Below are 56676 nucleotides of genomic sequence, written 5' to 3'. Positions count from 1 at the left end.
CGGCGGCGTGGCCATCAAGGCCGCCGTCGAGCGCGCCGGCATCGCGCCCGAGAGCGTGGGCGAAGTGCTGTTCGGCAACTGCCTGATGGCAGGCCAGGGCCAGGCCCCGGCGCGCCAGGCGGCCTACAAGGGCGGCCTGCCCGACAGCGCCGGCGCGGTCACGCTCAGCAAGATGTGCGGTTCGGCCATGAAGGCCGCGATGCTCGCGCACGACCTGCTGCTGGCCGGCACGCACGACGTGATGGTCGCCGGCGGCATGGAAAGCATGACCAACGCGCCCTACCTCATGCTCAAGGGCCGCGGCGGCTACCGCATGGGCCACGACCGCATCTTCGACCACATGATGCTCGACGGCCTCGAAGACGCCTACCAGCCGGGCCGCTCGATGGGGACCTTCGGCGAAGACTGCGCGGCCAAGTACAAGTTCACGCGCGAGCAGCAGGATGCGTTTGCCATCGCCAGTGTCGAGCGCGCCAAGAAGGCCACCGACACCGGCCTCTTCAAGGACGAGATCGTGCCCGTCACGGTCAAGGGCCGCGGCGGCGACACCGTCATTTCGATCGACGAAGGCCCGGGCAAGGTCAAGCTCGACAAGATCCCCACGCTGAAGCCCGCGTTCAAGAAAGAAAACGGCACCATCACCGCCGCATCGAGCTCGTCGATCAACGACGGTGCGGCCGCACTGATCATGATGACCGAGTCGCACGCGAAGAAGATCGGCGCCAGGCCCATCGCCCGCATCGTCGGCCACGCCACGCACGCGCAGCAGCCCGAGTGGTTCTCCACCGCGCCCGTGGGCGCCGTCGCCAAGCTGTTCCAGAAAACCGGCTGGAAGGTGAAAGACGTCGATCTGTGGGAAGTGAACGAGGCCTTCGCCGTGGTGCCGATGGCGCTGATGCACGAGCTCGACGTGTCGCACGAGATCGTCAACGTGCACGGCGGCGCCTGCGCGCTGGGCCACCCGATCGGCGCCAGCGGCGCTCGAATCATGGTCACGCTGATCCATGCGCTGAAGGCGCGCGGCAAGAAGCGCGGCGTGGCAACGCTTTGCATCGGTGGGGGCGAAGGCACTGCGGTGGCACTCGAATTGATCTAATCAGCATTCATTGTCATTTTTTGGCATTTACTGTCATTTAAATTTATTAACAATAATTGCCAAATTTGAAAGTGTGTGAATTTATTTCTTTGCCTCTGATTCTCTGATACCATCCGCGCGCCGATGATCGTCAAGGCGTCGCGAAATTCGTGCGCGGGATGGAATTTCAGGAAAAAGAATGGATAAGCAGCGAGGGGCGGAGTGCACATTGGTCGTAGATCAATGGATAGTCTTTGGGGAGTTTTTACGGCAATTGCTCATTGCCTTGAAATTCCCAGCGCTCGCATTGCTTTCGGTAGCAGCGCTGACATATTTTTCGGCCTCGAAATCACCTGCTGGCCTTGCAATCGCCGAAACCGATGAGTTGCTTTTAAAGCTGACGACATTGGGTCGAAAAGGCGCCGCCGTTTTATGCAACCCTGAAAGTATCGAAGAACATCTCTCCGTTCGGATTGAAAAGGGTCATTTAAATAAGGCAGGCGGCAGCAATTTCCCGGTTGCCGTGAATACGCCGGGCCAATCCGTTTTCGGGAGCTATTCGAAACTTCAATCGGGCACGGGCACTATCTGCAGGCTTCAGTTGCAAGTCGTTGGCCGCCGATTCTGTGACACGGATTCCGCGCGTGCGCAGCGTTTGATTGGTCGTCGTGTTCAAACTCGATTGGCCGTGCCGGGTGAAGCCGGCTTCTACGATCACGGGTATGAACTGATGCGCGATGCCAGGGAAAGATCGGTCATCGGATGGCGGGAACCTGGCCGGTCGTGTCCGGCCGACGTCGAAATCGTCGCTGCAATCCGTTGAATGGCGAAGGGGGCCGTCACTCGCTGCCGTGGCCTTCGCTGTTTGCAGGAGCCGTCTTTTTCGCCGCATGCGCCATGCTGTTGTACGAATCGGCGCGCGAATACTTCCCCCGTAGCGACTTGTCCGCTTTCGACACGCAACGTGCCGGGCTGTTAAGTGCCGAACTGCGTGCCGCTTACGAGCAGGAACTGTTCAGCGAGTTGTCTCAATGGAATCGCCCCAGCCGTCGCTATCCGACGGAGGCTGGTGTCGGTCAACGCGAAGAGCGATGGAGGCAACTGGCCGGTGAAGGGCTCGAGCTGGCGCATATCGCCGTGCAGGTACTTCAGCCCGATGGCGGCTTCGTCTACCCGCTCGAGAAGCCGATGGATCGGTTGCAAGCGCTCGCAGAGCAGGGTGACTCCGGTGCGATGTGCCTGATGACCGGGCTCGTCGGTCAAGTCAAGAGGTCGCGCTTGTCCATCGAGCATTCCGAGATTGCAAGGAAATGGCTGCTTCGGGGTCTAGAGCGCGGTCATGCAGAGTGCCAACTGCAGCTGGGACGTCGCCTGATCCTTGGCATCGATGGGGTGGCCAAGGATGCGAAGCGCGGACTGGCCTTGGAAATTTCCGCTCGTCGTGCCGGATACGCTCACGACGTGGATGGACTGACGGCATATTTTCAGCAGCGATGGTCAACCGAATCTGCTGATCTCACCAGGCTGTATTGCTGGCTGTCCATCGATGCCCAATCGCGCTTGACGGATGGGCCGCAGAACATGCTGAGACTCTTGCGTGCCGAGGCGCGACGTATCGATTCCGAAGGGCTGATGGGGCTCGCAAGCCGGCTCGAGAACTCGCGTTTCTCCTTGCAGGCATGTGTCGACTTGGGCACAGGCTGAACTCGTCCTTGGCAACGCGGACGATGCCTAGAATGGTAGTTTCGCCCCCATCTGGAGACCTTGTTCATGTATTCGGCCATTCCCCGCAACACCGTCGCCGCGCTGGTTGCTTTGGTTTTTTTGGCGCCTGTCACCTGGGCCCAGAAGCGCGACAACGTGCTGTTCCAGGCTGCCACCGACGAGCAGCCCGCGGTGATCAAGACGCTGGAAAAGCTGGTCAACATCGAGACCGGTACCGGTGACGCCGAAGGCATCGCCGCCGCCGGCAGCTACCTCGAGGGCGAACTCAAGAACCTGGGCTTCACCGTCACGCGCAGCAAGTCGGCCGGCATCGTGGTGGGCGACAACATCGTGGGCAAGATCAAAGGCCGCGGCGGCAAGAACCTGCTGCTGCTCTCGCACATGGACACCGTGTACCTGAAGGGCATCCTCGCGAAGGCGCCGTTCAAGATCGAAGGCGACAAGGCCTACGGCCCCGGCATCGCCGACGACAAGGGCGGCAACGCCGTCATCCTGCACACGCTCAAGCTGCTGAAGGACTACGGCGTGCGCGACTACGGCACCATCACCGTGCTGTTCAACACTGATGAAGAAAAAGGCTCCTTCGGCTCGCGCGACCTGATCCAGGAAGAAGCCAAGCTGGCCGACTACGTGCTCTCCTTCGAGCCCACCAGCGCCGGCGACGAGAAGCTCTCGCTCGGTACCTCGGGCATCGCCTATGTGCAGGTCAACATCACCGGCAAGGCCTCGCATGCGGGCGCGGCGCCCGAGCTGGGCGTGAACGCGCTGGTCGAGGCCTCCGACCTCGTGCTGCGCACCATGAGCATCGACGACAAGTCGAAGAACCTGCGCTTCAACTGGACCATTGCCAAGGCCGGCAACGTGTCGAACATCATCCCCGCCAGCGCCACGCTGAATGCCGACGTGCGCTATGCGCGCAACGAAGACTTCGACGCTGCGATGAAGACGCTGGAAGAACGCGCGCAGCAGAAGAAACTGCCCGAGGCCGACGTCAAGGTGATCGTCACGCGCGGCCGCCCGGCCTTCAATGCCGGCGAAGGCGGCAAGAAGCTGGTCGACAAGGCCGTGGGCTACTACAAGGAAGCCGGCGGCACGCTGGGCGTGGAAGAGCGCACCGGCGGCGGCACCGACGCAGCCTATGCGGCGCTCTCGGGCAAGCCCGTGATCGAGAGCCTGGGCCTGCCGGGCTTCGGCTACCACAGCGACAAGGCCGAGTACGTGGACATCAGCGCCATTCCGCGCCGCCTGTACATGGCTGCGCGCCTGATCATGGATCTGGGCGCCGGCAAATAAGCACGAACAGAAGAAAAGACAGGAGACAACGCCATGCTGCTCAGCACCGACCAGGAAGCCATCCGCGACGCGGTGCGCGATTTCTCGCAAGCCGAACTCTGGCCCAACGCGCCCAAGTGGGACCGCGAGCACAGCTTTCCGAAGGAAGCCCACCAGGGCCTCGCGGCGCTGGGCGCCTACGGCATCTGCGTGCCCGAAGAGAACGGCGGCGCCGGCCTCGACTACCTCACTCTCGCGCTGGTGCTGGAAGAAATCGCTGCCGGCGACGGCGGCACCAGCACCGCCATCAGCGTGACCAACTGCCCGGTCAACGCCATCCTCATGCGCTACGGCAACGCGCAGCAGAAGAAGCAGTGGCTCGAACCGCTGGCGCAGGGCCAGATGCTCGGCGCCTTCTGTCTCACCGAGCCGCAGGCAGGCAGCGATGCCTCGAGCCTGCGCACCACGGCGCGCAAGGACGGCGACGCCTACGTGATCGACGGTGTGAAGCAGTTCATCACCAGCGGCAAGAACGGCCAGGTGGCCATCGTCATCGCGGTAACGGACAAGGGCGCGGGCAAGCGCGGCATGAGCGCGTTCATAGTGCCGACCGATGCGCCGGGCTACAACGTCGCGCGCCTGGAAGACAAGCTGGGCCAGCACAGCAGCGACACCGCGCAGATCAACTTCGACGGCTGCCGCATCCCGCGCGAGAACCTGATCGGCGCGGAAGGCGAGGGCTACAAGATCGCGCTCGGCGCGCTCGAAGGCGGCCGCATCGGCATTGCCGCGCAGAGCGTGGGCATGGCACGCAGCGCCTTCGACGTGGCGCTGGCCTATGCCAAGGAACGCCAGGCTTTCGGCGGCTCGATCTTCGAGCAGCAGGCCGTGGGCTTTCGCCTGGCCGAATGCGCGACGCAGCTTGAAGCCGCGCGTCAGCTGATCTGGCATGCCGCGAGCCTGCGCGACGCCGGCTTGCCCTGCCTGAAGGAAGCAGCCATGGCCAAGCTGTTCGCCAGCGAGATGGCCGAGCGCGTGTGCAGCGCCGCCATCCAGACGCTGGGCGGCTACGGCTACGTGAACGACTTTCCGCTGGAGCGCATCTACCGCGACGTGCGCGTGTGCCAGATCTATGAAGGCACTTCGGACATACAGAAGCTGCTGATTCAACGCGCGCTGGCGTGAGCGACATGCGGCCGGGGCGGGTGATGTTCCGGTAGCGCCACAACCCCACCCGTCTGTCATCGGTTTGGATGACAGACAGATACGCGCAGCAGGCGCAGCATGGTGGCCTCTTTGTCGGAGGTCTTTGCCATGTCCATCTTCAGAACCGCTTCCCCCGCATTGGCACTCCTGTGCATCGGTGCCGTGGCCCTGCCGGCGCGCGCGCAGCTCGCAGCCCCTGATATTTCCACTCTGACCGCGACCGAAGCCGTGCAGCAGCTGTGCGCCGGCACCGTCACCAGCGAGCAGTTGGTAACGGCCTACCTCGCCCAAGCCAGGGCCAAGGCGAATCTCAACGCCTTCATCACGCTAGACGAAGCCGGCGCACTGAAGGCCGCGCGCGCCGCCGATGCACTGCGCAAGCGCGGTGGCGCCTGCAAGCCGCTGGCCGGCCTGCCGGTGGCCATCAAGGACAACATCCAGGTGCAGGGCCTGCCCGCGACGGCCGGCACACCCGCGCTCAAGGGCTTCGTGCCCTCCGCCGACGCCCCGGTGGTGGCCAGGCTGCGCGCGGCCGGCGCGGTGGTGCTCGGCAAGACGAACATGCACGAACTGGCCTTCGGCGTCACCGGCTACAACCCCGCGTTCCAGACCGGCTCCGAGGTGGGCGTGCGCAATGCCTACGACGCGACGCGCATCGCGGGCGGCTCGTCGTCGGGCAACGGCACTGCGCTGGGTGCGCGCATGGCGCCCGCGGCGCTGGGCACCGACACGGGCGGGTCGGTGCGCATTCCGTGCGCGTTCAACGGCTGTGCATCGCTGCGTCCGACAGTGGGGCGCTATCCGCAGCAGGGCATTGCGCCGATCTCGCACACGCGCGACACGGCGGGGCCGATGGCGCAATCGATGGCCGACGTGGCGCTGCTCGACAGCGTCATTGCCGGCGGCAAGCCGCTCAAGCCTGCCGACCTGAAGCGCGTGCGCCTTGGCGTGGTGCCGGCCATGCAGGCCAATCTCGACGCCGATACGCGCGCCGCCACCGATGCCGCGTTTGCGAAGCTGCGCGCGGCCGGCGTCACGCTGGTCGATGTGGAGATGCCGAAGCTGATGGAGCTCAACGGCGCGGTCGGCTTTCCGCTGGCGCTCTACGAGGCGCACGACGACATGGTGACCTACCTCGCGAAGTACCGCACGGGTATCGACATTGCACAGCTCACGGCCGGCATTGCCAGCCCCGACGTCAAGGGCACTTTCGAGACCTTCGTCATCCCGCGCAAGCTGCCTGCGGCCAGCGGCGTGGTCGATGCGAAGCCGGTCTACGAGAACGCGATGCGCGTCGCGCGCCCCGCGCTGCAGAAGCTCTACCGCGACACCTTCGCGAAGAACAGGCTCGACGCACTGGTGTTCCCGACGGTGCCGCGCGTGGCACTGGCCGCGGGGGCCGAAGCCAGCAGCCCCGAGAACTTCGGCTCGCTGATCCAGAACACCGACCCGGGCAGCAACGCCGGCATACCGGGCGTGCAGTTGCCATCGGGCCTCGGCGCAACCAGCGGCCTGCCCGTGGGCCTGGAGCTGGACGGCCCTGCCGGCAGCGACCGCAAGCTGCTGGCCGTGGGCATGGCGGTGGAGCAGGTGCTCGGCCGGCTGCCGGCGCCTAAGTGAGCGCGAGCGGCATGGCCCAGCCTGCGAGCGCCGAGCGGCGCTCGATGCCCAGCTTGTCGAAGATGCGCCGCAGGTAGGTGCGCACGGTGGGCACGCCCACCGCGAGGCGCCGCGCGATCTCCTTGTCGGTGAGCCCTTCGCGCACGCAGCGGGCCACTTCCTGCTCGCGCACGCTCAGCAAGGCCCACGCGGCTTCGCGCGCCCCGGACGCCGGAGCAGTCGCGCGCTGCGCCCGTTGCAGGGCGCCCGCGAACGCCGGCTCGATCAGGTCGAGCAACGCCTTCTCGTGATCGCCGAAATCGCTGCGCCCCTTGCGGCGCCAGATGCGCAGGTCTCCCAGCGCGCGTTCGCCCTCGAAGGCATGCAGGTTCATGCCCCAGTGCAGCCCGTCGCGCGCGAGAAAGTCGTTGAAGAATGCGGTGCGCATCAGCTCGCGCTGCGGCATCACTTCGGTCACGCGTGTGGCGCGGCGCCGCGACTGCAGCACGAATGTGATCGGGTCGTGGTGCTGGTGCCACTGCGCATAGCTGTCGAGATTCGCGGGGTCCATGTGCAGCGCCACGCGCGCGCCGAAGCTGCCGCTGGCGGCGTCCCACACGAACGAGGCGAACTGGTCCGCATGCAGCAGGTCGAGCAGCGCCCAGCCCAGGCGCTCGCGGATCTCCTGCTCGCCGCGGTCTTCCGCCAGCAGCGTGAAAACGCCGCGCAGTGCGTGCTGTTCAGAGCCTGTGAGGTACATACATCGCCGACTTTCTCGAGGGAGCCGTTGTAACGCTAACGTTTAGCAAGCGCCGCGCCAAGGGTGGATGCCCGCAGGGGATGCGCTCTGGCAGGCAATGCGCGCAGAATCGAAAGCCGGTTTCTTCGCCCATGCAGTCGTCTTCCTCCAGCTCCAGCCGCACCCCTTTTCCGGGGCAAATGCTGCGCCGCCTGCGCGACTACTGGGTCGAGTCGCCCAACCCCAATCCACTGGTCGACCAGAGCCTCGCGCGGGCCTACGTGGACGACACCTACGACACACCGCTGATGGCGGCCACCGTCGCGGCCATCTTCTGGATTACTTTTCTCGTACTCACGCGCAACCCCGGTGCGATGGTGTGGGGCCTGCTGGTGCACACCTCGCAGTGGCAGCGGCACCGCCACCTGCGCCGCGTGGACCCGACCAGCATCGACGTGGCCACGGCAGTGCGCACGCGCCGGCGGCTGGAGGTGCGCATGCTGGTGCCGGGGCTGATCTGGGGGCTGGCGCCGTGGCTCTTCTTTCCGCACGACAACCTCACGCTGATTTTGTTGATGTATTTCTTCATCAGCGGTGTATCGAGCGTCGTCATCGCGGCGCTCGCGCAGTGGTGGCTGGCCGCGCTGTGCTTCAGCGTGCCGATGTTCCTCGGCATGGCGCTGCGGCTGGTGGTGGAGCCGGGCAGCGTGACCATCCTCATGGGCTGCCTGGTGGTCTCGCAGATGTTTGCCGCGCTGTACTACGCGCGCAAGCAGAACCGGCTGATCGTGCGCTCCATCGAGCACGGCTTCGAGAACGCGCGTCTGGCCGATGCGCTCGCGCGCCAGCTCGACCACGTGGCGCAGCTCGCGGCGCAGCGCGCGCGCATCTTCGCGGCAGCCAACCACGACCTGCGCCAGCCGATGCATGCGCTGGCGATCTTCGTCGACGCGCTCAACACCCGCAGCGCGCCGAGCGCCGACAACCTGCGCTTCATGCGCGACAGCGTCGATGCGTTGCGCGCTTCGGTCGATGCCCTGCTCGACATCGCGCAGCTCGACGGCGGCGTGGCCCCGGTGCGGCTGGAGCCCCTGCACCTGGACCCGATCTTCGAGGCGCTGAGCGGCCGCTTCGCCGCGCTGGCCGATGCCAAGGGGCTCGATCTGCGCGTTCGCCCGACCGAGGCCGTGGTGCGCGCCGATGCGCGCATGCTCGCGCGGCTGCTCGGCAACTTGGTGGACAACGCCATCAAGTACACGCCGGCGGGCACCGTCTTCGTCTTCGCGCGGCGGCTGCAGCGCCCGCCCAGCGGTGTGCCCGCGTGGCGCATCGAGGTGCGCGACTCGGGCGTGGGCATCGAGGCGCAGCACCAGACGCATGTGTTCGAGGAGTTCTTCCAGGTCGACAACCCGGGCCGCGACCGCAGCCGCGGCCTCGGGCTGGGCCTGTCGCTGGTGGCGAGCATGGCGCACGTGATGGGTTCGCGCATCGAGGTGCGCACCGCGCCGGGCCGCGGCAGCACCTTCTCGCTGGTACTGGAAGAGGCGGCCGCGCTGCCGGGATCCGAGGTACAGGCCGGCGAGGCGCTGCCGGAGCCTGTCGGCAATGCACCGCTGGCGCCGATCCGCATCCTCGTGCTCGACGACGAGCAGCCCGTGCGCGAAGCCATGCGTTCGCTGCTCTTCGGCTGGGGCCACGAGGTTGCGGTGGCCGCAAACCCGCGCGAGGCGCTGCAGCACAGCGGCGTGTTCGACCTGATGCTGAGCGACCTGCGCCTGGGCAGCGGCCTCTCGGGCCTGGCCGCCGCGCAAGCCCTGCAGGCGGTCGGCAAGGCGCGCAACGTCGTCATCCTCACCGGCGAAACCGCGCATGCGACGCGGGCCGAGGTCGAGCGCGCGGGCTATGCGCTGATCTACAAGCCGGCGGGCGCGCAGGCCCTGCAGGAAGCCATTGCCGCAAGCCGGCCTGCCTAGCCTCGGGGCTTGCCCTGTCCGCGCCCGGCCCGCAAGGTGTTCCAATAGCGGTCTTCATGAGCGCCAACGATCCCACCACCGGACCTTGCCCCTGCGGCCGTACAGACCGCCGCGACAAGCCCATCGGCTACGCCCTGTGCTGTGGCCGCTATCTCGACGATTTCGGGAACACGCCCGCGCCCGACGCCGAATCGCTGATGCGTTCGCGCTATTCGGCCTTCGTGCTGGAGCGCGGCGAATACCTGCTCGCCACCTGGCACGCGTCGAAGCGGCCGGCCTCGATCGAGTTCGAGCCGGGCGTCAAATGGCTGGGACTGGACATCCGCTCGCGCTCGGTGCTCGACGCGGACCATGCCGAAATCGAGTTCGTCGCGCGCCAGCGCAGCGCGGCCACGGGTGCCGCCACGCGCCTGCACGAGCGCAGCCGCTTCGTGCGCGAAGGCGACCGCTGGTACTACCTGGACGGCGACCTGCAAGTACCCCTGGGTTGACGCACCGGGCCGAGGCCCGCACAATCGGCCCCGCTCCGGGGTGCACGCATGTGGCGTGCTGAGATGGCAAAGCAGCCGACCCGCGAACTTGATCCGGGTCATACCGGCGTAAGAAGAGCTGCACTCCCTGACTTCGGTCCGTCACTCCCCCTTCCGTGACGGGCTTCCCGAAGCCCACCGAGCGATTGCGGAGCACCCTTTCCTCAACAAGGAGTGCCTCCGATGAATGCCCCCGACAAGTTCACCACGCTGCTTTCGCTGACGCGCGAGCCTTTTCCCGCGTCGCACAAGTGCGTCATTCCGGGCAGCCGGCCCGACCTGTTCGTGCCCGTGCGCGACGTTGCGCTGACCAACGGCGAGACCGTGTCGCTCTACGACACCTCGGGCCCGTACACAGACCCGAAAGTCGAGATCGACGTGCGCCGCGGCCTACCCGACGTGCGCGGCGCCTGGGTGCTGGAGCGCAACGACACCGAAAGTTACGAAGGCCGCACGCATCACGCGCTCGACGACGGCGCCAAGAACGAAGACCGCGACGCGCAACGCCTGGCCGAACTGCGCGCCGGCGCCTCGGCACTGCAGCGCACGCCGCGCCGCGCGAAGTCGGGCGCCAACGTCACGCAGATGCACTACGCGCGCCGCGGCATCGTCACGCCCGAAATGGAGTACGTGGCCCTGCGCGAGAACGGCAAGCGCGAGTGGATGGCCGAATACCTTGCCAACGAAGAGCGCGCCAGGCGCGTGATGGGCAACCCGATGGGCGCGACCATTCCGCGCATCATCACGCCCGAGTTCGTGCGCGACGAAGTGGCCCGCGGCCGCGCCATCATTCCCGCGAACATCAACCACCCCGAAGTCGAGCCGATGGCCATCGGCCGCAACTTCAAGGTGAAGATCAACGCCAACATCGGCAACTCGGCCGTCACCTCGAGCATCGAGGAAGAGGTCGAGAAGCTGGTATGGGCCATTCGCTGGGGCGCCGACAACGTGATGGACCTGTCGACCGGCAAGAACATCCACACCACGCGCGACTGGATCGTGCGCAACTCGCCGGTGCCCATCGGCACGGTGCCCATCTACCAGGCGCTCGAGAAGGTGGGCGGCGTGGCCGAAGACCTGACCTGGGAGATCTACCGCGACACGCTGATCGAGCAGGCCGAGCAGGGCGTCGACTACTTCACCATCCACGCCGGCCTGCGCCTGCCGTTCATCCACCTCACGGCCGACCGCATGACGGGCATCGTGTCGCGCGGCGGCTCGATCATGGCCAAGTGGTGCATCGCGCACCACAAGGAGAGCTTTCTCTACACGCACTTCGAAGACATCTGCGACATCATGAAGGCCTACGACGTGAGCTTCTCGCTCGGCGATGGCCTGCGTCCCGGCTCGGGCGCCGATGCCAACGACGAAGCGCAGTTCGCCGAGCTGCGCACGCTGGGCGAGCTCACGCAGATCGCATGGAAGCACGACGTGCAGACCATGATCGAAGGGCCGGGCCACGTGCCGATGCACATGATCCAGTCGAACATGGACGAGCAGCTCAAGCACTGCCACGAGGCGCCGTTCTACACGCTCGGGCCGCTGACCATCGACATCGCGCCGGGCTACGACCACATTGCCAGTGCCATCGGCGCGGCCATGATCGGCTGGGCAGGCACCGCGATGCTTTGCTATGTGACTCCGAAGGAGCACCTGGGGCTGCCGGACCGCGACGACGTGAAGCAGGGGATCATTGCCTACAAGATCGCCGCGCATGCGGCGGATGTGGCAAAGGGGCATCCAGGGGCTCGCTCGCGCGACGATGCGCTGAGCAAGGCGCGCTTCGAATTCCGCTGGCAAGACCAGTTCAACCTGGGCCTCGACCCCGACACCGCGCGCGAATTCCATGACGAGACGCTGCCGAAGGATTCGAGCAAGGTGGCACATTTCTGTTCGATGTGCGGGCCCAAGTTCTGCTCGATGAAGATCACGCAGGAAGTGCGCGAATACGCAGCGAAGAAGGGCGTGGCCGAGGCGGCCGCCATGGCCGAGGGCATGGAAGAGAAGTCGAAGGAATTCATGGCCGGTGGCGGCGAGATGTACATCCCGATCCGTCCGATAGCCTGAGCTTCCTCCTGCGAAAAGGGGGCGTTGCTACCATGGGGCCAATCACCGAACTCCGGCACCGCAATGACCCCCTTTCCTTTTTCCGCCGTTCTCTTCGATTGCGACGGCGTGCTCGTCGACTCCGAACCCATCACCAACCGCGTGCTCGCCGAAATGCTCGGCGAGCTTGGCTGGCACATCACGACCGAGGAATCGATGAACACCTTCACCGGCAAGGCGGTGAAGGACGAGGCCGCGCTCATCGAGACGAAGACCGGCGTCAGGATCACCGACGACTGGCTCAAGACCTTCCGCGCCCGCCGCAATGAGGCGCTGGAGCGCGACCTCGTCGCCATTCCCCACGCGCCCGCCGCCATTCGCGAAATCCATTCAAGGCTCAAGGGCCGCATCGCCTGCGCATCGGGAGCGGACCGCCACAAGGTCGAACTGCAACTCGCCAAGGTCGGCATGCTCGACTATTTCCAGGGCCGCATCTTCAGCGGACACGAGATGCCGCGCTCCAAGCCACACCCCGACGTGTATCTCGCTGCGGCGGAAGCCCTCGGTGTCGACCCGAAGCGCTGCGCCATCGTCGAAGACACCGTCACCGGCGCAATGGCCGGCGTGGCTGCAGGAGCCACTGTGTTCGGCTACAGCACGGGCGAATCAGGCCACAGCGGCCCCGGACCGCTGCTCAGCGTGGGCGCGGTGAAGGTGTTCAGCGACATGGCCGAACTGCCGGCGCTGCTTTCGGGCTACGGGCTGCAGGCGGCCTGAGTTTCTGGTGGAATGCAGGGCGCAACTCCCGAGCCGCAGGAACCACTTCCCATGACTTCCGAATACAAAACCGAGCAGCCCGACCGCAGCGAGATCGACGCGCTCACCGGCCCCGCCGTGGTCGAGTTCGGCACCAACTGGTGCGGCATCTGCAAGGCCGCCCAGCCGAACATTGCCGAGGCCTTTGCCAAGTACCCGGACATTCGCCGCATCAAGGTCGAAGACGGCAGCGGGCGTCCGCTGGGTCGTTCGTTCAACGTGCGCCTGTGGCCCACGCTGGTGTTCATGCGTGACGGCAAGCAGGTCGCGAAGCTGGTGCGGCCTGAGGACAGTCAGTCGATTGCCGACGCGCTTGCGTTGATCGCGCAGCCTAGCTGACGCGTCATTCCCGGAGGGGAGTACCCGGTGTCATTCGCACGCACCCCGAACGTGCCCCAAACGCCCTCCGCTACAGCCCCTGCTGCCGAAAATCGCGAGGCGCATGCCCCGTCCACTGTAGGAACGCCCGCGAAAAACTCTTCTCGTTGCGAAACCCCACGGCCAGCGCCACCTGCTTGACAGGCCGCGTGGTGCGGCGCAACAGGTCGACAGCCATCTCGTGGCGCACCTCGTTCTTCAGCACCTGCAGCGAAGTGCCTTCCTCGTGCAGCTGCCGGTGCAGCGTGCGGCTCGACACGTTGAGCAGCCCGGCCAGCGCCTCGGCGGTGGTGGCCTCGCTGGCGCGTGAGCGCAGCAGCTCGCGCACGCGCTGGCCCAGCAGGCGGTCGCGCCGGTACTGCAGGATTGTGAGCGGCAGTGCGCGCCTGAGCATGGTGCGCAGCGCGCGTTCGTCTCGCTGCAAGGGCAGGGCGAGATAGCGTTCGTCGAAACTGATGCCTGCCTGCGGCGCGTCGAAGCGCACGTCTGGCGTGAACATCAGCGGATAGGCGTCGCTGTGCGGCGGCGCGGCAAACGGAAAGCTCGCGTGTCGCAGCGAGATGCGCGAGTCGATGGCCCAGCACATGTAGCCGTGCACGAAGCGCAGGGTGGTCACCAGGCAGAACTCGCGGAAGGCGTCGTCCAGCGGGACGTTCTCGGCGATGCGCAGCGTGGCCACGCCGCCGGCCACTTCGAGCGACAGGCCGATGTCCTCGGTCAGCAGCCGGTGGTGGCGGCACCAGCGCTTGATGGCCACGCCCAGGTCGGGCGAGCTCAGGGAGGCGCGGCACAGCAGGCCGTAGGTGCCCCAGGGCAGGCGCCGCGAGAACCAGCCGAGTGTTTCGTCGTCGAGCTCCTGCATGGCGTGGCCCGACAGCACCTCGAACTGCGCGGCCGTCACCCGCGCGCCCGGCCGGGCCAGTTCGCGCGGCGTGATCTGTGCCGCCTTCAGGGCCTCGGCAGGGTCCATGCCGTAGCGCTCGTAGCCCTGCACGATAGCTCTCACGAAGGCCATCGGCGTTACGGCGCGGGCGGGTCTGAGGAACGACGGGGGCGACATGGTGCAGCGGATCGGTCGTGGCGTGATTTGCAACCATTGTGGCGCCAATTGCGGCACGGCGAGGCGTAAGCTGCGATCTTTCGCAAGCGCCATCCAGCGCGGGTGGCATTGCGCGCAGACCCCTTCAGAGGAGACAAACCCCATGCACGATCCCGGCCTGAACTTCGACCTGGGCGACACCATCGACTCGCTGCGCAGCGCCATCCAGGACTTCGCCGCCAACGAAATCGCTCCCCGCGCCGCCGACATCGATCGCGACAACCTGTTCCCGCACGACCTGTGGAAGAAGCTCGGCGACCTCGGCCTGCACGGCATGACGGTGAAAGAGGAATTCGGCGGCACCGAGCTGGGCTACCTGGCGCACATCGTGGCCATGGAAGAAGTCTCGCGCGCCTCAGCCTCGGTGGGCCTGTCTTACGGCGCGCACTCCAACCTGTGCGTGAACCAGATCCACCGCAACGGCAGCGACGCACAGAAGAAGAAATACCTGCCCAAGCTGGTGAGCGGCGAGCACGTCGGCGCGCTGGCCATGAGCGAGCCCAACGCCGGCTCCGACGTGGTGAGCATGAAGCTCAAGGCCGAGAAGAAGAACGGCTACTACGTGCTCAACGGCGGCAAGATGTGGATCACCAACGGCGGCGACGCCGACACGCTGGTCATCTACGCCAAGACGGAGCCCGAGATGGGCGCGCGTGGCATGACGGCCTTCATCGTCGAGAAGAACTTCAAGGGCTTTTCCGCTGGCACCAAGCTCGACAAGCTCGGCATGCGCGGCTCCAACACCTTCCCGCTGTTCTTCGACAACTGCGAAGTACCCGAAGAGAACGTGCTCGGCGGAGAAGGCCAGGGCGCAAGGGTGCTGATGAGCGGCCTCGATTACGAACGCGCTGTGCTCTCGGGTGGCCCGCTGGGCATCATGGCTGCGTGCATGGACGCGGTGCTGCCCTTCATCCACGAGCGCAAGCAGTTCGGCCAGAGCATCGGCGAGTTCCAGCTGATGCAGGGCAAGCTGGCGGACATGTATTCGACGTGGCAGGCGACGCGTGCGTACGTGTATGCCGTGGGCAAGGCCTGCGACCGCAACGACCATGCACGCACTTTCCGCAAGGATGCGGCCGGCGCCATCCTGTACTCGGCCGAGAAGGCAACGTGGATGGCCGGCGAGGCGATCCAGGCGCTGGGCGGCGTTGGCTACACGAAGGACTTTCCGGTCGAGCGGCTGTGGCGCGATGCCAAGCTGTACGAGATCGGCGCGGGCACCAGCGAAATCCGCCGCATGCTGATCGGCCGCGAGCTGTTCTCCGAAACCGCCTGAAATAAGGACGCATCGCCATGGCGCTCTTGACCCAAAGCATGGCGCAAGGCGCCACCGATGTCCCCCTCATCGAACAACCCATCGGCGACTTCTTCGACGACATGGTCGGCAAGCAGCCCGACCGCGAGGCGCTCGTCAGTCGCCACGAAGGCCAGCGCTACACCTACCGCGAGCTGCAGGCCGAATCGAACAAACTCGCCAGCGCGTTGCTGAACCTCGGCCTTGCGCCCGGCGATCGCGTCGGCATCTGGTCGCACAACAACGTGGCGTGGGTGCTGATGCAGATCGCCACCGCCAAGGTCGGCCTGATCCTCGTCAACATCAACCCGGCCTACCGCACCTCCGAGCTTGAGTACGCGCTCAACAAGGTCGGCTGCAAGGCGCTGGTGACGATGGCGCAGTTCAAGACCAGCGACTACCTCGGCATGCTGCGCGAACTGGGCCCGAAGCGTGTGCCGCAACTGGCCCACACCTTCTGGATCGACAAGGCCGGGCTGGGTGACGAGCAGCCCGGCATGCAGCGCTTCTCGCAACTGCTCGCGAGCGGCGATGCCAGCGACCCGCGCATCGCACAGGTCCAGAAGACGCTGAAGGCCACTGACCCGATCAACATCCAGTTCACCAGCGGCACCACGGGCTTTCCCAAGGGCGCGACGCTCACGCACCGCAACATCCTGAACAACGGCTTCTTCATCGGCGAGTGCATGAAGCTCTCGCCCGCCGACAGGCTGTGCATTCCAGTGCCGCTGTATCACTGCTTCGGCATGGTGCTGGGCAACCTGGCCTGCCTCACGCACGGCTCGGCCATCGTGTACCCGAACGACGGCTTCGACCCGCTCACCGTGCTCGAGACCGTGCAGGCAGAGAAGTGCACCGGCCTGCACGGCGTGCCCACCATGTTCATCGCCGAGCTCGACCATCCGCGCTTCAAGGAGTTCGACCTGTCGACGCTGCGCACCGGCATCATGGCCGGCTCGCCTTGCCCTATCGAGGTGATGAAGCGCGTGGTCAGCGAGATGCACCTGAGCGAGATCACCATCGCCTACGGCATGACAGAGACCAGCCCCGTGAGCTGCCAGAGCAGCACCGACACGCCGCTGGACCGCCGCGTGTCGACCGTGGGCACGGTGCAGCCGCACCTCGAAGTGAAGATCGTCGACCCCGAGACCGGTGCCGTCATGCCGGCCGGCCAGTCGGGCGAGCTGTGCACGCGCGGCTACTCCGTCATGCACGGCTACTGGGACGACGAGGCCAAGACCCGCGAGGCCATCGACGCCGAGCACTGGATGCACACCGGCGACCTCGCGACCATGGACGGCGAGGGCTACGTCAACATCGTCGGCCGCATCAAGGACATGGTGATCCGCGGCGGCGAGAACATCTACCCGCGCGAGATCGAAGAATTTTTGTACCGCCACCCGAAGGTGCAAGACGTGCAGGTCGTCGGCCTGCCCGACAAGAAATACGGCGAGGAGCTGTGCGCCTGGATCATCGTCAAGCCCGGCCAGAGCGCCACCGAAGAAGAAGTGCGCGAGTTCTGCAAGGGCCAGATCGCGCACTACAAGGTGCCCAAGTACATCCGCTTCGTCAGCGAGTTCCCGATGACGGTGACCGGCAAGATCCAGAAATTCAAGATCCGCGATGCCATGACCGAGCAACTCGGCCTTAGCCAAGAAAAAACAGCATGAGCCAACTCGAAACCAAACTCAACGCCCGCTCGGCGGACTTCCAGGCCAATGCAGCAGCCATGCGCGCGCTGGTCGATGACCTGCGCACGCAGTTCGCGAAGGTAGAGCAGGGCGGCGGCGAGGCCGCGCGTGCCAAGCACACCGCACGCGGCAAGCTGCTGCCGCGCGATCGCGTGGCCGAGCTGCTCGACCCGGGCACGCCCTTCCTCGAGATCGCGCCGCTGGCCGCGCATGCGATGTACCTCGACGCCAAGGGGGCCGAGTCGGCGCCGGGCGCCGGCATCATCGCGGGCATCGGCCGCGTGAATGGCGTCGACTGCATGATCGTGTGCAACGACGCGACGGTGAAGGGCGGCACCTACTATCCGATGACGGTGAAGAAGCACCTGCGCGCGCAGGAGATCGCTGAGCAGAACCGCCTGCCCTGCATCTACCTCGTCGACTCGGGCGGTGCCAACCTGCCGAACCAGGACGAGGTGTTCCCCGACCGCGAGCACTTCGGCCGCATCTTCTACAACCAGGCCAACATGAGCGCCCAGGGCATTCCGCAGATCGCGGTGGTCATGGGCTCGTGCACGGCCGGCGGCGCGTACGTGCCGGCGATGAGCGACGAATCGATCATCGTGAAGAACCAGGGCACCATCTTCCTGGGCGGTCCGCCGCTCGTGAAGGCGGCCACGGGCGAGGTCGTGACGGCTGAAGACCTGGGCGGTGGCGACGTGCACACGCGCCTGTCGGGCGTGGTCGACCACCTCGCGCAGAACGACCTGCATGCGCTGGCGCTCGCGCGCTCGGCGGTGGCCAACCTCAATGCGAAGGCGGCCGAGGCCCCGGCCAAGGCCGAGGTGCGCGCGCCGGCGTTCCCGCGCGAGGAGCTCTACGGCGTGATCCCCACCGACACGCGCAAGCCCTTCGACGTGCGCGAGATCATTGCGCGCGTCGTCGACGGCAGCGAGTTCCATGAGTTCAAGGCGCGCTTCGGCGCCACGCTGGTCTGCGGTTTTGCCGAGATCGAGGGCATGCCCGTGGGCATCGTCGCCAACAACGGCATCCTGTTCAGTGAGTCGGCGCAGAAGGGCGCGCACTTCATCGAGCTGTGCTGCCAGCGCAAGATTCCGCTGGTGTTCCTGCAGAACATCACCGGCTTCATGGTGGGCCGCAAGTACGAGAACGAAGGCATCGCGCGCCACGGCGCCAAGATGGTGACGGCCGTGGCCACCGCCAACGTGCCCAAGTTCACCATCATCATCGGCGGCAGCTTCGGCGCCGGCAACTACGGCATGTGCGGCCGCGCGTACAGCCCGCGCTTCCTCTGGATGTGGCCCAACGCGCGCATCAGCGTGATGGGCGGCGAGCAGGCCGCGAGCGTGCTGGCCACGGTGAAGCGCGACGGCATCGAATTGAAGGGCGGCAGCTGGAGCAAGGAAGAGGAAGAAGCCTTCAAGGCGCCGATCCGCCAGCAGTACGAAGACCAGGGGCACCCTTACTACGCCACCGCGCGCATCTGGGATGACGGGATCATCGATCCGGCGGATACGCGGCGCGTGCTGGCGCTGGGGTTGGCTGCGGCACGGAATGCGCCGATTCCAGAGCCGAAGTTCGGCATCTTCCGCATGTAAGGCTCGGGACGGAAACGCTCTCATGACGCTGCGCCGACTCACACTCATCGCCGCCTTGCTTTGCTCAGCGTTGGGCGCGCACGCGCAAAGCGTGGCGCGCCGCGACATCGAGATACCGATGACGGTCAAGGGCTTCTTCGGCGAGTCGCACATCAAGCTGGCCGCCACCGAATACAGGCCCGAGGGCGACGGACCGTTCCCGGTGCTGGTGATCAACCACGGCACGCCGCGCTCGCCCACCGACTTTCCCAAGACGCAGGACCGCTACGCGCGGCAGGCCGAGATGTTCGCGAAGCACGGCTTCCTGGTTCTCAACCCGCTGCGGCGCGGCTACGGCAAGTCCGATGGGCCGTGGGCCGAGAACTACTTCAGCTGCGCCAACCCCGACTACGTGCAGGCGGGCCTCGAAACTGCGAAGGACATCAGCGCCGCGCTCGACTACGCGCGCACGCTGCCGTATGCCGACGCGCAGCACATGGTGCTGCTCGGCAAATCGGCCGGTGGCTTCGGTGTGCTGGCGTTGTCGAGCCTGAACCCCGAGGGCGTGGTCGGCACCATCAACTTTGCAGGCGGGCGCGGCTCGCGCGGGCCGGACGACGTATGCAACGAAGCGAAGCTGGTCGATGCCTTCGGCCGCTACGCATCGACCACCAAGGTGCCGATGCTGTGGGTCTATTCGGAGAACGACCACTTCTTCGGCCCCGCATTGGCGAAGCGGCTGCTGGAGGCCTACAAAGCCAAGGGCGTCGACGTGCGTTTCGAGGGCGTGCCGCCCTACGGCAGTGACGGCCATGCCTTCTTCGAAGGCCGCGACAACGCCGCCATCTGGGTGCCGATGGTGGATCAGTTCCTCGCGAAGCTCGGCCTGCCCCGGCACTTGCAATGAACGAAAAGACAAGCAACATGAGCGCATACACCAAGCTGAAACTGACCCTCGAAGGCGCCATCGCCCGCATCTGGCTCGACCAGCCCGACGCACGCAACGCCTTCGACGACGCCGTCATCGCCGAGCTGACACAAGCCTTCACCGCAGCCGGCGCCGCGCCGCAGGTCAAGGCCATCGTGCTCGGCGCCAACGGCCCGGCCTTCTGCGCGGGCGCGAACCTCAACTGGATGCGCCGCATGGCCGACTACACGCGCGGCGAGAACATCGCCGACGCGGGCAAGCTGGCCGCCATGCTGCGCACGATTGCCGAGTGCCCCAAGCCCACCATCGCGCGCGTGCAGGGCGATGTGTATGCGGGTGGCATGGGGCTGGTGGCCGCGTGCGACATGGCCGTGAGCGTGGACACCGCGTGGTACTGCCTGAGCGAAGTGAAGATCGGCCTGGTGCCCGCGACCATCAGCCCGTACGTGTTGCGCGCGATGGGCACGCGCGCCTCGCAGCGCTACTTCCTCACGGCCGAGCGTTTCACGGCCGCCGAGGCGCACCGCATCGGCTTCGTGCATGAAGTGGTCGCAGCCGATGCGCTCGATGCCAAGGTCGACGAGCTCTTGAAGGCGCTGACCGGCGCAAGCCCTGCTGCTGTGCGCGCCTGCAAGCAACTGATTGCCGACGTGGCCGGCCGCGAGATCGACGATGCGCTGATCGCGAAGACCGTCGAGGGCATCGCCGACATTCGTGCGAGCGACGAAGGCCGCGAGGGCGTGCAGGCCTTCCTGCAGAAGCGCAAGCCCTCGTGGCTGGAAACGAACAAGGCCTGAACACCATGACGCATGACGCCCTCATCGAACGCATGGACGCGTGGCTGGCTGCCCATCGCGCGGACTACCACGCGGTGCTGCAGCCAGGTGTGAGCGACGCTGACCTCGATGCCTTCGAGGCGAAGTTCTCGCTGAAGCTGCCGGAGGCCTTTCGCGCGCTCTACCGATGGCGCAACGGCCAGCCGAACAGCAGCTTCGACAGCCTGCAGGACAACCGCATGTTCAGCGCGCTCGAGGACATCGCCGACACCAAGGAGATGCTCGACGACATGATCGGCTCCGACTTCGAAGACCCGTCCACGTGGCGGCGCGGCTGGGTGCCGTTTCTGTCGAACGGCGGCGGCAGCCACTTGTGCGTGGACATCGATGCCGAGGGCGGCGGCGAGCCGGGCCAGCTGATCGCCTTCTGGAAGGCGGACGAAGACCGCCCCGTCGAACATGCGTCCGTCGAGGCATGGCTTGCGGACCTCGTCGCTTCCATGGAAGCCGGCACCATCGAATTCGACTGAGGACTGATCGCCATGAACACCAGCCTCGACATGCCCCAGCTGATCGCACTGGCCGCCGCCATCGGCTGGGCCAGCGGCGTGCGGCTCTACCTGGTCGTGCTGCTGACCGGAGTGGTGGGCTATTTCGGCTGGGTGCCGCTGCCGAGCGGGCTGCAACTGCTGGCGCATCCGGTCGTGATCGCGGCCAGCGGCTTCATGGTGTTCATCGAATTCTTCGCGGACAAGATTCCCGGCCTCGATTCGCTGTGGGACGTGGTGCACACGGCCATCCGCATCCCGGCCGGCGCGGCGCTCGCGGCCAGCGTGTTCGGCGCCGACCATGGTGCGATGGCCGTCGTCGCGGCGCTGGTGGGCGGCAGCTTCGCGGCCACGGCGCATGCGGCCAAGGCCACGACGCGCGCGGCCATCAACACATCGCCCGAGCCGTTTTCTAACGTGGGCGCTTCGCTGGTCGAAGACACGATGGTGCCGGCGGGCCTGTGGCTCGCGGTGGCGCATCCCTTCGTCTTTCTCGTGCTGTTCGTGCTGGTGCTTGTGCTGAGCGTGTGGCTCATCCGCAAGAGCTGGCGTTTCCTCAAGGCGCTGTTCGCCCGCGTGGCCCGCATCTTCAGCGGCCGACCCGATCCGGGCGTGGTGCCCGCGTTCCAACTGAAAAAGAATCCTCCGGGAGACACTCCGAATGTTTAAGAAGATCCTGATCGCCAATCGCGGCGAAATCGCTTGCCGGGTTGCCGCGACGGCGCGCCGCATGGCCATTCGCACGGTCGCCGTGTACTCCGATGCCGACGCGCATGCCAACCACGTTCGCGCCTGCGACGAGTCGGTGCACCTCGGCGGCAGCGCCCCGAAGGACAGCTACCTGCGCTGGGAAAAGATCCTCGAAGCCGCCAAGGCCACGGGCGCCGAGGCCGTGCATCCGGGCTACGGTTTCCTCAGCGAGAACGAAGAGTTCGCGCAGGCCTGCGCCGACGCGGGCCTGGTCTTCATCGGCCCGCCGCCTTCGGCCATCAAGGCCATGGGCCTGAAGGCCGAGTCGAAGCAGCTGATGGAAAAGGCCGGCGTGCCGCTGGTGCCGGGCTACCACGGCCATGACCAGAACCCGCAGCTGCTGCAGCGCGAGGCCGATCGCATCGGCTACCCGGTGCTCATCAAGGCCAGCGCGGGTGGCGGCGGCAAGGGCATGCGCGCGGTCGACAAGGCCGAAGACTTCGCCGCCGCGTTGGCCTCGTGCCAGCGCGAGGCCATCAACAGCTTCGGCGACGATGCGGTGCTGATCGAAAAGTACGTGCAGCGTCCGCGCCACATCGAGATCCAGGTGTTCGGCGACACGCACGGCAACTACGTCTACCTGTTCGAGCGCGACTGCTCGGTGCAGCGGCGCCACCAGAAGGTGCTCGAAGAAGCGCCCGCGCCCGGCATGACCGAGGCGATGCGCAAGCAGATGGGCGATGCCGCCGTGGCTGCGGCGCGCGCCGTGAACTACGTGGGCGCTGGCACGGTGGAGTTCATCGTCGAGCAGCGCGAGGGCGGCGAGATGAACTTCTTCTTCATGGAGATGAATACGCGGCTGCAGGTTGAACACCCTGTGACGGAAGCGATCACCGGCCTCGACCTCGTCGAATGGCAACTGCGCGTGGCATCGGGCGAGACGCTGCCCGCGAAGCAGCAAGAGCTGCAGATCCACGGCCATGCCATCGAGGCGCGCATCTGCGCCGAGAACCCCGACAACAACTTCCTGCCCGCCACTGGTACCTTGCGTGTGTACCGCAAGCCGCAGGCGACGGCCTTCCAGCGCAGCCGCGTGCGCGTCGACGACGGCGTGCGCGAGGGCGGCGAGATCTCGCCCTTCTACGACTCGATGATCGCCAAGCTCATCGTGCACGGCACCACGCGCGAAGAGGCGCTGGCCCGGCTCGACGCCGCGCTGGCGCAGGTGCAGATCGTGGGCGTGTCGACCAACGTGCAGTTCCTGCGCGGCATTCTGGCGACGGAGTCGTTCTCGAAGGCCAACCTCGACACCGCGCTGATCGAGCGCGAGCGCGCCGTGCTGTTCGACCGCGAAGCGCTGGGCCTGCCACTGGCGGCCGCTGCCGCGATCACGCGTACGCTGGTCACCGAACGGCCGGTTGGCGTGCCCGACCCGTTCGAACGCCGCGACGGCTGGCGCTCGCACGGCGAATACCTGCGCCGCTTCGACTTCGAATTTCGCGGCGCCGAACAGATCGCCCTGCTGACCTACAAGCGCGACGGCAGCCTGTGGCTCGAAGCCGGCGGCGCCGAAGGCCCGCTGGTGGTCGGGCAGTTCCCGTCCGGTGAGTTCGAGGTCGAGTTCGCGGGCAACCGCCAGACGCTCGACGTGCACCTCGACGGCGCCACCGCCCACGTATTCGCCTCGAAGGGCGCCACGAAGATCACCGCCATCGATCGCCTCGCCCACGCTGGCGACACGCAGGCCGAAGGCGGCCGGCTCACTGCGCCTATGCCGGGCAAGGTCGTGTCCTTCGCGGTCAAGGCCGGCGACAAGGTCAGCCGCGGCCAGCCGCTGGCGGTGATGGAGGCCATGAAAATGGAGCACACCATCGCAGCGCCGGCCGACGGGACGGTGGAAGAGCTGATGTTCGCGCCGGGCGAGCAGGTGGCCGAAGGCGACGAGTTGTTGCGAATGGGTGCTGCGGCCGCCTGAAAAAACTTAACCCCGTTCCGGGCGCCTGCCCGTATCAGCTGCGGTAGTCATCATTCAAGGGAACTCTCCATGACCTATCGCACACCTTCCGGTTCGCCCCGTTTCCTCTCTGCCCGCCACCGCGCGGGCATCGTCTTGCTGGCCTTGGCCGCCGCGCTGTCGCTGGCCGGTTGCGACCGCAGGAACAACGAGACTGCCGCGCTTGCCGAGCCGGCCTCGCCGCCGCCCGCGCCCATGCAGGCTGCAGCTGGCTATGCCGGTGGTATGGCCATGAGGAAGGAGGCGCGGATGCGTTCTGCGGAACCGGCCTCCGCACCGTCGGCCACCGACCAGTCGCAGGACAACACGCCGCTGCAGCGCTTCCTGGCCGTGCGGCAGGACTTGAACGTCGAGGTGCCGGCCGAGCAGCTGGCCGATGCCTGGGGCAAGGTGCGCGACCTGTGCGGTTCGCTGAAGTGCGAGCTGCTGTCGTCTTCCCTGTTGCGCGAGACGCCGCAACAGCCCGGCAGCGCCATGCTCGAGATGCGCGTGGAACCCGCCGATGTCGACAAGCTGCTCGGCGGCCTGGCCGGCGTGGCGAACGTGGTCTCGCACACCACCACCAGCGAGGACAAGACCGCCGAGGTGATCGACGTCGAGGCCCGCATCAGGAACCGCACCGAGTTCCGCGACAGCCTGCGCACGATGCTGCGCGACACCGTCACCAAGCGCACCATGGCCGACCTGCTGGCCATCCAGCGCACGCTGTCGGACACGCAGGCCGAGCTCGACGCCATCGCCACGCAGCGCAAGGTGCTGGCGCAGCAGACCAGCAAGCAGCACATCCAGATCCAGTTCACGCCCAGGCGCGCGCTGGTGAGTGGCAGCGATGGGTACAGCCCGATGGGACATGCGCTGCGCAACGCGGGCTCGGTGCTGGCGGAAAGCGTGGGCTCGCTGATCACCTTCATCGCGGCGGTGCTGCCGTGGCTGGTGCTGGTGGTGCTGCCGATGGGATGGCTGGTGCGCGTGCTTTGGCGTCGTCGCCGCGCCACAGCCAGGGAAGCCAAGTAAGTAAGATCGCGGGAGGGTCGGTTTGAGGCCCTTTTTCTTACGCAGGAGCCTTTCTCGATGCCGGATCCGCTACGTCTCTACGTGGATGCCCAGTTCACCAGCCCCTATGCCATGTCGGTGTTCGTGGCGCTGCATGAAAAGCAGCTGGACTTCGACTTGTCCCCCGTCGACCTTGGGGCGCTGGAGCACCGGGCGGCCGGCTTCTCGCAACTGTCGCTGACGCAGCGCGTGCCGACGCTGGTGCACGGCGACTTCTCCCTGTCGGAGTCGTCCGCGATCACCGAGTACATCGACGAGACCTTCGCGCAGGGAACGGCGCTGTACCCGGCCGAGCCGCGTGCCCGAGCCCGCGCGCGCCAGCTGCAGGCCTGGCTTCGCAGCGACCTGATGCCGATCCGCCAGGAGCGCTCGACCGAGGTGATCTTCTACGGCCCGGCGAGCGCACCGCTGTCGGCGGTGGCGCATCAGTCGGCGAAGACGCTCTTCCAGGTGGCGCAGGCGCTGCTTCCCGATGACGCGGAGAACCTGTTCGGCGAGTGGTCCATCGCCGACGTCGACCTGGCGCTGATGCTGAATCGCCTGGTCATGAACGGAGACGCCGTGCCGCAGCGGCTGGCGTCGTACGCGGACCGGCAGTGGCAGCGGCCGTCCGTCCAGAGCTGGGTGGCGCTGGAGCGGCCGCTGTGCTGAGGGCGAGGCGGCCCGTCAGCCCACCACCACTTCGCTGATCTGTATCACCGGCGCGATGTCGGTGTAGTTCTTCACGTCGCCCCTGATCTCCTTCGCATGCGGTCCGAAGGCATTCTGGAAGGCCTCGACCGATTCGGCGAACACGTGGCACATGGCGACGTAGGTGGGCGCGGAGTCCGGTGCGCCGCCGGTAAGGCCCTTGTCGATGGTGTACGAGAGGCATGCGTCGCCCATGCGGGCCTTGATCAGGGGCATGTGCTTTTCGCGGTAGTAGTCGTGATCGAACCGTGCGCCGGGGGCGTGGGGATACATCACGCTGAATTTGATCATGTAGGGGTCTCCTGAGGTGAGCGTTCGAGGATAGGAGATGGCCAGTGCCCGCACAAGCCGAGGGCGACGCGGGCGCGACCTAAGATGCGTGCCCATGCGAATCACCGTCTACCTCACCGACAACCGCCCAGACCCCTGGATCGAAGGCCTGAAGGCCGAACTCCCCGACGCCGTCATCGAAGCCTGGAAGCCCGGCGCGCCGCAGGCCGACCATGCCGTGGTCTGGGCGCCGCCGCAGGAGTTTCTCGATGAGCAGCCCAAGCTGCGCGGCATCTTCAACATCGGCGCGGGCGTCGACGCGCTGCTCAAGCTCAAGGTGCCGGCGCACACGCGCATCGTGCGGCTCGACGACGCGGGCATGTCGGTGCAGATGGCCGAGTACGTCTGCCACACGCTCATTCGCCATTTCCGCGAGTTCGACGCCTACGAGGCCGATGCGCGCGAGGGCAAGTGGAGCTATCGCAAGCCGAAGCTTCGGCGTGACTTTCCGGTCGGCATCATGGGGCTGGGCGTGCTCGGCGAGCGCGTGGCCAAGGCCGTGGCGCAGTTCGAGTTTCCGGTGCTGGGCTGGAGCCGTTCGCCAAAAGAGATCGACGGCGTGCGCGTGTTCAGCGGCGAGGCGCAGTTCGACGAGTTCCTGTCGTCCACGCGCGTGCTGGTCAACCTGCTGCCGCTGACCGAGGCGACGCGCGGCATCCTCAATCGCAACACGCTGGGCAAGCTGCGGCCCGAGGGCTATCTCATTAGCATCGCGCGTGGCGGCCATCTGGTGGAGGACGACCTCATTCCGATGCTCGACGCGGGCCAGCTCGCGGGCGCGACGCTCGACGTGTTCCAGGTCGAGCCGCTGCCGGCGGAGCATGCCTTCTGGCGGCATCCCAAGATCACCGTGACACCGCACGGCTCGGCGCGCACGCTGCGCGAGGAGTCCATCACCCAGATCGCCGGGAAGATCCGTGCGATGGAGCAGGGCCTGCCGGTCGCCGGCGTGGTCGATCCCGCGCGCGGCTACTGACGGTACAAGCCACGTCGGGCCCGCCGGAATAGGGTGCGGGCAGGGGAAACCCCGAAGCGCAAGTTTTTCACAAGTATGAAAATCTTTTCATGACTGTGAAAACTGCGTTTCGGGTGATCGAGATCGTCGAGCTCTTCGCCCGCGAGAAGCAGCCGCTGGCGCTGTCCGAGATGGCGCGCCTGCTCGACATGCCGGTGTCGAGCTGCCTGGGCCTGATCCGCACGCTCGAAGAGCAGGGCTACATGTACGAAACCGGCCGCCGCCAGGGCTATTACCCGACCGGCCGCCTGCTTGCGATGGCGCAGGTCATCGCCGCCCACGACCCGGTGCTCGACCGGGTGAAGGCCACGCTCGAAGAGCTGCGCGACGCGGCGCGCGAGACGGTGGTCTTCGCCAAGTTCCGCGATGCGGGCCTGGTGGTCTACCTGGAGGTGCTGAGCGCGCCGCAGAGCATCCGCTACACGGCCGAATCGGGCGAAACGCGCCCGGCCTACGCCAATTCGCTGGGCCGCGCGCTGCTGTCCATGCTCGACGCCGAAGCGCGCCGCAAGCTGCTGGGCGGCATGACGCTCGCGCCGCTGACCGAGGCCACGCTCACTACCGCCGACGCCATCGAGGCCGAGCTGCAGCGCTCCGCCGCGCGCGGCTGGTACGGCAACCTCGGCGAAAGCATTCCCGACCTGATCGGCCTGGCCTGGCCGCTGCGCATCGGCGGCGAAGCCTATGCCATCTCGGTTGCAGGCCCGCGCTACCGCATGGAGGCGCGCATCGAGGAGATCGCCGCAATGCTGCGCTCGGCCTGCCTCGCCATCGAACCCAAGACAGAAAGCCCCCGATGACTGCAACGACCGCTGCCCCACGCTACTTCGTCCGCGAGGACGAGATCGCCGGCTACCACCCGGCCAACCACACCGGCACGCTGAACAAGCGCCTGATCGGCCCCGAGACCGTGGGCGCCAGGCAGCTCGAAGTGCTGGTCGGCCACATCCAGAAGGGCAAGGGCGCGCTGCCGCATGCGCACCCGGGCATCGAGCAGGTCTGCTACATGCTCGAAGGCCGCGCGGTCGCCGAGGTGGGCGGCCAGCGGCAGGAGCTGCACCCCGGCGACAGCTGCTTTTTTCCGGCCGACGCGATGCACACCTTCACGGTGGTGAGCGACGAGCCGGTGCGCGTGCTGGTGATCTACAGCCCGCCGTACGAGGAATCGCCGGAGCGCGTGATCCGGCCCTGAACCGACACAACAACCGGAGACAAACCACATGCAGACGACGAAGAACGCGACAGGTCAAACGGTCGCGATGGCGAACCGCCGCCGTTTCATTTCCATCGGCGCGGCCGCGGGGCTTGCCGGCACCGTGCCATGGGCCTTCGCGCAGGACGGCTACCCGAAGCAGCCGATCAGGCTCGTCGTGCCCTTCGCGGCCGGCAGCGGCACCGATGCGGTGGCGCGCATCACCGGGCAAATGCTCGGCGAGGCGCTCAAGGCTTCGGTCATCGTCGACAACAAGGCCGGCGCCAACGGCGTGATCGCGGCCGAGTTCGTCGCCAAGGCACCGCCTGATGGCTACACGCTGTTCATGACGACCAACACCACGCACTCGGCAAACCCGAGCCTGATGAAGTCGCTGCCCTACGACCCGGTGAAAGACTTCGCGCCCGTCAGCCGCATGGGCAACCTGCCGTTCATGCTGGTGGTCAACAACGACCTGCCCGTCAAAAGCGTGGCCGAGCTGCTGGCCTGGGGCCGCGCGCACCCCGGCAAGCTGACCTATGCGAGCGGCAACAGCACCGGCATCGTGAGCGGCGCCACGCTGTCGCGCATGAGCGGCGTGCCGATGCTGCACGTGCCCTACAAGAGCACGCCGCCTGCAATTGCCGACCTGATCGGCGGGCAGGTGTCGATGATGGTGGTCGACCTCGCCGCGGGCCTTGCCACGGTGAAGGCCGGCAAGATGCGCGCGATTGCCGTCACCACGCAGGAGCGCACCAAGCTCTTTCCCGAGCTGCCGCCGCTGGCCGACACGCCCGAGCTGAAAGGCTTCGACATCACTTCGTGGAACGGCGTGTTCGCGCCGGCCGGCACGCCGCGAGACATCGTGCTGAAGCTCAACAAGGCGCTGTCCGAGATGGCCAACGGCGCGGCCTTCCGGGAGCGCGTGGCGAAGCTGGGCTTCGATGCCTTCGGCAGCACGCCGGAAGAGCTGGGCGCGTTCACCGTGTCGGAGCTTGCGAAGTGGAAGAAGCTGATCCAGGCCGCGGGGATCCAGCCCGAATGAGTGCGACCGGACCTCTGGAGGGCATCCGCATCCTCGACCTCACGGCCGTGGTGATGGGGCCGTATGCAACGCAGACGCTCGGAGACCTCGGCGCCGACATCATCAAGGTCGAGCCGCCCGGCGGCGACAACCTGCGTGCCGTCGGCCCGATGCGCCACCCGGGCATGGGCGCGATGGCGATGCACCTCAACCGCAACAAGCGCTCCATCGTGCTCGACCTCAAGCAGCCCGAGGGGCGCGAGGCCTGCCTGAAGCTGGCGGCGGGGTGCGATGCGCTGATCTACAACACGCGGCCGCAGGCGATGGCGCGGCTCGGGCTGGGCTACGAAGCCGTGGCTGCGGTCAACCCGAAGATCGTCTACCTCGGCGCCTTCGGCTATGGCGAGCAGGGGCCCTATGCCGGCAAGCCCGCCTACGACGACCTCATCCAAGGTGCAGCAGGCGTCGCCTCGCTGTTCGCGCAGCAAAGCGGCGGCGCGCCGCGCTACGCACCCGTCACGCTGGCCGACCGCGCCGTCGGCCTGCAAGCCGCCATCGCATTGCTCGCCGCCGTGCTGCATGCCCAGCGCACCGGCAAGGGCCAGGCCGTCGAGGTGCCCATGTTCGAAGCCCTGTCGCAGTTCGTCATGGGCGACCATCTCGGCGGCCACAGCTTCGAGCCGCCGCTCGGTCCCACCGGCTATGCGCGCCTGCTCGCACCGCATCGCAAGCCCTACGCCACGGCCGACGGCTACCTCAGCGTGCTCATCTACAACGACAAGCACTGGCAGGCCTTCTTCGATGTGATCGGCCGGCCCGAGCTGCGCAGCTCGCCGATGTTCGGCACGCACACCGCGCGCGCCGCGAACATCGGCGCGGTCTATGCCTTCGTGGCCGAGGTGATGGCCACGCGCGGCAGCGACGAATGGTTTGCCGCGCTCGATGCCGCGGACATTCCCGTCGCGCGGCTGCACAGCACCGACAGCCTGCTCGACGACCCGCACCTGCGCGCCGTCGGTTTCTACCCCGAACTCGACCATCCGACCGAGGGCCGCATCCGCACCCTCGCGCCGGTCGGTCGCTACAGCGCAACGCCCACCGCCATCCGCCGCCCCACGCCGCGCATCGGTGAGCAGAGCGTGGAGTTGCTGCGCGAAGCGGGCTACGGCGACGAAGCCATCGAACGCATGCTCGAAAGCGGCGTCACGCTGCAACCGGACCCATTGAAGAAAGACGGCGAAGAATGAATTTCTCCCTGAACGAAGACCAGCGCTCGCTCGTCGCGGCCATCGAACGCCTTTGCGAAGACTTTCCCGCCGACTACTGGCGCGACCACGACGACCGTGCCGTGTTCCCGCACGAGTTCCACCGCGCCGTGGCCGAGAGCGGCTGGCTCGGCATCGCCATGCCCGAGGCGCAGGGCGGCGCGGGGCTCGGCATTACCGAAGCGGCGCTGATGATGCGCGCCATCAGCGCATCGGGTGCGGGCATGTCGGGCGCGTCGTCGGTGCACATGAACATCTTCGGGCTCAACCCGGTGGTGGTGTTCGGCAGCGAGGAGCAGCGCCAGCGATTCCTGCCGCCGCTGATCGCCGGCAAGGAGAAAGCCTGCTTCGCCGTGACCGAGCCCGATGCGGGGCTCGACACCACCAGCCTCAAGACGCAGGCGGTGCGCCAGCCGAACGGCAGCTACCTGCTGCACGGCCGCAAGATCTGGATATCGACCGCGCAGGTGGCCGACCGCATGCTGATCCTCACGCGCACCACGCCGCTCGACCAGGTGAAGAAGCCCACGCAGGGCCTCACGCTGTTCTACACGCCGCTGGACCGCAGCAAGGTCGAGGTGCGCGAGATCCACAAGCTGGGCCGTGCGGCAGTCGACTCGAACATGCTCTTCATCGACGGGCTCGAAGTGCCGGAAGAAGACCGCATCGGCGAGGAAGGGCGGGGCTTCGAGTACATCCTGCACGGCCTCAACCCTGAGCGCATCTTGATCGCGGCGGAAGCCATCGGCATCGGCCGCGCGGCGCTGCGCATCGCTTCGCAGTACGCACAGGAGCGCGTCGTGTTCGGCCGGCCCATCGGCCAGAACCAGGGCGTGGCGCATCCGCTGGCGCGTGCGTGGGCCAACCTGGAAGCGGCAGATCTGATGATGCTCAAGGCCGCCACGCTGTACGACGCGGGCGAGCCCTGCGGCATCGAAGCCAATGCCGCCAAGTACCTCGCGGCAGAAGCGGCGCACGACGCCTGCCAGAACGCCGTGCTTACGCTGGGCGGCATGGGCTATGCGAAGGAATATCACGTTGAGCGCCTGCTGCGCGAGAGCTACATTCCGCGCATCGCACCCGTGAGCCCGCAGATGATCCTGAACTTCATCGCCGAGAAAGCGCTCGGGCTGCCCAAGTCGTACTGATCTGCACCACCACGCCATGAACAACGACGCCATCGTCACCCGCCACCTCGGCATCCGCGGCCGCGTGCAGGGCGTGGGTTACCGCTGGTCGATGGTGCAGGCGGCGAAGCGGCTCGGCGTGCGCGGCTGGGTGCGGAACCGGCGCGACGGCAGCGTGGAGGCGCTCGCGGCTGGCGAGGCTGCGGCGGTGGATGCGTTGATCCGCTGGGCGCACCAGGGGCCGGACGGTGCGCGCGTGGATGCGGTCGACGTGAGCGATGCGGCTACGCACGGCGTGCCCGAGGGCTTCGAGCAGCGCGAAACCGCCTAGTACCCGCCGGCTGGCGCCATTTGCAACCCCGCAGGCGGGCATTGCTACCTTCCGCGGCTTGTGTACCAAGCAGGGCAATTGCATGTGTCGGACAATCGAAGGCGGTTTCTCATCCTCCCGCGACACAAGAGACATCCCATGAAACTCCCCACCAAAGTCAAGATCGTCGACGTCGGCCCGCGCGACGGCCTGCAGAACGAAAAGCAGCCGGTCTCCGCCGAAATCAAGATCGGCCTCGTGCACCGCCTGCAGGATGCGGGGCTCAAGGAGATCGAGGTCACCAGCTTCGTCAGTCCCAAGTGGGTGCCGCAGATGGCCGACAACGCCGAGGTGATGCACGGCATCAGGCGCAAGCCCGGCGTGCGCTATTCGGTGCTCACGCCCAACATGAAAGGCTTCGAGGCCGCCATCGCCGCGCCGCGCGAGGAGTGGCCCGACGAGATCGTGGTGTTCGGCGCCGCCAGCGAGGCCTTCAGCCAGAAGAACATCAACTGCTCCATCGCCGAGAGCATCGAGCGCTTCGCGCCCGTGGTGGCCGCCGCGCGCGAGAAGGGCATCCATGTGCGCGGTGCCATGTCGTGCACGGTCGGTTGCCCCTATGAAGGCGAGATTGCGCCGGCCAAGGTCGCCTACCTCGCGCAACTGATGAAGGGCATTGGCGTGCAGCGCGTGGACGTGGCCGACACCATCGGCGTGGGCACGCCGCGCAAGGTGCAGGCGGCGATGGAGGCCACGCTGGCGCACTTCGATGTCGACGCCATTTCCGGCCACTTTCACGACACCTACGGGCAGGCGCTGGTCAACACGCTGGCGGCGCTCGAGATGGGCGTGTGGAACTTCCAATCGTCCTCGGCTGGCCTGGGCGGCTGCCCGTACGCCAAAGGCGCGACAGGCAACGTGGCGACCGAAGACGTGGTCTACATGCTGCACGGCATGGGCATCGAGACCGGCATCGACCTCGACAGGCTGATCGACGCGGGCGTGTACATCAGCGAGGCGCTGGGCCGCGAGCCGAACTCGCGCGCCTCGAAGGCCATCCGCACCAAGCGGGCGGGTTGAAGCATGGACCTGCAAGTCTGGCTCGCATTCCTGGTGGCGAGTTGCGTCATCGCCGTGTCGCCCGGTTCGGGCGCGGTGCTCAGCATGAGCCATGGGCTCAGCTACGGCGTGCGGCGCACCACGGCGACCATCGTCGGGCTCCAGCTGGGGCTCGCCGTGATCCTGCTGGTGGCCGGGCTCGGCGTGGGCGCGGTGCTCACCGCCTCGGCCACCGCGTTCACGGTCATCAAAGTGGTCGGCGCTTGCTACCTTCTGTGGCTGGGCTGGCGCCAGTGGCGCGCGCCCGTTGCGAAGATCGACGGCAACGCGCAGGAGGCGGCCTCCGAGCCCGACCTCACGGCGCCGCAGCGCGTGCTGCGCGGCTTCCTGACCAACGTGACCAACCCCAAGGGCATCGTCTTCATGGCGGCCGTGCTGCCGCAGTTCATCCAGCCGACGCGGCCGCTGTGGCTGCAGCTGCTGGTGCTGCTGGCCACGACGGTGATGGTCGACGTGACTGTGATGCACGGTTACGCCTGGCTGGCCGCGCGGCTGCAGGGCGTGCTTCGCAGCGTGCGCGCCCGGCGTGCGCAGAACCGCGTCTTCGGCGGCGTGCTGATGGCGATGGGTGCATTCCTGTTTGCATTCAAGCGCAGCGCGTAGAGGCTGCGGACCCGTTTCCTCATTCCCCCGGCACCACGGTGCCTGATAGATTCGAATCCATGTCCATGTGCGGCTCTGAACTCCACTCCCTCCCCGAAGGCGTCCAGCGCGTCTCCCGCGTGCTGCAGGACGCCGGCCACCCCCATTCGCCACGCATGCTCGACGACGCCTGCCGCACCGCGCAGCAGGCGGCCGACGCGCTCGGCATCTCCGTGGGGCAGATCGCCAAGAGCATCATCTTCCGCCGCAAGAGCGACGAAGTGGCGGTGCTGGTCATCACCTCGGGCGACAAGCGCGTGGACGAGAAGAAGGTCGATGCGCTGGTCGGCAAGACCGGCCGCGCCGACGCCGATTTCGTGAAGGCGCGCACCGGCTTCACCATCGGCGGCGTCTCGCCCGTGGGGCACGTGACCAAGCCCGTGGTGCTGATCGACCGCGAGCTGTTCCGTTTCGAGGAAATCTGGGCGGCCGCGGGCCATCCGCATGCGGTGTTCCAGCTGCGCCCGCATGACCTCGAAAAGCTCACCGGCGCGCCGGTGGCGGACGTGGTGTGAATTTCGACGAGGCGGAAACGCTCGCCGAACGCGCCGTGGCCGTGCAGGCCATGGTGGAAGACGTGCCCTCGCCGTGCTCGTCGGTGTGCCGAATGGACCGCCTCAGCGGCTTCTGCGAAGGCTGCCTGCGCACCATTCCCGAGATCGCGGGCTGGAGCAAGATGGAAGACGAAACGCGGCGCCATGTGTGGCGAGCGATAGAGTTGCGGGCCAAGGCCGGCATCTGGCGGGCTCCAGCCGACACAGGAGACAGGCACGCATGAAGCACATCGACTTCTATCTCGACTTCATCTCGCCCTACGCGCATCTCGCGTTCGAACACCTGCCCGAGGCGCTCGAAGGCCTGAACTACAGCGTGGCGTACAAGCCGGTGCTGCTGGGCGCGCTGCTCAAGCAGCACGGGCAACTCGGCCCGGCAGAGATTCCGTCGAAGCGCAGCTGGACGTATCGCCACGTGCTCTGGCTGGGCCATGCGAACGGCATCGAGATCGAGATGCCGGCCTCGCATCCTTACAACCCGCTGGCCCACCTGCGGCTCGCGCTGTCGACCAGTGACGACGGCAGCATCAGCCGCCTCGTGGCAGAGACCGTCTTCCGCCACGTGTGGCGCGGCGGTGAAGAGCCTGGCGACGCCACGCGCCTTGCTGCGCTCACCGCGCAGCTGAAGCCGAAGCGCGAAGCGAACAGCGACGAGAGCAAGGCCCTGCTCAAGCGGAACACCGACGAGGCCCTGCAGCTCGGCGTGTTCGGCACGCCGGCCTATGTGGTCGATGGCCGCCTGTTCTGGGGCTTCGACGGCCTCCAGATGCTGCGTGCCTATCTGATGGGCGACGCATGGTTCGACGGCCCGCAATGGACCTTGGCCGACCAGCGCCCATCCCTGCTGCGCAGCAGCAAGAACCAGGCACCTAGGTAAAACCCGGTAAGGGCCGAATTTCTTACAGGCTGAAACGCGCTGCGCGGGTTTCACCCTAATCCGTAAGCGTCGGTTCAGTTTCGCGCAAGGCTCGGGTCAGTCGCGCCTCCAAGAATGCCTCACGGTCCCGAATGCCGGGAACCGCAACGAACGCATACACAGGAGATGACCAATGGCAGCCACACTAGATTCGAGGGGAGTGCCGCATCCGGCCCCCCGGCCCATGTCAGCGGAGGAGAAGAAAGTCATCTTCGCCTCCTCGCTCGGCACCGTGTTCGAGTGGTACGACTTCTACCTCTACGGTTCGCTGGCCGCGATCATCGCGAAGCAGTTCTTCAGTGGCCTGGATGCGGGCGCGGCCTTCATCTTCGCGCTGCTGGCGTTCGCCGCCGGCTTCCTGGTGCGTCCGTTCGGCGCCATCGTGTTCGGCCGCCTGGGCGACATGATCGGGCGCAAGTACACCTTCCTGGTCACGATCCTGATCATGGGCCTGTCGACCTTCATCGTCGGCCTGCTGCCCAGCTACGCGACCATCGGCGTCGCGGCGCCGGTGATCCTGATCGCACTGCGCATGCTGCAGGGCCTGGCGCTCGGCGGTGAATACGGCGGTGCCGCCACTTACGTGGCCGAGCACTCGCCGCACGGCAAGCGCGGCGCCTACACCTCGTGGATCCAGACCACGGCAACGCTCGGCCTGTTCCTGAGCCTGCTGGTGATCCTGGGCGTGCGCGAATGGCTCGGCGAAGCGGTGTTCAACGACTGGGGCTGGCGCATTCCGTTCCTGGTGTCGATCCTGCTGCTGGGCATCTCGGTGTGGATCCGCCTGTCGCTGAGCGAATCGCCGGCCTTCCAGAAGATGAAGGCCGAGGGCAAGACCTCGAAGGCGCCGCTGTCCGAGTCGTTCGGCGAGTGGAAGAACCTGAAGATCGTCATCCTGGCGCTGGTCGGCCTCACGGCAGGCCAGGCGGTGGTCTGGTATTCGGGCCAGTTCTACGCGCTCTTCTTCCTGACGGCGCAGCTGAAGGTCGATGCGACCACGGCCAACCTGATGATCGCCGCCGCGCTGCTGCTCGGTACGCCGTTCTTCGTGGTGTTCGGTACGCTGTCGGACAAGATCGGCCGCAAGCCGATCATCATGGCCGGCTGCCTGCTGGCCGTGGTCACCTACTTCCCGGTCTTCAAGATGCTGACCGAAGCCGCCAACCCCGACCTGGCCCGCGCACAGGCCACGGCCGCCGTCACGGTGACGGCCGACCCGGCGACCTGCTCGTTCCAGGGCAATCCGGTGGCTCGCGAGATCGACTTCCGCAGCTCGTGCGACATCGCCAAGCGCTACCTCGTGCAGAACTCGGTGAGCTATGAGAACGTGGCCGGCGCGCCGGGTTCGAAGGCCATCGTGAAGATCGGCGACAAGTCGGTCGAGGCGCCGGTCGGCAACGTCGCGAACTCCAAGTTCGACGAAAACTCCGCCAAGGAAATCGCTGCCTTCAAGAAGGGCGTGGCCGAAGACCTGAAGGTTGCGGGCTACCCGGCCAAGGCCGACCCCGCCAAGATCAACAAGGTGATGACGGTGCTGCTGCTGTTCTGGCTGGTGTTGCTGGTGACCATGGTCTACGGCCCGATCGCCGCGATGCTGGTCGAGCTGTTCCCCACGCGCATCCGCTACACCTCGATGAGCCTGCCGTACCACATCGGCAACGGCTGGTTCGGTGGCCTGCTGCCGACCACGGCCTTCGCCATCGTGGCCTCCACCGGCAACATGTACAACGGGCTTTGGTATCCGATCATCATTGCCGGCATCACGCTGGTGGTGGGCACGATCTTCATCCGCGAAACCAAGAACGTGGACATCTACGCGAACGACTGAGCGTCGCTCGCACAGGAGGGCGCCATGCCCTCCGTTCAACAAAGAGGCTTCATGCCAACCGCATGAGGCCTTTTTTCTTGAACCCCTCGAATCAATCAACCTCGTCAGGAGACAACACCCATGTGGAAACTCGTCGTCGGCTTCGTCATCTTTGCCGCCATTGCTCTGTACGTGATCTCCAAGGCCGGCGACAAGGTCGACATGTCGGGCGAGAAGCACGGTGGCGATACCACCACGCACGAGCCTGCGCCCGCCGCTGCGCCCAAGTAAGGCGCCGCCTTATCTTTTGAATTTGCCGTCGCTGACGATCGACAGGTCTACGAAGTCGATGCCCGTGTGGTCCGTCGGCGAGTAGCTCACGTCGAGCCCGCCGCCCACGTCGTACTGGAAGTTGTTGAGCGTGGCGATGAGCTTTGCGCGCGTGGGCTTCGGGCCCGTGCGGCGCAGCGCCTCCACCATCACCTTGGTGGCGACGAAGCCTTCGAGCAGCGCGGGCGACAGGTCGTTCTGGCCCTTGGCCTTGGCCAGCGCCAGCGCTTCCTTGATGAGCGGGTGGCCGAAGGAGCGCTCGTAGGGCAGCACCTGCGTGATGATCACGCCGGCACTCGCCGAGCCCAGTTCCTTGATGAAGCCCGAGGCCGCGTTGTTCGACAGCGTGATGATCTGCGCCGCCGAGCCCGCGGCGCGCAGCGCCTTGATGCCGTCGGTCACGGCAGTGCCCGAGCCGATCCACAGCACCGCCTGCGCGTTGGCCTTGGTCAGCTGCGGAACGATCGCCGCGAAGTCGGGCTTGTTGCGGTCGGCCAGCGCGACCACGGCCGGCTTCAGGTTGGCCTTCTCGAAGCCCTTGTTCGCGCCTTCCATCGCGTCCTTGCCGAAGGAGTCGTCGGCCTGCACCACGGCGATGCGCTGGATGCCGGTGGTCTGCAGGTGCTGCACGGCCTTCTCGGCCTCGCGCTGATAGGTCGAGCGCACGTTGAAGATGTTCTTCTGCAGCGGCTTGTGCAGCGCCATCGCACCCGTCGAAGGGCCGACCAACGCCACGCCGTACTTGTCGAGCAGCGGAATCACCGCGAGCGTGTTGGGCGTGCCGCGGTTGAGCAGCAGCGCGACGACCTTCTTGTCTTCGATGAGCACGCGCGTGTTCTCCAGCGAGCGCTTGGCGTCGAGGCCGTCGTCCATGCGGATCACCTCGATCTGCTCGCCGTTGATGCCGCCCTGGGCGTTGACCTGGTCGATGACCAGTTGCGAGCCCATGATGGTTTCCTTGACGCTGGCCGCCACCGGCCCCGAAAGGTCGGCCGACTGGCCGATCAGGATCTGGGCCGATGCGCCCGGGGCCGCCATGGCCAGGAGCAGCGCCACGGCGCAGGACGTGAACGTCTTTTTCATCGAGCAAAGCCTTTCCACGAAGCGGAGTGCTTCTGTCAGCAGGTGTGTAATGTGTTGCTGAACGTCACTTGCCGCCAGTTCGCGGAAACCCTGTCAAACCAAGGTTTGCAGAATGCCCAGGGCCAACGGCCCGCCGGTTTTGCCGGCGGGCCGTTGGTTCGAAAGGCGTAGTCGAGGGGCGGGGCTCAGCGCTTGAAGCGCCCGTCGCTGATGATCGAAAGGTCCGCGAAGTCGATGCCGCTGTGGTCCTGCGGCGAATAGCTCACTTCAAGCCCGCCGCCCAGGTCGTAGCCCTTGAGGCCTTCGAGCGCAGCGACCATCTTCGCGCGCGTGGGCTTGGGGCCCGCGCGGCGCAGCGCCTCCACCAGCACCTTGGCCGAGGCGAAGCCTTCGAGCATGGCCGGCGACAGCTCCGCCTGGCCCTTGGCCTGTGCGAGTGCCTGGGCTTCCTTCACCATCGGCTGGCCGAGCGAGCGCTCATTCGGGAACACCTGCGTCACGATCACGCCCTTGCTCGCGTCGCCCAGCTGCTTGATGAAGCCCGAGGAGGCGTTGTTCGACAGCGTGACCACCTGCGCCGCCGAGCCGCCCGCGCGCAGCGCCTTGATGCCGTCGACCACGGCAACGCCCGAGCCGATCCACACCACGGCCTGCGCATTGGCGTCCTTGATGGCCGGCACGATGACCTTGTAGTCGGGCTTGTCGCGGTCGGCCGGAATGGTCACGACCGGCTTGGCCTTGCCCTTGGCGAAGCCGGTCATCGCGCCTTCGAGTGCGTCCGTGCCGAACGAGTCGGTCACGTGCACCACCGCGATCCGCGTGAGGCCGATGGTCAGCAGGTGCTGCACGGCCTTCTCGGCCTCGCGCTGGTAGGTGGCGCGCACGTTGAACACGTGCTTCTGCAGCGGCTTGTGCAGCACCATCGCGCCGGTGGAGGGGCCGATGAGCGCCACGTCGTACTTGTCGAGCCACGGGATGATGGCCTGCGAATGCGGCGTGCCGCGGCTCATGAACAGCGCCAGCACTTTCTTGTCTTCGATCAGCACGCGAGCGTTTTCGCTGGCGCGCTTCACGTCGAAGCCGTCGTCCATGCGCAGTATTTCGATCTTCTCGCCGTGGATGCCGCCCTGGGCGTTGACCGAATCGATCAGCAGCTGCGCGCCGCCGATGGTCTCGTTCACGCTCGCGGCCACCGAGCCGGTCACGCCGGTGGTCTGGCCGATCAGGATCTGGGCCGACGCACCCACGGCGCTGAGGGCCAGCAGGGCGGCGGCGCAAAGCATGCGCGTCTTTGTCATGGAAGTCTTTCGAGGGAATGCAGGAACTGGCGCGGAAACATGTGAAAACAAATGTCGTATTTGTTTCTGAAAGTGTCTGAAACTCCATCCGGACAAACCCCTGCGCGGCCACCGACCTTGTGACGCAATGCGCAAACCCGTCATGTAGCACTCCCTAGAATGTTTGCCCCACCCCCCAAGGCACTCATGACACAGGGCTCCATCCGGATTCGCGGCGCGCGCCAGCACAACCTCCAGAACCTCGACCTCGACATCCGCACCGGCGAGATGACGGTGGTCACCGGGCCCAGCGGCTCGGGCAAGTCCAGCCTCGTTTTCGACACCCTCTACGCCGAAGGCCAGCGGCGCTACGTGGAGACCTTCTCCGCCTACGCCCGCCAGTTCCTGGACCGCATGGACAAGCCGGCCGTCGACAAGGTGGAGGGCGTGCCGCCCGCCATCGCCATCGACCAGACCAACCCGGTGCGCTCCTCGCGCTCCACGGTCGGCACGATGACCGAGCTGAACGACCACCTGAAGCTGCTCTTCGCGCGCGCGGCCAACCTGTTCGACCGCGAAACCGCGCTGCCGGTGCGCCACGATTCGCCCGACAGCATCTACGCGCAGATCGTCGAGCGCGCGGCCGCGGCGGGCGATCCGCGCCTCGTGGTCACCTTTCCGGTCGAGCTGCCCGCGAGCACCACGGCCGAGGAAGTCACGCAGTGGCTGTCGGCCAGCGGCTTCACGCGCGTGCAGGCCGAGCGCGAGGTGGCCACGCCCACCGGGCCGCGCAAGGTGCTCGACGTGGTGGCCGACCGCTTCCGCGCCTCGAGCGCCGAGCGCTCGCGGGTGGTCGAGGCCATCGAGGTGGCGCTCAAGCGCGGCAGCGGGCGTGTCACGGTGCATGCCACGGGCGCCGAAGAAAACGCGCCGACGGACGTCTGGAAGTTCTCCACCGGCCTGCACTGCCCCGAGAGCGACATCCGCTACGCCGACCCCATCCCGTCGATGTTCTCGTTCAACTCGGCCGTGGGCGCCTGCGAGACCTGCCGCGGCTTTGGCCGCGTGATCGGCGTCGACCTGGGCCTGGTGATTCCGAACGACAAGCTCACGCTGCGCGCCGGCGCCATCAAGACCATCCAGACGCCCGCCTGGAAGGAAGCGCAGGACGACCTCATGCGCCATGCCGAAACCGCCGGCATCCCGCGCGACACCCCCTGGAACAAGCTCACCGACGAGCAGAAGCACTGGGTGATCGAAGGCACGCCCAACTACAAGGAAGGCAACTGGAACAAGCAGTGGTACGGCGTGCGGCGCTTCTTCGGCTACCTGGAGAGCAAGGCCTACAAGATGCACATACGCGTGCTCTTGTCCAAATACCGCAGCTACACGCCGTGCCCCACCTGCAGCGGCGCGCGCCTGAAGCTCGACAGCCTGCTGTGGCGCATCGGCAGCAAGGAAGACGCCGACGCCGTGCTGCCGCCCGAAAAACGCTTCATGCCCACCGGCGCCAAGTGGACGCGCGCGCAGCTCGAAGCCCTGCCGGGCCTGTGCCTGCATGACCTGATGCTGCTGCCCATCGAACGGCTGCGCAGGCTCTTCGACCGCGTCGAGCATCACGGCAACGGCCACACGGTGAGCGAAGGCGAAACCCAGGCGCTGAAGCTGCTGTTCGAAGAAATCACCACGCGCCTGCGCTACCTGCACGACGTCGGCATCGGCTACCTCACGCTCGACCGCCAGAGCCGCACGCTGAGCGGCGGCGAAGTGCAGCGCATCAACCTCACGACGGCGCTCGGCACCTCGCTGGTCAATACGCTCTTCGTGCTCGACGAGCCCAGCATCGGCCTGCACCCGCGCGACATGAACCGCATCACCGAGGCCATGCTGCGCCTGCGCGACGCCGGCAACACGCTGGTGGTGGTCGAGCACGACCCGGCCGTGATGCTCGCCGCCGACCGCGTGATCGACATGGGCCCCGGCCCCGGCGCGCGCGGCGGGCAGATCGTGTTCGACGGCACCACCGACCAGCTGCGCGACGCCGACACGCTCACCGGCCAGTACCTGGGCGGGCGCAAGAAGATCGGCATGGGCTTCAAGCGGCTCGTGAGCGAGAACACGCACCGGCTCATCCTCGAAGGCGTGCGCGAGCACAACCTGAAGAACATCGCGGTCGAGTTCCCGCTGGCGCGCCTGGTGTGCGTTACCGGCGTCAGCGGCTCGGGCAAGTCCACGCTGATACAGGACGTGCTGGCGCCCGCGCTGATGCGTCACTTCGGCAAGGCCACCGAAACGCCCGGTGCGCACGACCGCATGCTCGGCGCCGACCACCTGGGCGACGTGGTGTTCGTCGACCAGTCGCCCATCGGCAAGACAGCGCGTTCCAACCCCGCGAGCTACGTGGGCGCGTGGGACGCCATCCGCGAGATCTTCGCCACCGCGGCGCTGTCGCGCCAGCGCGGCTACACCGCGAGCAAGTTCAGCTTCAACTCCGGCGACGGGCGCTGCCCGACCTGCGGCGGCTCGGGTTTCGAGCACGTCGAGATGCAGTTCCTGTCCGACGTGTACCTTCGCTGCCCCGATTGCGACGGCAAGCGCTACCGCCCCGAAATCCTCGAAGTGCGCGTGGAGCGCAAGGGCAAGAGCTACAACGTGGCCGACGTGCTCGACCTCACAGTGGCCGAAGCAGCCACCGTGTTCGAGGCCGACCGCGATGTGCTGCGCGTGCTGCAGCCGATTTCCGACGTGGGCCTGGACTACGTCAAGCTCGGCCAGCCCGTGCCCACGCTGAGCGGCGGCGAGGCGCAGCGCCTGAAGCTCGCGGGTTTCCTGGCCGAGGCCGCCAAGAGCGCGACCTCGAGCAAGCAGTCGGTGGCGCGCAAGGGCACGCTCTTCCTGTTCGACGAGCCGACCACCGGCCTGCACTTCGACGACATCGCGCGGCTGATGCGCGCGCTGCGCAAGCTGCTCGACGCCGGCCATTCGCTGATCGTCATCGAGCACAACCTCGACGTGATCCGCGCGAGCGACTGGCTCATCGACCTCGGCCCCGAAGGCGGCGAGGGCGGTGGCCAGGTGGTGGCAGAAGGCACGCCGGAGCAGCTGCGCGAGAACCGCGCTTCGCTCACCGGCGCCGCGCTGGCCGACTATGAATTGGCCATCGGCCCCGACGCCTACAAGGTGGCCGAGCGCGCCGCGCGCCGCTACATCGCCAATGCGAAGACGGCGCCGGGCAGCAACGCGATCGAGATCGTCAACGCGCGCGAGCACAACCTGAAGAACCTCAGCGTCGACATTCCGCGCGGCAAATTCAGCGTGGTGACCGGCGTGAGCGGCTCGGGCAAGTCGACGCTGGCCTTCGACATTCTTTTCAACGAAGGGCAGCGCCGGTACCTCGAATCGCTCAACGCCTATGCGCGCAGCATCGTGCAGCCGGCAGGCAGGCCCGAGGTGGACGCGGTGTACGGCATTCCGCCGACCGTGGCCATCGAGCAGCGCCTGTCGCGCGGCGGCCGCAAGAGCACGGTGGGCACCACCACCGAGGTGTGGCACTTCCTGCGGCTGCTGTACGTGAAGCTGGGCATCCAGCACTGCATTCACGACGGCGCTGCCGTGCAGCCGCAGACGCCCGACAGCATCGCCGCGCAGCTGATGCGCAACTTCAAGGGCCAGCACATCGGCCTGCTCGCGCCGCTGGTGAGCAACCGCAAGGGCGTGTACACCGAGCTGGCCGACTGGGCGCGCCCGCGCGGCTTCACGCACCTGCGCGTGGACGGCGACTTCCTGCCGACCGCCGGCTTCCCGCGCATCGACCGCTTCAAGGAGCACAGCATCGAGCTGCCCGTGGCCAGCCTCGACGTGCTGCCATCGAAGGAGACCGAGTTGCGCGAGGCGCTGACCAAGGCGCTCGAACACGGCAAGGGCGTGGTGCACGTGCTGAGCCAGCTTGACGGCCTGCGTGCCGCGATGATGGCGGGCGTGTCCGCCGCCGGCATCGGCCGCGTGAACGTGTTCTCCACGCTGCGCGCCTGCCCGGTGTGCAGCACCAGCTACGCCGAGCTCGACCCGCGCCTGTTCAGCTACAACAGCAAGCACGGCTGGTGCCCCGATTGCGTGGGCACGGGCGTCAAGCTCAGCAAGGACCAGCGCAAGGTGTTCGACGACTCCGTGCTGGCCGACGACAACAAGGGCCGCGAGCAGACCTTTGCAGAACCCGAGGTCGAGGACCTGGCCGACGTGGTCTGCCCGACCTGCGAAGGCACGCGCCTGAACGCCACGGCCCGCGCCGTGGGGTTCGGCACCGCGGCCGACGGCTCGGGCGGCATCGGCATCACCGAACTCGCGCGCATGAGCGTGACCGAGGTGCGCCAGTGGTTCGAGGGGCTGACGCTCACGGGCCGCGAAGCGGAGATCGCGCGCGATCTCGTGCCCGAGATCAAGAGCCGGCTCGAATTCCTCGAAGAAGTGGGCCTGGGCTACCTCACGCTCGACCGTGGCGCGCCCACGCTTTCAGGCGGCGAGGCGCAGCGCATCCGCCTGGCGGCGCAGCTCGGCAGCAACCTGCAGGGCGTGTGCTACGTGCTCGACGAGCCGACCATCGGCCTGCACGCGCGCGACAACCAGATCCTGCTCGACGCGCTGCACAAGCTCGGCGACAAGGGCAACACGCTGGTGGTGGTGGAGCACGACGAAGACACAATCCGCCGCGCCGACCACATCATCGACATCGGCCCGAGCGCGGGCAAGCGTGGCGGCCGGCTGGTGGCCGAGGGCTCGGTGGCCGACATCCAGAACGCCGGCGATTCGCAGACCGGCCGCTACCTGCGCGATGCCATCAAGCACCCGCTGCAGGCGCGCCGCCTCGTGCCTTCGCCCAACCCCAAGGCCACGGACAACGGCGAATGGCTCACCGTGCACGGCGCCGACCTGCACAACCTGCAGGACGTGACCGCCACGCTGCCGCTGCACCGCCTGGTGGTGGTCACGGGCGTCAGCGGCTCGGGCAAGTCGACGCTCGCGCGCGACGTGCTGCTGGCCAACGTGCATGGCATCGTGGTGCAGCGCATGACCAAGGCGGGCCGCGATGCCGACGCGGCTGGCAAGCGCCCGGCATGGGCCGGCTGCAGCAAGGTCGAGGGCTACGAGACCATCGACCGCGTGCTCGAAGTCGACCAGACGCCCATCGGCAAGACGCCGCGCAGCTGCCCGGCCACCTACATCGGCTTCTGGGACACCATCCGCAAGCTCTTCGCCGACACGCTCGAAGCCAAGGCGCGCGGCTACGGCCCGGCGCGCTTCAGCTTCAACACCGGCGAAGGTCGCTGCCCCGGTTGCGACGGTGCGGGCGTGCGCACCATCGAGATGAGCTTCCTGCCCGACGTGAAGGTGCCCTGCGAGGTGTGCCACGGCGCGCGCTTCAACCCCGAGACGCTGGCCGTGAGCTGGCGCGGCAAGAGCATCGGCGACGTGCTGAAGATGGAAGTCGACGAGGCCGTCGAGTTCTTCGCCAGCATGCCCAACATCGCCCACCCGCTGCAGCTGCTGAAGGACGTGGGGCTCGGCTACCTCACGCTGGGGCAACCCTCGCCCACGCTGTCGGGCGGCGAAGCGCAGCGCATCAAGCTGGTGACCGAGCTGAGCAAGGTGCGCGACGACATCACCCGTCGCGGCCAGAAGGCGCCGCACACGCTGTACGTGCTCGATGAGCCGACCGTGGGCCTGCACATGGCCGACGTCGAGAAGCTGATCCACGTGCTGCACCGGCTGGTGAACGGCGGCCACAGCGTGGTGGTGATCGAGCACGACCTCGACCTGATCGCCGAGGCCGACTGGATCCTCGACCTCGGGCCCGAGGGCGGCAACGCCGGTGGGCGCATCGTCGCGGCGGCGCCGCCGGAAGAGGTGGTGCGGCTCGGCACGCACACCGGCGTGGCCTTGGCGCCGGTGCTGGCTCGATAGGTAGGGCAGGGCGGGGCTTGCCCCGCCTTCTTCCTCCTCTTATTTCTGGATATCGCCCAGGCAGAGGTACTTGATCTCCACGTAGTCGTCCATGCCGTGGTGCGAGCCTTCGCGCCCCAGGCCCGACTGCTTCACGCCGCCGAAGGGCACGTGCTCGGTGGCGATCACGCCGGCGTTGATGCCGACCATGCCGTATTCCAGCGCTTCCGCCACGCGAAAGATCCGGCCCACGTCGCGTGTGTAGAAGTAGCTCGCGAGGCCGAACTCGGTGTTGTTTGCCGCGTCGATGCCGTCCTGCTCGGTCTTGAAGCGGAACACGGGCGCGAAGGGGCCGAAGGTTTCTTCGCGCGCGCACAGCATGTCGGGGGTGGCTTCGGCAATCACGGTCGGCTCGAAGAACTGGCCCTGCATCCTGTGGCCGCCCGCCAGCACCTTGCCGCCCTTGGCGATGGCGTCGGCTACATGGCGCTGCACCTTGTCGATGGCCGCATCCTCGATCAGCGGGCCCTGCGTCACGCCGTCCTCGAAGCCGTTGCCGACCTTGAGCGCCCTGACCTTGGCCGCGAACTTCTCGACGAAGGCGTCATAGATGCCTTCCTGCACATACAGCCGGTTCGCGCACACGCAGGTCTGGCCGGCGTTGCGGTATTTGCTCGCGATGGCGCCTTCGACAGCCGAATCCACATCCGCATCGTCGAACACCAGAAAAGGCGCGTTGCCGCCCAGCTCCAGCGAAAGCTTCTTGACCGTCGGCGCGCACTGGCTCATCAGGATGCGGCCCACTTCGGTGGAGCCTGTGAAGCTTAGGTGGCGCACGACGTCGCTCTCGCACAGCTCCTTGCCGATCGCGATGCTGTTCTGGCTGTCGGCCGTGAGCACGTTGAGCACGCCCGCCGGAATGCCGGCCCGCACGGCCAGCTCCGCTGCGGCCAGCGCGGTCAGCGGCGTGAGTTCGGCCGGCTTGATGACCACCGTGCAGCCCGCGGCCAGTGCCGGCGCCACCTTGCGGGTGATCATGGCCAGCGGAAAATTCCACGGCGTGATCGCCGCGCACACGCCAATGGGTTGCTTCATCACCAGCAGGCGGCGGTTGTTGTCGAACTGCGGCAGCACCTCGCCGTTCACGCGCTTGGCTTCCTCGGCAAACCACTCGATGAAGCTCGCGCCGTAGGCGACCTCGCCCTTGGCCTCGGCAAAAGGCTTGCCCTGCTCGGCGGTCATCAGGCGGCCTAGGTCTTCGGTGTTGGCGATCAGCAGGTCGAACCACTTGCGCAGCACGATGCTGCGCTCCTTGCCGGTCTTGCCGCGCCAGGCGGCGAGCGCCTTGTTGGCGGCGGCGATGGCGTGCGCGGCGTCTGTGCGCGTGAGGTTGGCCACGTCGACCAGCTTCCGGCCGGTGGCCGGGTCGTTCACGTCGAAGCGGCTCGCGCCCGCAATCCACTCGCCTGCGATCAGCGCATCGGTCTTGAGCAAGGTCGGGTCGTTCAGCAGTGCCAGGGGAGATGTCTTCGTGTCCATGGTGTCGTGTTGTCTCTAAAGAAATGAGTAGCCGGTGCAAGCACCCGGTGTCAGCGGAAAGGTACGCCCGGAAGCACGCAGAGCATTTCGTAAAGCAGATTGGCCCCGAGCAGCGCAGTGTTTCCGCTCGTGTCGTACGGCGGGCTGACCTCTACCAGGTCGGCGCCCACCACGTTCAGCCCGCGGCAGCCGCGCACGATCTCCAGCGCTTGCGGCACGGTGAGCCCACCGATCTCCGGCGTGCCGGTGCCACCGGCGAACGAGGGATCGATGCCGTCGATGTCGAAGCTGATGTACACCGGATGCGTCGGCCCGATGCGCTCGCGCACCTGCGCCATCAGCGGCGCCAGCGACTGGTACCAGACCTCGTGCGCCTGCACCACTGTGAAGCCCTGTTCGCGCGGCCAGTCGAAATCGTCCGCCGCATAGCCGGTGCCGCGCAGGCCGATCTGCCAGACCTTGTCGCAGGCCAGCAGGCCCTCTTCGACGGCGCGCCGGAACGGTGTGCCGTGCGCGATGCGCTCGCCGAACATGTCGTCGTTCACGTCCGCATGCGCATCCACATGCACCAGCGCCACCGGGCCATGCTTGCGCGCCAATGCGCGCAGGATCGGCAACGCGATGGTGTGGTCGCCGCCCAGCGTCAGCGGCGCGCAGCCGGCGGCCAGCACCGTGTCGTAGAAGTCCGAGATGATGTCGATCGATTTTTCGAGCGAATAGGTGTTGATCGGCACGTCGCCCAGGTCGGCCACGTTCAGCTTGTCGAAAGGCGCCGCGCCGGTGGCCATGTTGTAGGGCCGCAGCAATGCCGACTCCGCACGGATCTGGCGCGGCCCGAAGCGCGCGCCCGGCCGGTTGGAAGTGCCGATGTCCAGCGGCACGCCGATGAACGCCGCATCCAGCCCTGCCGGAGACGTTGCAGCCGGCAGCCGCATCATCGTGCCGGGGCCGGCGAAGCGCGGCATCGTGTTGCCGCCCAGCGGCTGGTTCGGTGTTGTGGTGGTGGGCATCGTGCGTGTGCGGGTTCAACGCCGCCGGCCGCGCAGCCATTCGAGCGCGAGCAGCAGCGTGGTGGTGAAGATGATCAGCAGCGTCGCCACGGCGGCGATGGTGGGCGAGATGTTCTCGCGGATGCCCGTGAACATCTGGCGCGGCAGCGTGACTTGGTCCGGCCCCGCGAGGAACAGCGTGACCACCACCTCGTCGAACGAGGTGGCAAAGGCGAACAGCGCGCCCGAGATCACGCCCGGCGCAATCACCGGCAGCGTGACGCGCATGAAGGTCCTGAACGGTGTCTCCCCCAGGCTCAGCGATGCGCGCACCAGGTTCTGGTTGAAGCCGGCCAGCGTGGCCAGCACGGTGGTCAGCACGAAAGGCGCGCCCAGCGCCGCATGCACCACGATCAGCCCGAAGTAGGTGTCGGCCAGTCCGATGGGCGCGAAGTAGAGATACGTGGCGACGCCCACCACCACGATCGGCACCACCATCGGCGAGATCAGCACGCTCATGAGCAGGCCCTTGAAGGCGAAGCTCGTGCGCGACAACCCCACCGCCGCCAGCGTGCCCAGCACGGTGGCCAGCACCGTGGCGGCCGGCGCGACGATGAAACTGTTGCGCGCCGCGCGTGCCCACTCGGGCGATTCGAAGAGGTTGCGATACCACCGCAGCGACCAGCCGGGAATCGGGTAGGCCAGGAACGAGCTGTCGGAGAACGACAGCGGAATCACCACCAGGATCGGCGCCAGCAGGAAGGCCAGCACCGCGACACAGCCGCCGCGCACCAGCCACCAGCCGAGCTTGTCGGCGAAGGTGGCATAGGCCGGGAATTGGGGAAGCTTCAACATGCTTGTCTGTCTTTCGTGCAGCTTTTCGTGCGGCTCATCCGAGGCTCAGCTCGGCCTTGCCGATGCGGCGGTACACGGCATAGAGCACCAGCGTGGCGACCAGCAGCACGGAGCCCAGCGCGCACGCCATGCCCCAGTTGATTTCGACGTTGGTGTAGCGCGCGATGTAGTAGCTCAGCATCTGGTCGTCCGCGCCGCCGAGCAGCGCCGGCGTCACGTAGTAGCCGATCGCCAGGATGAAGACCAGCAGCGCGCCGGCGCCGATGCCCGGGTAGGTCTGCGGCACGTACACGCGGAAGAAGGCCGCCAGCGGCGAACTGCCCAGCGAGACGGCTGCGCGCAGGTAGGTGGGCGGCACGCTCTTCATGACGCTGTACAGCGGCAGGATCATGAAGGGCAGCAGGATGTGCACCATCGCGATGATCACGCCGGTGCGGTTGAACAGCAGCGCCAGCGGATGGTCGATCAGGCCGATGCCCATGAGGCCCCGGTTGACCAGCCCCTCGGACTGCAGCAGCACGATCCACGCCGCCACGCGCACCAGGATGGAAGTCCAGAACGGCACCAGCACCAGGATCATCAGCACGTTGGCCTTGCGCGCCGGCAGCGTCGACAGCCACCAGGCCAGCGGATAGGCCAGCAGCAGGCAGAAGAAGGTGACGACGGCGCTGATCTGGAAGGTGCGCAGCAGGATGCCGGCAAAGGCGCGCTGGTCGGCGGGCATGCGCTCGACCTCGCCGGCCACGTCGCGCCGCAGGTCGACCGAGGCGAGCAGGTAGTCGGGCGTCCAGCGCGAGCCGTTCTTGGCAATCGCCTGCCAGTACGGCGCCTCGCCCCAGCGCGGGTCGAGCTCCAGCATGCGCGCCTTGACCTCTTCCGGCGTGCCGGCGATCGGCAGCGCACGGAAGGTGCCCATCACCAGCGAGCGGGCGCCGGCGATCTCGGTGTTGAGGCGGCGCGCCAGGGCGCCGGCGTCGGAGCTGTCGGGCAGCTGGGCGAGATCGGCCGCGATGGCTGCAAAGGCCGCCGGCGCGGGCGCCTCCTTGCGGTTCCAGCCGTCGAGCGCACGTACGGTGCGCGGCAGCGCGTTGGCCACCTCGGGGTTTTCTACCGCACGCTGCAGCAGCGCCACGATGGGCACCAGCAGCGTCAGCAGCAGAAACACCAGCAGCGGCACCGTGAGCGCAAACGCGCGCCACTTTCGGCGGGCTTCGGCGCGCGCCAGCGCACGCCGCAGTTCGCCGGGCGGCGCTTCTGCTGGAACCAGGGGGACAGACGTTGCCGCGTGCATGGACTCTTTCGCGCTCGCTCGTTTGCCCGTTTACTGCGTGGCCCAGGATGCGAAGCGCTTCTCGAGCGCCTCGCCCTGGTCGGCCCAGAAGCCGACGTTGAACTGCAGCGCATCCTTGGCGTTGGTCGACGAGGTCGGCAGGTCGGCCAGCACCTTGCTGCTCAGCGAAGTCAGCGCCTTGGTGTTGGTGGGGCCGTAGGCGATGTTCTGGGCATAGACCGCCTGGTTGGCCGGTTGCATCGCGAACTGGATGTACTTCAGCGAGGCTTCCTTGTTCGGTGCGCCCTTCGGGATCACCAGGTAGTCGAGGTCGTAGATGCCGCCCGGCCAGTAGATCTTGAGGTCGCGCCCTTCGCGGTTGGCCGCGTCGATGCGGCCGTTGTAGACGGTGGTCAGCACCACGTCGCCGGCCACCAGGAACTGCGGCGGCTGCGCGCCGGCCTCCCACCACTGGATGTTCGGCTTGAGTTCGGTGAGCTTCTTGAATGCGCGGTCGGCGCCTTCCTTGGTGCCGAGCACCTTGTAGACATCGGCCGGCTTCACGCCGTCGGCCATGAGCGCGAACTCGAGGTTGTAGCGCGCGCCCTTGCGCATGCCGCGCTTGCCGGGGATCTTCTTCACGTCCCAGAAATCGGCCCAGCTGCTGGGCGCGGTCTTGAGCTTCTCGCCGTTGTAGGCCATCACGGTCGACCACACGAAGAGGCCCACGCCGCAGTCGGTGACGGCGGCCGGCAGGAAGTCGGCCTTGCTGCCGATCTTGGAATAGTCGAGCTTCTCGAACAGGCCCTCGTCGCAGCCGCGTGCCGCGTCGGGCGACTCGACCTCGACCACGTCCCAGGTGACCTTCTTCGTCTCGACCATGGCCTTGATCTTGGCCTGCTCGCCGTTGTATTCGACCGGAATGATCTTGGTGCCGGTCTTCTCGAAGGGCTCGTAGTAGGCCTTCTTCTGCGCATTGGCGTTGGCGCCGCCGAAGTTGACCACGGTGAGCTGCTGCTGGGCAAAGGCCGGCAGTGCGAAGCTGGCGGCGACGGTGCAGGCGAGGAGAGTCTTTTTCATGGTGGAAGTCTTCCTGGGTGATGAAAGCAAAGAAAGGAAACGAGGGAACAACAAGCCGGATTCAGGAGGCATAGATGCGCGCATGCGCCGTCGGAAATTCGAGCACCACCGCTTCGCCGGCCTGCGGCGCGGCGGCACCTTCGAGGCCGTTCAGCGGCAGCTTCACGGTGGCTTCGGCCTGGTCGCCGCCGACGCTGCACAGCAGCCGCAGGTGGTCGCCGAAGTAGATGACGCGCGCCACCTGGGCGGCGAGCATGTTGGCGCGCGGCGCGGGCGGACTGCGGTGCAGCACCACCCGCTCGGGGCGGATGCAGGCCTCGACGGTCGCGCCCGCGGCAGCGCCGCTGACGTTGAGCCCGTGCAGCACGCGGCCGTCGGGCAGCTTCATTTCTGCATGCTCGCCACTGCGGCCCTGTTGGCCCAGCTGGCCCTTGAGCACCGTGTTGTCGCCGACAAAGCCGGCCACGAAGCGGTTGGAAGGCGTCTCGTACAGCCGGTCGACCGTGTCCAGCTGCTGGATCACGCCTTCGTTGAACACCGCCACGCGGTCGCTCATGGTGAGCGCCTCGCCCTGGTCGTGCGTCACGTAGACGAAGGTCACGCCCAGCTGGCGGTGCAGGTCCTTGAGCTCGATCTGCATGTGCTCGCGCAGCTGCTTGTCGAGCGCGCCGAGCGGCTCGTCCATCAGCACCAGCTGGGGCTCGAACACCAGCGCGCGCGCCAGCGCCACGCGCTGCTGCTGGCCGCCCGAGAGCTGGCCGGGCAGGCGGTCGGTCATGCCGCGCAGCTGCACCATGTCGAGCGCGCGCTGCACGCGGCGCTGCTGCTCGTCCTTGGGCACCTTGCGCACGGTGAGCGGATAGGCCACGTTCTGGCCCACGCTCAGGTGCGGAAACAGCGCGTAGTTCTGGAAGACCATGCCGAAGTTCCGCTTGTGCGGCGGCGTGCCGGTGATCTGCTTGCCGTCGAGCAGGATCTCGCCCGAGGTCGGCGATTCGAAGCCCGCCAGCATCATCAGCGTGGTGGTCTTGCCCGACCCCGAAGGCCCGAGCAGGCTCAGGAACTCGCCACGGTGAATGTCCAGATCGAGCTGGCGCACCACCAGGTGTTCGCCGTCGTAGGTTTTCTGGACGCGCTGGAAGCGCACCAAGGGTTCTGCTGTCATGGAGGAGGAATTAAGGAAAGGATCTGTCGATCAGCGCAGTGCGGCGAAGCTGTCCGCGAGAAGCGCCAGGCCTTCGTCCACAAGCAAGTCGGATGCCGTGAGCGGCACCAGTACGCGAATTACATTGCCGTAGGTGCCGCATGACAGCAGGATTAACCCGCGCCGCGCCGCCTCCGCGACCACCTTGCGGGTCAGCGCGGCATCGGGGTGCGACGTGTCGCCCTGCTCGAACAGCTCGACGGCCACCATGGCGCCGAGCCCGCGCACGTCGCCGATGGCAGGCACATCGGCCGCGATGCGGCGCAGGCCGGCCGTGAGCCGCTCGCCCAGCGCCCGGCTGCGCGCCAGCAGTTGCTCGTCGTCGAACACTTTCAGCACCGCGAGCGCCGCGGCGCAGCCGATGGGGCTGCCGGCATAGGTGCCGCCCAGGCCGCCGGGCGCGGGGGCGTCCATTACCTCGGCGCGGCCCACCACGCCGGAGATGGGGAAGCCGCCCGCCATCGACTTGGCGGTGGTGATCAGGTCGGGCGCCACGGGCCACTGCTCGCTGGCGAACCAGGTGCCGGTGCGGCCCGCGCCGGTCTGCACCTCGTCGGCAATGATCAGGATGCCGTGGCGGTCCGCCAGCGCGCGCAGGCCTTCGACGAAGTCGTTGGGCGCCACGTAGAAGCCGCCCTCGCCCTGCACCGGCTCCAGGATGAAGGCCGCCACGCGCTCGGGCTCGATGTCGTTCTTGAACAGCAGCTCGACCGAATGCAGTGCATCGTCCACGCTCACGCCGTGCAGCGCATTCGGGTACAGCGCATGGAACACCTCGCCCGGGAACGGGCCGAAGCCGATCTTGTACGGGGCCACCTTGCCGGTGAGGCCGAGCGTCATCATCGTGCGGCCGTGGTAGCCGCCGGTGAAGGCAATGACGCCGGGGCGCCGGGTGTGGGCGCGGGCGATCTTGACGGCGTTCTCCACCGCCTCGGCGCCGGTGCTCAGGAAGATCGACTTCTTCGCGAACGCGCCCGGTGCCAGTGCATTCAGGCGCTCGGCCAGCTCCACATAGGGCTCGTAGGCCACCACCTGGAAGCAGGTGTGCGAATAAAGATCTACCTGCGCCTTGACGGCGGCGCTGATCTCCGGATGGCAGTGGCCGGTGTTGAGCACCGCGATGCCGCCGGCGAAGTCGATGTAGCGGCGGCCCTCGACGTCCCACAGTTCGGCGTTGGCGGCCCGGCTGACGAAGATTTCATGGGCCTGGCCGACGCCGCGGGCGACGGCCGCATTGCGGCGGGCCATGAGGGCGGCGTTGCTGAGGTGGGGTTCGCGTTGCATGGTACGACCTGTGCTTTGGTGCTGTGAAGAAGGAATCCCGGCACTCTAGGTCGCGCGATTCGATCCAGCCATGTACACCGGAAGTGATCGCCCGGAAGACTGTACTGGTCTTGTATCCTGTACATACTTTCCTCAATATGGTGCAGGCCGGACTGCCGGAGACACCCCCGATGCTCATTCTTCGCCCCGAACAGCCGACGCCGCTGGTAAGCCAGATCGTGGAAGGGCTGCGCGGACTGATAGGCGCCCAGAAGCTCAAGGCCGACAGCAAGCTGCCGTCGATCCGCGCCTTTGCCGCGGCCCACGGCGTCAGTGTCTTCACGGTGGTCGAGGCCTACGACCGGCTGGTGGCGCAGGGCCTGCTGGTCTCGCGCGCCAACGCGGGCTTCTTCGTCAAGCGGCGCAGCGAAGACAGCGCCGCCGGTGCGGCCAGCGTGCCCCGCCCGGACCCCCGCTTCGACGCCCGCTGGTATCTGCAGCAGATCTTCGAGAACCGCAACCTCCCGCTCAAGCCCGGCTGCGGCTGGCTGCCGCACGACTGGCTGTTCGAGGACGGCATGCGCCGCAGCCTGCGCCACCTGGCCTCCGAAGGCACCGACATCGGCGGCTACGGCCTGCCCTTCGGCCACATGGCGCTGCGCATGGCAACGGCCGAGGCGCTGTCGGAGCAGCAGATCGTGGTCGAGGCTGCGCAGGTCCTGCTGACCCAGGGTTCCAGCCAGGCGCTGGACCTGGTCGCGCGCCGCCTGCTGAAGCCGGGCGATTCGGTGCTGGTGGACGACCCGGGTTATCCGAACCTGATGTTCATGCTGCGCTTCCTGGGCGTGGAGATCATCGGCGTGCCGCGCACCCCGACGGGCTACGACATGCCCGCGCTCGAGGCGCTGCTCGCGGTGCACCGGCCCAAGGCCTTCTTCACCCAGCCCCGGCTGCAGAGCCCGACCTGCTCGATGGCTTCGCTGCCGCAACTGGTGCAACTGCTCCAGCTGGCCCAGACGCACGATTTCACGCTGGTAGAGAACGACATCTACGCCGAGATGGACGCATCGATGCGCCCCTCGCTCGCCAGCCTGGGGCAACTGCGCCGCGTGGTCTACGTGGGCAGCTACTCGAAGACCATCTCGCCGAACATCCGCGTCGGCTATGTGGTCGCCCAGCCGGAGCTGCTCGAAGAGCTGGCGCAGCTCAAGATGGTTTCGGGCCTCACCTCGTCCGACATCACCGAGCGCCTGGCCTTCGGCACCGTGACCGACGGCCGCTGGCGCAAGCATCTCAAAGCCCTGCGCGACAGGCTCGCGCAGGCGCAAGGCAGTGTCGCGAGGCGGCTGGACGGGCTTGGCTTCGAGCTGTTCCATGAAGCCGCGGCCGGCATGTACCTGTGGGCCCGGCACCCGGACATTGCCGACAGCGCCGAGCTCTCGCGGCGCGCCGCGGCGGAAGGCATCATGCTCGGCCCGGGCCAGCTGTTCCTGGTCAACCCGCATCCCACCGGCTGGCTCCGATTCAACGTGGCCTTCAGCGAAGACGAGCGGCTGTGGCGCTTTCTTGAGCGCAACATCGAAGAGCACAGGCACGACTGACGGTTGGCAGGGCCGGGGCTCGCAAAGGCCAGCAAGCAGGCGCACAATGGCTCGAACCCTTGGCGCAGGCGCATCCTGAATCAGCCATGGTGGAGTGAACATGTGAGGGGATGAAGCGCCGTGCCGGGGGCTACGCAAGGAGCCGCGCCATGACCCGCTTCATCGATGTTCACAGCCTGGTCCGCCTGGTGGACGAGACCGGCATTCCCCAGTTCCTCACCGCGCTGGCCGACGCGCTGCGCGACGACTTCCTGCGGTGGCGCGAGTTCGACAAGAAGGCGCGCGTGGCCAGCCATTCGCATCTGGGCGTGATCGAGTTGATGCCCGTGGCCGACGACGGCGCCTATGCCTTCAAGTACGTCAACGGGCATCCGCACAACACGCAGGTCGGGCTGCCGACAGTCATGGCTTTCGGCGTGCTGGCGGAAGTCGATACGGGCTATCCGGTGCTGCTGTCGGAGCTCACGCTCACCACCGCGTTGCGCACGGCTGCTACCTCGGCGATGGCGGCGCAGGCCTTGGCGCGGCCCGATTCGCGCAGCCTCGCGCTGATCGGCAACGGCTCGCAGAGCGAGTTCCAGGCGCTGGCCTTCCATGCGCTGCTCGGCATCGAGGAAGTGCGCGTGTTCGACACCGACCCGCACGCCACCGACAAGCTGGTGCGCCACCTGTCGGCCTGCACGTCGCTGGACATCGTGCGCGCGCACTCCGTGGCCGATGCGGTGCGCGGCGCCGACATCGTCACCACCGTCACCGCCTGCCAGGGCCGCGCGACCGTGCTCACGCCCGACATGATCGAGCCGGGCATGCACATCAACGCCGTGGGCGGCGATTCGCCCGGCAAGACCGAGCTGCACCCCGACGTGCTGCGCAAGGCGCGCGTGTTCGTCGAGTACGAGCCGCAGACCCGCGTCGAAGGCGAGATCCAGCAGATGCCCGCCGACTTTCCGGTGCACGAGCTGTGGCGCGTGCTGCTCGGCGAAGTGTCCGGCCGCGAGACCCCCGCACAGGTCACGCTGTTCGATTCGGTGGGCTTCGCGCTGGAGGACTACACGGCGCTGCGCTACATCCAGCGCCTTGCCACGGAGCGCGGCATCGGCCAGCAGATTGCGCTGGTGCCTGAGCTCGACGACCCGAAGGACTTGTTCGGCCTCACGGCCTCGGGCCGGCGACGGGCAGTGCTGCGGCGTGCGGCATGATGGGCGGCTTCATCACCGCCGATCCTGCT

At 67.0% G+C, this 56676-nt stretch carries 50 protein-coding genes and 1 riboswitch (1 of these 51 running past the window's edge); of the genes, 38 read left to right on the top strand and 12 right to left on the bottom strand.

Annotated features, from left to right (window positions below):
* The 6 genes from ACZYSP_RS19295 to iaaH form a co-directional block, all read left to right on the top strand.
* Positions 1 to 1096, top strand: the 3' portion of a protein-coding gene (locus tag ACZYSP_RS19295) for an acetyl-CoA C-acyltransferase (RefSeq protein WP_489015939.1). Its footprint begins 89 nt before the window's first position; the window shows 1096 of its 1185 coding nt (coding positions 90-1185); its start codon lies beyond the left edge, outside the window; the stop codon is at positions 1094 to 1096.
* A gap of 178 nt (positions 1097 to 1274) precedes the next feature.
* Positions 1275 to 1898 (top strand): hypothetical protein, encoded by a 624-nt coding sequence (locus ACZYSP_RS19290; RefSeq protein ID WP_489015937.1) that lies wholly within the window; start codon positions 1275 to 1277, stop codon positions 1896 to 1898.
* A 74-nt stretch (positions 1899 to 1972) separates the two neighbouring features.
* Positions 1973 to 2779, top strand: a complete 807-nt coding sequence (locus ACZYSP_RS19285; RefSeq protein WP_093177251.1) for an SEL1-like repeat protein — start codon at positions 1973 to 1975, stop codon at positions 2777 to 2779.
* 66 nt (positions 2780 to 2845) lie between these two features.
* On the top strand, positions 2846 to 4093 hold the full coding sequence (locus tag ACZYSP_RS19280; protein ID WP_093177252.1) for a glutamate carboxypeptidase: 1248 nt from the start codon (positions 2846 to 2848) through the stop codon (positions 4091 to 4093).
* A 33-nt stretch (positions 4094 to 4126) separates the two neighbouring features.
* Complete coding sequence (locus tag ACZYSP_RS19275) at positions 4127 to 5257, top strand: acyl-CoA dehydrogenase family protein (protein ID WP_489015934.1); 1131 nt, start codon at positions 4127 to 4129, stop codon at positions 5255 to 5257.
* A 129-nt stretch (positions 5258 to 5386) separates the two neighbouring features.
* Positions 5387 to 6898: an indoleacetamide hydrolase gene (gene iaaH, locus ACZYSP_RS19270; RefSeq protein ID WP_489015932.1), complete on the top strand. Its 1512-nt coding sequence runs from the start codon at positions 5387 to 5389 to the stop codon at positions 6896 to 6898.
* Here the strand turns inward: iaaH and ACZYSP_RS19265 are convergent.
* On the bottom strand, positions 6891 to 7637 hold the full coding sequence (locus tag ACZYSP_RS19265; protein ID WP_354338716.1) for a helix-turn-helix transcriptional regulator: 747 nt from the start codon (positions 7635 to 7637) through the stop codon (positions 6891 to 6893). The two genes, iaaH and ACZYSP_RS19265, sit on opposite strands and share 8 nt — an antisense overlap.
* Positions 7638 to 7768: 131 nt before the next feature.
* Here ACZYSP_RS19265 and ACZYSP_RS19260 point away from each other — a divergent pair, with 131 nt between their 5' ends.
* From ACZYSP_RS19260 to ACZYSP_RS19240, 5 genes are all read left to right on the top strand, one after another.
* Entirely contained in the window at positions 7769 to 9589 is a 1821-nt protein-coding gene (locus tag ACZYSP_RS19260) for a hybrid sensor histidine kinase/response regulator (RefSeq protein ID WP_489015929.1), read from the top strand.
* 56 nt (positions 9590 to 9645) lie between these two features.
* Positions 9646 to 10080: a YchJ family protein gene (locus ACZYSP_RS19255; protein WP_093177258.1), complete on the top strand. Its 435-nt coding sequence runs from the start codon at positions 9646 to 9648 to the stop codon at positions 10078 to 10080.
* Between the two features lie 26 nt (positions 10081 to 10106).
* Positions 10107 to 10212, top strand: a riboswitch (TPP riboswitch).
* A 90-nt stretch (positions 10213 to 10302) separates the two neighbouring features.
* Positions 10303 to 12186 (top strand): phosphomethylpyrimidine synthase ThiC, encoded by a 1884-nt coding sequence (gene thiC / locus ACZYSP_RS19250; protein ID WP_426390540.1) that lies wholly within the window; start codon positions 10303 to 10305, stop codon positions 12184 to 12186.
* 63 nt (positions 12187 to 12249) lie between these two features.
* On the top strand, positions 12250 to 12942 hold the full coding sequence (locus tag ACZYSP_RS19245; protein WP_093056755.1) for an HAD family hydrolase: 693 nt from the start codon (positions 12250 to 12252) through the stop codon (positions 12940 to 12942).
* Positions 12943 to 12993: 51 nt separating this feature from the next.
* On the top strand, positions 12994 to 13320 hold the full coding sequence (locus ACZYSP_RS19240) for a thioredoxin family protein (RefSeq protein ID WP_093056754.1): 327 nt from the start codon (positions 12994 to 12996) through the stop codon (positions 13318 to 13320).
* Between the two features lie 70 nt (positions 13321 to 13390).
* On the opposite strand, the gene ACZYSP_RS19235 is transcribed toward ACZYSP_RS19240, so the two are convergent.
* Complete coding sequence (locus ACZYSP_RS19235) at positions 13391 to 14419, bottom strand: AraC family transcriptional regulator (RefSeq protein WP_440532803.1); 1029 nt, start codon at positions 14417 to 14419, stop codon at positions 13391 to 13393.
* Between the two features lie 142 nt (positions 14420 to 14561).
* Here ACZYSP_RS19235 and ACZYSP_RS19230 point away from each other — a divergent pair, with 142 nt between their 5' ends.
* The 10 genes from ACZYSP_RS19230 (at position 14562) to yfcF (ending at position 25680) form a co-directional block, all read left to right on the top strand.
* Complete coding sequence (locus ACZYSP_RS19230; RefSeq protein ID WP_093056752.1) at positions 14562 to 15734, top strand: isovaleryl-CoA dehydrogenase; 1173 nt, start codon at positions 14562 to 14564, stop codon at positions 15732 to 15734.
* A gap of 17 nt (positions 15735 to 15751) precedes the next feature.
* The gene (locus ACZYSP_RS19225) at positions 15752 to 17422 is read left to right on the top strand and encodes an AMP-binding protein (RefSeq protein ID WP_489015926.1); all 1671 of its coding nucleotides are present in this window, start codon (positions 15752 to 15754) and stop codon (positions 17420 to 17422) included.
* On the top strand, positions 17419 to 19041 hold the full coding sequence (locus tag ACZYSP_RS19220; protein WP_093056750.1) for a carboxyl transferase domain-containing protein: 1623 nt from the start codon (positions 17419 to 17421) through the stop codon (positions 19039 to 19041). The genes ACZYSP_RS19225 and ACZYSP_RS19220 overlap by 4 nt, the downstream gene beginning before the upstream one ends.
* 22 nt (positions 19042 to 19063) lie before the next feature.
* Positions 19064 to 19927, top strand: a complete 864-nt coding sequence (locus ACZYSP_RS19215) for an alpha/beta hydrolase family protein (protein ID WP_179830372.1) — start codon at positions 19064 to 19066, stop codon at positions 19925 to 19927.
* A gap of 17 nt (positions 19928 to 19944) precedes the next feature.
* Positions 19945 to 20745, top strand: coding sequence for an enoyl-CoA hydratase/isomerase family protein (locus tag ACZYSP_RS19210; protein WP_489015923.1), 801 nt, complete (start codon positions 19945 to 19947; stop codon positions 20743 to 20745).
* Between the two features lie 5 nt (positions 20746 to 20750).
* Positions 20751 to 21254 (top strand): SMI1/KNR4 family protein, encoded by a 504-nt coding sequence (locus ACZYSP_RS19205; protein WP_093177268.1) that lies wholly within the window; start codon positions 20751 to 20753, stop codon positions 21252 to 21254.
* 12 nt (positions 21255 to 21266) lie between these two features.
* On the top strand, positions 21267 to 21941 hold the full coding sequence (locus tag ACZYSP_RS19200) for a DUF4126 domain-containing protein (RefSeq protein ID WP_093177270.1): 675 nt from the start codon (positions 21267 to 21269) through the stop codon (positions 21939 to 21941).
* Complete coding sequence (locus ACZYSP_RS19195; RefSeq protein ID WP_489015921.1) at positions 21934 to 23937, top strand: acetyl/propionyl/methylcrotonyl-CoA carboxylase subunit alpha; 2004 nt, start codon at positions 21934 to 21936, stop codon at positions 23935 to 23937. The genes ACZYSP_RS19200 and ACZYSP_RS19195 overlap by 8 nt, the downstream gene beginning before the upstream one ends.
* A gap of 69 nt (positions 23938 to 24006) precedes the next feature.
* A complete protein-coding gene (locus ACZYSP_RS19190) occupies positions 24007 to 24990 on the top strand; it encodes a DUF4349 domain-containing protein (RefSeq protein ID WP_489015919.1) in 984 nt (327 codons plus the stop codon).
* Between the two features lie 57 nt (positions 24991 to 25047).
* A complete protein-coding gene (yfcF, locus tag ACZYSP_RS19185; RefSeq protein WP_097197899.1) occupies positions 25048 to 25680 on the top strand; it encodes a glutathione transferase in 633 nt (210 codons plus the stop codon).
* Positions 25681 to 25695: 15 nt separating this feature from the next.
* Here yfcF and ACZYSP_RS19180 read toward each other — a convergent pair whose 3' ends face one another.
* Positions 25696 to 26010: an EthD family reductase gene (locus ACZYSP_RS19180; protein ID WP_093056743.1), complete on the bottom strand. Its 315-nt coding sequence runs from the start codon at positions 26008 to 26010 to the stop codon at positions 25696 to 25698.
* A 94-nt stretch (positions 26011 to 26104) separates the two neighbouring features.
* Here ACZYSP_RS19180 and ACZYSP_RS19175 point away from each other — a divergent pair, with 94 nt between their 5' ends.
* The 14 genes from ACZYSP_RS19175 to ACZYSP_RS19110 all read left to right on the top strand — a co-directional run bounded on the left by ACZYSP_RS19175 (position 26105) and on the right by ACZYSP_RS19110 (position 37311).
* Positions 26105 to 27025: a 2-hydroxyacid dehydrogenase gene (locus ACZYSP_RS19175; protein ID WP_097197900.1), complete on the top strand. Its 921-nt coding sequence runs from the start codon at positions 26105 to 26107 to the stop codon at positions 27023 to 27025.
* 89 nt (positions 27026 to 27114) lie between these two features.
* Positions 27115 to 27864 (top strand): IclR family transcriptional regulator, encoded by a 750-nt coding sequence (locus ACZYSP_RS19170; protein WP_489015916.1) that lies wholly within the window; start codon positions 27115 to 27117, stop codon positions 27862 to 27864.
* On the top strand, positions 27861 to 28256 hold the full coding sequence (locus ACZYSP_RS19165) for a cupin domain-containing protein (RefSeq protein WP_093177279.1): 396 nt from the start codon (positions 27861 to 27863) through the stop codon (positions 28254 to 28256). Before ACZYSP_RS19170 ends, ACZYSP_RS19165 begins: the two co-directional genes overlap by 4 nt.
* A gap of 28 nt (positions 28257 to 28284) precedes the next feature.
* Positions 28285 to 29301, top strand: coding sequence for a Bug family tripartite tricarboxylate transporter substrate binding protein (locus ACZYSP_RS19160; protein ID WP_097197902.1), 1017 nt, complete (start codon positions 28285 to 28287; stop codon positions 29299 to 29301).
* A complete protein-coding gene (locus ACZYSP_RS19155) occupies positions 29298 to 30527 on the top strand; it encodes a CaiB/BaiF CoA transferase family protein (protein WP_307615951.1) in 1230 nt (409 codons plus the stop codon). Before ACZYSP_RS19160 ends, ACZYSP_RS19155 begins: the two co-directional genes overlap by 4 nt.
* A complete protein-coding gene (locus ACZYSP_RS19150; RefSeq protein WP_489015912.1) occupies positions 30524 to 31693 on the top strand; it encodes an acyl-CoA dehydrogenase family protein in 1170 nt (389 codons plus the stop codon). The genes ACZYSP_RS19155 and ACZYSP_RS19150 overlap by 4 nt, the downstream gene beginning before the upstream one ends.
* A gap of 16 nt (positions 31694 to 31709) precedes the next feature.
* Positions 31710 to 32003, top strand: coding sequence for an acylphosphatase (locus tag ACZYSP_RS19145; protein WP_489015910.1), 294 nt, complete (start codon positions 31710 to 31712; stop codon positions 32001 to 32003).
* A gap of 138 nt (positions 32004 to 32141) precedes the next feature.
* A complete protein-coding gene (locus ACZYSP_RS19140; protein WP_489015908.1) occupies positions 32142 to 33062 on the top strand; it encodes a hydroxymethylglutaryl-CoA lyase in 921 nt (306 codons plus the stop codon).
* A gap of 3 nt (positions 33063 to 33065) precedes the next feature.
* The gene (gene rhtB / locus ACZYSP_RS19135) at positions 33066 to 33704 is read left to right on the top strand and encodes a homoserine/homoserine lactone efflux protein (RefSeq protein WP_093056734.1); all 639 of its coding nucleotides are present in this window, start codon (positions 33066 to 33068) and stop codon (positions 33702 to 33704) included.
* 65 nt (positions 33705 to 33769) lie between these two features.
* Positions 33770 to 34258, top strand: coding sequence for a YbaK/EbsC family protein (locus ACZYSP_RS19130; RefSeq protein ID WP_093056785.1), 489 nt, complete (start codon positions 33770 to 33772; stop codon positions 34256 to 34258).
* Complete coding sequence (locus ACZYSP_RS19125; RefSeq protein ID WP_258352773.1) at positions 34255 to 34521, top strand: DUF1289 domain-containing protein; 267 nt, start codon at positions 34255 to 34257, stop codon at positions 34519 to 34521. Before ACZYSP_RS19130 ends, ACZYSP_RS19125 begins: the two co-directional genes overlap by 4 nt.
* Positions 34518 to 35174, top strand: coding sequence for a 2-hydroxychromene-2-carboxylate isomerase (locus tag ACZYSP_RS19120; protein ID WP_093078364.1), 657 nt, complete (start codon positions 34518 to 34520; stop codon positions 35172 to 35174). Before ACZYSP_RS19125 ends, ACZYSP_RS19120 begins: the two co-directional genes overlap by 4 nt.
* A 172-nt stretch (positions 35175 to 35346) precedes the next feature.
* Positions 35347 to 37041 (top strand): MFS transporter, encoded by a 1695-nt coding sequence (locus ACZYSP_RS19115; protein ID WP_093056731.1) that lies wholly within the window; start codon positions 35347 to 35349, stop codon positions 37039 to 37041.
* Positions 37042 to 37161: 120 nt separating this feature from the next.
* Entirely contained in the window at positions 37162 to 37311 is a 150-nt protein-coding gene (locus ACZYSP_RS19110; RefSeq protein WP_019656389.1) for a hypothetical protein, read from the top strand.
* Between the two features lie 9 nt (positions 37312 to 37320).
* Here ACZYSP_RS19110 and ACZYSP_RS19105 read toward each other — a convergent pair whose 3' ends face one another.
* Positions 37321 to 38433, bottom strand: coding sequence for an ABC transporter substrate-binding protein (locus ACZYSP_RS19105; protein ID WP_093056730.1), 1113 nt, complete (start codon positions 38431 to 38433; stop codon positions 37321 to 37323).
* Positions 38434 to 38618: 185 nt separating this feature from the next.
* Positions 38619 to 39731 carry an ABC transporter substrate-binding protein gene (locus tag ACZYSP_RS19100; protein ID WP_093078365.1) on the bottom strand — a complete coding sequence of 371 codons (1113 nt, stop codon included), beginning with the start codon at positions 39729 to 39731 and terminating at the stop codon, positions 38619 to 38621.
* A gap of 186 nt (positions 39732 to 39917) precedes the next feature.
* Here ACZYSP_RS19100 and uvrA point away from each other — a divergent pair, with 186 nt between their 5' ends.
* Positions 39918 to 45668, top strand: coding sequence for an excinuclease ABC subunit UvrA (gene uvrA / locus ACZYSP_RS19095; RefSeq protein WP_489015903.1), 5751 nt, complete (start codon positions 39918 to 39920; stop codon positions 45666 to 45668).
* 39 nt (positions 45669 to 45707) lie between these two features.
* On the opposite strand, the gene ACZYSP_RS19090 is transcribed toward uvrA, so the two are convergent.
* The 7 genes from ACZYSP_RS19090 to gabT all read right to left on the bottom strand — a co-directional run bounded on the left by ACZYSP_RS19090 (position 45708) and on the right by gabT (position 53868).
* Positions 45708 to 47186, bottom strand: a complete 1479-nt coding sequence (locus ACZYSP_RS19090; protein ID WP_093078368.1) for an NAD-dependent succinate-semialdehyde dehydrogenase — start codon at positions 47184 to 47186, stop codon at positions 45708 to 45710.
* Between the two features lie 50 nt (positions 47187 to 47236).
* Complete coding sequence (speB, locus tag ACZYSP_RS19085) at positions 47237 to 48196, bottom strand: agmatinase (RefSeq protein WP_093078370.1); 960 nt, start codon at positions 48194 to 48196, stop codon at positions 47237 to 47239.
* A 15-nt stretch (positions 48197 to 48211) separates the two neighbouring features.
* A complete protein-coding gene (locus ACZYSP_RS19080; RefSeq protein ID WP_093056725.1) occupies positions 48212 to 49030 on the bottom strand; it encodes an ABC transporter permease in 819 nt (272 codons plus the stop codon).
* A 34-nt stretch (positions 49031 to 49064) separates the two neighbouring features.
* Positions 49065 to 50321, bottom strand: coding sequence for an ABC transporter permease (locus tag ACZYSP_RS19075; RefSeq protein ID WP_489015900.1), 1257 nt, complete (start codon positions 50319 to 50321; stop codon positions 49065 to 49067).
* Between the two features lie 30 nt (positions 50322 to 50351).
* Complete coding sequence (locus tag ACZYSP_RS19070; protein WP_093056723.1) at positions 50352 to 51380, bottom strand: ABC transporter substrate-binding protein; 1029 nt, start codon at positions 51378 to 51380, stop codon at positions 50352 to 50354.
* Between the two features lie 61 nt (positions 51381 to 51441).
* On the bottom strand, positions 51442 to 52545 hold the full coding sequence (locus tag ACZYSP_RS19065; protein WP_093078372.1) for an ABC transporter ATP-binding protein: 1104 nt from the start codon (positions 52543 to 52545) through the stop codon (positions 51442 to 51444).
* Between the two features lie 30 nt (positions 52546 to 52575).
* Entirely contained in the window at positions 52576 to 53868 is a 1293-nt protein-coding gene (gene gabT / locus ACZYSP_RS19060) for a 4-aminobutyrate--2-oxoglutarate transaminase (protein WP_093078373.1), read from the bottom strand.
* A 170-nt stretch (positions 53869 to 54038) separates the two neighbouring features.
* On the opposite strand from gabT, the gene ACZYSP_RS19055 reads away from it, so the two are divergent.
* Entirely contained in the window at positions 54039 to 55448 is a 1410-nt protein-coding gene (locus tag ACZYSP_RS19055) for an aminotransferase-like domain-containing protein (RefSeq protein ID WP_093056784.1), read from the top strand.
* A 149-nt stretch (positions 55449 to 55597) separates the two neighbouring features.
* The gene (gene ocd / locus ACZYSP_RS19050; RefSeq protein WP_489015897.1) at positions 55598 to 56647 is read left to right on the top strand and encodes an ornithine cyclodeaminase; all 1050 of its coding nucleotides are present in this window, start codon (positions 55598 to 55600) and stop codon (positions 56645 to 56647) included.
* Positions 56648 to 56676 lie beyond the last annotated feature (29 nt).

The organism is Variovorax sp. F042, assembly GCF_057814215.1.
The sequence above is the reverse complement of the archived record's forward strand: the minus strand, read 5'-3'. Positions and strand labels throughout refer to the sequence as shown.

Excerpts from the sequence above, each read along its gene's own strand:
- ACZYSP_RS19290 (WP_489015937.1), top strand. The coding sequence starts at position 1,275 with ATGGATAAGCAGCGAGGGGCGGAGTGCACATTGGTCGTAGATCAATGG.
- ACZYSP_RS19285 (WP_093177251.1), top strand. The coding sequence starts at position 1,973 with ATGCTGTTGTACGAATCGGCGCGCGAATACTTCCCCCGTAGCGACTTG.
- ACZYSP_RS19280 (WP_093177252.1), top strand. The coding sequence starts at position 2,846 with ATGTATTCGGCCATTCCCCGCAACACCGTCGCCGCGCTGGTTGCTTTG.
- ACZYSP_RS19275 (WP_489015934.1), top strand. The coding sequence starts at position 4,127 with ATGCTGCTCAGCACCGACCAGGAAGCCATCCGCGACGCGGTGCGCGAT.
- iaaH (WP_489015932.1), top strand. The coding sequence starts at position 5,387 with ATGTCCATCTTCAGAACCGCTTCCCCCGCATTGGCACTCCTGTGCATC.
- ACZYSP_RS19265 (WP_354338716.1), bottom strand. The coding sequence starts at position 7,637 with ATGTACCTCACAGGCTCTGAACAGCACGCACTGCGCGGCGTTTTCACG.
- ACZYSP_RS19260 (WP_489015929.1), top strand. The coding sequence starts at position 7,769 with ATGCAGTCGTCTTCCTCCAGCTCCAGCCGCACCCCTTTTCCGGGGCAA.
- ACZYSP_RS19255 (WP_093177258.1), top strand. The coding sequence starts at position 9,646 with ATGAGCGCCAACGATCCCACCACCGGACCTTGCCCCTGCGGCCGTACA.
- thiC (WP_426390540.1), top strand. The coding sequence starts at position 10,303 with ATGAATGCCCCCGACAAGTTCACCACGCTGCTTTCGCTGACGCGCGAG.
- ACZYSP_RS19245 (WP_093056755.1), top strand. The coding sequence starts at position 12,250 with ATGACCCCCTTTCCTTTTTCCGCCGTTCTCTTCGATTGCGACGGCGTG.
- ACZYSP_RS19240 (WP_093056754.1), top strand. The coding sequence starts at position 12,994 with ATGACTTCCGAATACAAAACCGAGCAGCCCGACCGCAGCGAGATCGAC.
- ACZYSP_RS19235 (WP_440532803.1), bottom strand. The coding sequence starts at position 14,419 with ATGTCGCCCCCGTCGTTCCTCAGACCCGCCCGCGCCGTAACGCCGATG.
- ACZYSP_RS19230 (WP_093056752.1), top strand. The coding sequence starts at position 14,562 with ATGCACGATCCCGGCCTGAACTTCGACCTGGGCGACACCATCGACTCG.
- ACZYSP_RS19225 (WP_489015926.1), top strand. The coding sequence starts at position 15,752 with ATGGCGCTCTTGACCCAAAGCATGGCGCAAGGCGCCACCGATGTCCCC.
- ACZYSP_RS19220 (WP_093056750.1), top strand. The coding sequence starts at position 17,419 with ATGAGCCAACTCGAAACCAAACTCAACGCCCGCTCGGCGGACTTCCAG.
- ACZYSP_RS19215 (WP_179830372.1), top strand. The coding sequence starts at position 19,064 with ATGACGCTGCGCCGACTCACACTCATCGCCGCCTTGCTTTGCTCAGCG.
- ACZYSP_RS19210 (WP_489015923.1), top strand. The coding sequence starts at position 19,945 with ATGAGCGCATACACCAAGCTGAAACTGACCCTCGAAGGCGCCATCGCC.
- ACZYSP_RS19205 (WP_093177268.1), top strand. The coding sequence starts at position 20,751 with ATGACGCATGACGCCCTCATCGAACGCATGGACGCGTGGCTGGCTGCC.
- ACZYSP_RS19200 (WP_093177270.1), top strand. The coding sequence starts at position 21,267 with ATGAACACCAGCCTCGACATGCCCCAGCTGATCGCACTGGCCGCCGCC.
- ACZYSP_RS19195 (WP_489015921.1), top strand. The coding sequence starts at position 21,934 with ATGTTTAAGAAGATCCTGATCGCCAATCGCGGCGAAATCGCTTGCCGG.
- ACZYSP_RS19190 (WP_489015919.1), top strand. The coding sequence starts at position 24,007 with ATGACCTATCGCACACCTTCCGGTTCGCCCCGTTTCCTCTCTGCCCGC.
- yfcF (WP_097197899.1), top strand. The coding sequence starts at position 25,048 with ATGCCGGATCCGCTACGTCTCTACGTGGATGCCCAGTTCACCAGCCCC.
- ACZYSP_RS19180 (WP_093056743.1), bottom strand. The coding sequence starts at position 26,010 with ATGATCAAATTCAGCGTGATGTATCCCCACGCCCCCGGCGCACGGTTC.
- ACZYSP_RS19175 (WP_097197900.1), top strand. The coding sequence starts at position 26,105 with ATGCGAATCACCGTCTACCTCACCGACAACCGCCCAGACCCCTGGATC.
- ACZYSP_RS19170 (WP_489015916.1), top strand. The coding sequence starts at position 27,115 with ATGACTGTGAAAACTGCGTTTCGGGTGATCGAGATCGTCGAGCTCTTC.
- ACZYSP_RS19165 (WP_093177279.1), top strand. The coding sequence starts at position 27,861 with ATGACTGCAACGACCGCTGCCCCACGCTACTTCGTCCGCGAGGACGAG.
- ACZYSP_RS19160 (WP_097197902.1), top strand. The coding sequence starts at position 28,285 with ATGCAGACGACGAAGAACGCGACAGGTCAAACGGTCGCGATGGCGAAC.
- ACZYSP_RS19155 (WP_307615951.1), top strand. The coding sequence starts at position 29,298 with ATGAGTGCGACCGGACCTCTGGAGGGCATCCGCATCCTCGACCTCACG.
- ACZYSP_RS19150 (WP_489015912.1), top strand. The coding sequence starts at position 30,524 with ATGAATTTCTCCCTGAACGAAGACCAGCGCTCGCTCGTCGCGGCCATC.
- ACZYSP_RS19145 (WP_489015910.1), top strand. The coding sequence starts at position 31,710 with ATGAACAACGACGCCATCGTCACCCGCCACCTCGGCATCCGCGGCCGC.
- ACZYSP_RS19140 (WP_489015908.1), top strand. The coding sequence starts at position 32,142 with ATGAAACTCCCCACCAAAGTCAAGATCGTCGACGTCGGCCCGCGCGAC.
- rhtB (WP_093056734.1), top strand. The coding sequence starts at position 33,066 with ATGGACCTGCAAGTCTGGCTCGCATTCCTGGTGGCGAGTTGCGTCATC.
- ACZYSP_RS19130 (WP_093056785.1), top strand. The coding sequence starts at position 33,770 with ATGTGCGGCTCTGAACTCCACTCCCTCCCCGAAGGCGTCCAGCGCGTC.
- ACZYSP_RS19120 (WP_093078364.1), top strand. The coding sequence starts at position 34,518 with ATGAAGCACATCGACTTCTATCTCGACTTCATCTCGCCCTACGCGCAT.
- ACZYSP_RS19115 (WP_093056731.1), top strand. The coding sequence starts at position 35,347 with ATGGCAGCCACACTAGATTCGAGGGGAGTGCCGCATCCGGCCCCCCGG.
- ACZYSP_RS19110 (WP_019656389.1), top strand. The coding sequence starts at position 37,162 with ATGTGGAAACTCGTCGTCGGCTTCGTCATCTTTGCCGCCATTGCTCTG.
- ACZYSP_RS19105 (WP_093056730.1), bottom strand. The coding sequence starts at position 38,433 with ATGAAAAAGACGTTCACGTCCTGCGCCGTGGCGCTGCTCCTGGCCATG.
- ACZYSP_RS19100 (WP_093078365.1), bottom strand. The coding sequence starts at position 39,731 with ATGACAAAGACGCGCATGCTTTGCGCCGCCGCCCTGCTGGCCCTCAGC.
- uvrA (WP_489015903.1), top strand. The coding sequence starts at position 39,918 with ATGACACAGGGCTCCATCCGGATTCGCGGCGCGCGCCAGCACAACCTC.
- ACZYSP_RS19090 (WP_093078368.1), bottom strand. The coding sequence starts at position 47,186 with ATGGACACGAAGACATCTCCCCTGGCACTGCTGAACGACCCGACCTTG.
- speB (WP_093078370.1), bottom strand. The coding sequence starts at position 48,196 with ATGCCCACCACCACAACACCGAACCAGCCGCTGGGCGGCAACACGATG.
- ACZYSP_RS19080 (WP_093056725.1), bottom strand. The coding sequence starts at position 49,030 with ATGTTGAAGCTTCCCCAATTCCCGGCCTATGCCACCTTCGCCGACAAG.
- ACZYSP_RS19075 (WP_489015900.1), bottom strand. The coding sequence starts at position 50,321 with ATGCACGCGGCAACGTCTGTCCCCCTGGTTCCAGCAGAAGCGCCGCCC.
- ACZYSP_RS19070 (WP_093056723.1), bottom strand. The coding sequence starts at position 51,380 with ATGAAAAAGACTCTCCTCGCCTGCACCGTCGCCGCCAGCTTCGCACTG.
- ACZYSP_RS19065 (WP_093078372.1), bottom strand. The coding sequence starts at position 52,545 with ATGACAGCAGAACCCTTGGTGCGCTTCCAGCGCGTCCAGAAAACCTAC.
- gabT (WP_093078373.1), bottom strand. The coding sequence starts at position 53,868 with ATGCAACGCGAACCCCACCTCAGCAACGCCGCCCTCATGGCCCGCCGC.
- ACZYSP_RS19055 (WP_093056784.1), top strand. The coding sequence starts at position 54,039 with ATGCTCATTCTTCGCCCCGAACAGCCGACGCCGCTGGTAAGCCAGATC.
- ocd (WP_489015897.1), top strand. The coding sequence starts at position 55,598 with ATGACCCGCTTCATCGATGTTCACAGCCTGGTCCGCCTGGTGGACGAG.